At 56.8% G+C, this 57,349-nt stretch carries 54 protein-coding genes (2 of these 54 cut by a window edge); 29 read left to right on the top strand and 25 right to left on the bottom strand.

Annotated elements, in window-relative coordinates; genetic code table 11:
- Together JK621_RS10960 and JK621_RS10955 are read left to right on the top strand one after the other, a co-directional pair.
- A protein-coding gene (locus tag JK621_RS10960) for a diaminobutyrate--2-oxoglutarate transaminase (protein ID WP_212560183.1) crosses the window boundary here: on the top strand, window positions 1-515 show its end. 868 nt of this gene lie to the left of the window's left edge; 515 of the gene's 1,383 nt are visible here — the last part of the coding sequence; the start codon falls outside the window, past its left edge; it ends in the stop codon at window positions 513-515.
- 19 nt (window positions 516-534) lie between these two features.
- Window positions 535-2,007 (top strand): pyridoxal phosphate-dependent decarboxylase family protein, encoded by a 1,473-nt coding sequence (locus JK621_RS10955; protein WP_212559808.1) that lies wholly within the window; start codon window positions 535-537, stop codon window positions 2,005-2,007.
- A gap of 242 nt (window positions 2,008-2,249) precedes the next feature.
- Here the strand turns inward: JK621_RS10955 and JK621_RS25580 are convergent, their stop codons facing one another.
- Complete coding sequence (locus tag JK621_RS25580; protein ID WP_249337172.1) at window positions 2,250-2,423, bottom strand: hypothetical protein; 174 nt, start codon at window positions 2,421-2,423, stop codon at window positions 2,250-2,252.
- A gap of 141 nt (window positions 2,424-2,564) precedes the next feature.
- Here JK621_RS25580 and JK621_RS10945 point away from each other — a divergent pair, with 141 nt between their 5' ends.
- From JK621_RS10945 to JK621_RS10900, 10 genes are all read left to right on the top strand, one after another.
- Complete coding sequence (locus tag JK621_RS10945) at window positions 2,565-3,494, top strand: LysR family transcriptional regulator (RefSeq protein WP_212559807.1); 930 nt, start codon at window positions 2,565-2,567, stop codon at window positions 3,492-3,494.
- Window positions 3,495-4,155: 661 nt separating this feature from the next.
- Complete coding sequence (locus JK621_RS10940; RefSeq protein WP_212559806.1) at window positions 4,156-5,205, top strand: dipeptidase; 1,050 nt, start codon at window positions 4,156-4,158, stop codon at window positions 5,203-5,205.
- 122 nt (window positions 5,206-5,327) lie between these two features.
- Window positions 5,328-5,405, top strand: a complete 78-nt coding sequence (gene pqqA, locus JK621_RS10935; protein WP_004937827.1) for a pyrroloquinoline quinone precursor peptide PqqA — start codon at window positions 5,328-5,330, stop codon at window positions 5,403-5,405.
- Window positions 5,406-5,465: 60 nt separating this feature from the next.
- Window positions 5,466-6,377 (top strand): pyrroloquinoline quinone biosynthesis protein PqqB, encoded by a 912-nt coding sequence (gene pqqB / locus JK621_RS10930; protein WP_212559805.1) that lies wholly within the window; start codon window positions 5,466-5,468, stop codon window positions 6,375-6,377.
- 9 nt (window positions 6,378-6,386) lie between these two features.
- The gene (gene pqqC / locus JK621_RS10925) at window positions 6,387-7,142 is read left to right on the top strand and encodes a pyrroloquinoline-quinone synthase PqqC (protein WP_212559804.1); all 756 of its coding nucleotides are present in this window, start codon (window positions 6,387-6,389) and stop codon (window positions 7,140-7,142) included.
- A complete protein-coding gene (pqqD, locus tag JK621_RS10920) occupies window positions 7,142-7,420 on the top strand; it encodes a pyrroloquinoline quinone biosynthesis peptide chaperone PqqD (RefSeq protein ID WP_212559803.1) in 279 nt (92 codons plus the stop codon). Before pqqC ends, pqqD begins: the two co-directional genes overlap by 1 nt.
- The gene (gene pqqE, locus JK621_RS10915) at window positions 7,413-8,552 is read left to right on the top strand and encodes a pyrroloquinoline quinone biosynthesis protein PqqE (protein WP_432761924.1); all 1,140 of its coding nucleotides are present in this window, start codon (window positions 7,413-7,415) and stop codon (window positions 8,550-8,552) included. Before pqqD ends, pqqE begins: the two co-directional genes overlap by 8 nt.
- A 3-nt stretch (window positions 8,553-8,555) precedes the next feature.
- Window positions 8,556-10,886, top strand: a complete 2,331-nt coding sequence (pqqF, locus tag JK621_RS10910; RefSeq protein ID WP_212559802.1) for a pyrroloquinoline quinone biosynthesis protein PqqF — start codon at window positions 8,556-8,558, stop codon at window positions 10,884-10,886.
- A 182-nt stretch (window positions 10,887-11,068) separates the two neighbouring features.
- On the top strand, window positions 11,069-13,504 hold the full coding sequence (locus JK621_RS10905) for a glucose/quinate/shikimate family membrane-bound PQQ-dependent dehydrogenase (protein WP_212559801.1): 2,436 nt from the start codon (window positions 11,069-11,071) through the stop codon (window positions 13,502-13,504).
- Between the two features lie 264 nt (window positions 13,505-13,768).
- Window positions 13,769-15,871, top strand: a complete 2,103-nt coding sequence (locus JK621_RS10900; RefSeq protein ID WP_212559800.1) for a putative bifunctional diguanylate cyclase/phosphodiesterase — start codon at window positions 13,769-13,771, stop codon at window positions 15,869-15,871.
- 427 nt (window positions 15,872-16,298) lie between these two features.
- On the opposite strand, the gene JK621_RS10895 is transcribed toward JK621_RS10900, so the two are convergent.
- Entirely contained in the window at window positions 16,299-17,222 is a 924-nt protein-coding gene (locus JK621_RS10895; RefSeq protein WP_212559799.1) for an EamA family transporter, read from the bottom strand.
- A 116-nt stretch (window positions 17,223-17,338) separates the two neighbouring features.
- Between JK621_RS10895 and JK621_RS10890 the strand changes: the two genes are divergently transcribed.
- A complete protein-coding gene (locus JK621_RS10890; protein WP_212559798.1) occupies window positions 17,339-18,151 on the top strand; it encodes an AraC family transcriptional regulator in 813 nt (270 codons plus the stop codon).
- Window positions 18,152-18,470: 319 nt separating this feature from the next.
- Complete coding sequence (locus JK621_RS10885; RefSeq protein WP_212559797.1) at window positions 18,471-19,394, top strand: ABC transporter substrate-binding protein; 924 nt, start codon at window positions 18,471-18,473, stop codon at window positions 19,392-19,394.
- Window positions 19,395-19,446: 52 nt separating this feature from the next.
- On the opposite strand, the gene JK621_RS10880 is transcribed toward JK621_RS10885, so the two are convergent.
- A complete protein-coding gene (locus JK621_RS10880; protein WP_212559796.1) occupies window positions 19,447-20,475 on the bottom strand; it encodes an MDR family NADP-dependent oxidoreductase in 1,029 nt (342 codons plus the stop codon).
- A 58-nt stretch (window positions 20,476-20,533) separates the two neighbouring features.
- On the opposite strand from JK621_RS10880, the gene JK621_RS10875 reads away from it, so the two are divergent.
- Window positions 20,534-21,142: a TetR/AcrR family transcriptional regulator gene (locus JK621_RS10875; protein WP_249337171.1), complete on the top strand. Its 609-nt coding sequence runs from the start codon at window positions 20,534-20,536 to the stop codon at window positions 21,140-21,142.
- Window positions 21,143-21,172: 30 nt separating this feature from the next.
- On the opposite strand, the gene JK621_RS10870 is transcribed toward JK621_RS10875, so the two are convergent.
- Window positions 21,173-22,978 carry a sigma-54-dependent Fis family transcriptional regulator gene (locus tag JK621_RS10870; protein WP_212559795.1) on the bottom strand — a complete coding sequence of 602 codons (1,806 nt, stop codon included), beginning with the start codon at window positions 22,976-22,978 and terminating at the stop codon, window positions 21,173-21,175.
- 276 nt (window positions 22,979-23,254) lie between these two features.
- Between JK621_RS10870 and exaC the strand changes: the two genes are divergently transcribed.
- Window positions 23,255-24,775, top strand: a complete 1,521-nt coding sequence (exaC, locus tag JK621_RS10865; RefSeq protein WP_212559794.1) for an acetaldehyde dehydrogenase ExaC — start codon at window positions 23,255-23,257, stop codon at window positions 24,773-24,775.
- Between the two features lie 46 nt (window positions 24,776-24,821).
- The gene (gene adhP / locus JK621_RS10860) at window positions 24,822-25,847 is read left to right on the top strand and encodes an alcohol dehydrogenase AdhP (RefSeq protein WP_212559793.1); all 1,026 of its coding nucleotides are present in this window, start codon (window positions 24,822-24,824) and stop codon (window positions 25,845-25,847) included.
- A 9-nt stretch (window positions 25,848-25,856) separates the two neighbouring features.
- Here adhP and JK621_RS10855 read toward each other — a convergent pair whose 3' ends face one another.
- From JK621_RS10855 to JK621_RS10840, 4 genes are all read right to left on the bottom strand, one after another.
- On the bottom strand, window positions 25,857-26,885 hold the full coding sequence (locus tag JK621_RS10855; protein WP_212559792.1) for a zinc-binding metallopeptidase family protein: 1,029 nt from the start codon (window positions 26,883-26,885) through the stop codon (window positions 25,857-25,859).
- Window positions 26,886-26,979: 94 nt separating this feature from the next.
- Complete coding sequence (locus tag JK621_RS10850; RefSeq protein WP_212559791.1) at window positions 26,980-27,198, bottom strand: hypothetical protein; 219 nt, start codon at window positions 27,196-27,198, stop codon at window positions 26,980-26,982.
- Between the two features lie 41 nt (window positions 27,199-27,239).
- The gene (locus tag JK621_RS10845; protein ID WP_020439032.1) at window positions 27,240-27,338 is read right to left on the bottom strand and encodes a YoaK family small membrane protein; all 99 of its coding nucleotides are present in this window, start codon (window positions 27,336-27,338) and stop codon (window positions 27,240-27,242) included.
- A gap of 314 nt (window positions 27,339-27,652) precedes the next feature.
- Window positions 27,653-28,756: a succinylglutamate desuccinylase/aspartoacylase family protein gene (locus JK621_RS10840; protein ID WP_212559790.1), complete on the bottom strand. Its 1,104-nt coding sequence runs from the start codon at window positions 28,754-28,756 to the stop codon at window positions 27,653-27,655.
- Between the two features lie 14 nt (window positions 28,757-28,770).
- Here JK621_RS10840 and JK621_RS10835 point away from each other — a divergent pair, with 14 nt between their 5' ends.
- Window positions 28,771-29,226: an Lrp/AsnC family transcriptional regulator gene (locus JK621_RS10835; protein ID WP_004944442.1), complete on the top strand. Its 456-nt coding sequence runs from the start codon at window positions 28,771-28,773 to the stop codon at window positions 29,224-29,226.
- 6 nt (window positions 29,227-29,232) lie between these two features.
- On the opposite strand, the gene JK621_RS10830 is transcribed toward JK621_RS10835, so the two are convergent.
- The 5 genes from JK621_RS10830 to JK621_RS10810 all read right to left on the bottom strand — a co-directional run bounded on the left by JK621_RS10830 (window position 29,233) and on the right by JK621_RS10810 (window position 33,363).
- Window positions 29,233-29,955, bottom strand: a complete 723-nt coding sequence (locus JK621_RS10830) for an ABC transporter permease (protein WP_062870819.1) — start codon at window positions 29,953-29,955, stop codon at window positions 29,233-29,235.
- On the bottom strand, window positions 29,955-30,647 hold the full coding sequence (locus JK621_RS10825; protein WP_212559789.1) for an ABC transporter permease: 693 nt from the start codon (window positions 30,645-30,647) through the stop codon (window positions 29,955-29,957). The genes JK621_RS10830 and JK621_RS10825 overlap by 1 nt, the downstream gene beginning before the upstream one ends.
- A 54-nt stretch (window positions 30,648-30,701) precedes the next feature.
- Window positions 30,702-31,475, bottom strand: a complete 774-nt coding sequence (locus JK621_RS10820) for an ABC transporter substrate-binding protein (RefSeq protein ID WP_004944430.1) — start codon at window positions 31,473-31,475, stop codon at window positions 30,702-30,704.
- A gap of 27 nt (window positions 31,476-31,502) precedes the next feature.
- Window positions 31,503-32,264: a dimethylarginine dimethylaminohydrolase family protein gene (locus JK621_RS10815; RefSeq protein WP_212559788.1), complete on the bottom strand. Its 762-nt coding sequence runs from the start codon at window positions 32,262-32,264 to the stop codon at window positions 31,503-31,505.
- 160 nt (window positions 32,265-32,424) lie between these two features.
- Complete coding sequence (locus JK621_RS10810) at window positions 32,425-33,363, bottom strand: LysR family transcriptional regulator (protein WP_212559787.1); 939 nt, start codon at window positions 33,361-33,363, stop codon at window positions 32,425-32,427.
- 96 nt (window positions 33,364-33,459) lie between these two features.
- On the opposite strand from JK621_RS10810, the gene JK621_RS10805 reads away from it, so the two are divergent.
- Window positions 33,460-34,677, top strand: a complete 1,218-nt coding sequence (locus JK621_RS10805; RefSeq protein ID WP_212559786.1) for an MFS transporter — start codon at window positions 33,460-33,462, stop codon at window positions 34,675-34,677.
- Between the two features lie 38 nt (window positions 34,678-34,715).
- Here the strand turns inward: JK621_RS10805 and JK621_RS10800 are convergent, their stop codons facing one another.
- The 3 genes from JK621_RS10800 to JK621_RS10790 form a co-directional block, all read right to left on the bottom strand.
- On the bottom strand, window positions 34,716-35,639 hold the full coding sequence (locus tag JK621_RS10800; RefSeq protein ID WP_212559785.1) for a substrate-binding domain-containing protein: 924 nt from the start codon (window positions 35,637-35,639) through the stop codon (window positions 34,716-34,718).
- Window positions 35,640-35,732: 93 nt separating this feature from the next.
- On the bottom strand, window positions 35,733-36,512 hold the full coding sequence (locus JK621_RS10795; RefSeq protein ID WP_212559784.1) for a TIM barrel protein: 780 nt from the start codon (window positions 36,510-36,512) through the stop codon (window positions 35,733-35,735).
- On the bottom strand, window positions 36,512-37,528 hold the full coding sequence (locus tag JK621_RS10790; RefSeq protein WP_212559783.1) for a Gfo/Idh/MocA family oxidoreductase: 1,017 nt from the start codon (window positions 37,526-37,528) through the stop codon (window positions 36,512-36,514). The genes JK621_RS10795 and JK621_RS10790 overlap by 1 nt, the downstream gene beginning before the upstream one ends.
- Window positions 37,529-37,723: 195 nt before the next feature.
- On the opposite strand from JK621_RS10790, the gene JK621_RS10785 reads away from it, so the two are divergent.
- The 6 genes from JK621_RS10785 (at window position 37,724) to JK621_RS10760 (ending at window position 42,452) form a co-directional block, all read left to right on the top strand.
- Window positions 37,724-39,694 (top strand): sigma-54-dependent Fis family transcriptional regulator, encoded by a 1,971-nt coding sequence (locus JK621_RS10785; protein WP_212559782.1) that lies wholly within the window; start codon window positions 37,724-37,726, stop codon window positions 39,692-39,694.
- 57 nt (window positions 39,695-39,751) lie between these two features.
- A complete protein-coding gene (locus tag JK621_RS10780) occupies window positions 39,752-40,054 on the top strand; it encodes a SelT/SelW/SelH family protein (RefSeq protein WP_212559781.1) in 303 nt (100 codons plus the stop codon).
- Between the two features lie 98 nt (window positions 40,055-40,152).
- Window positions 40,153-40,647 carry a TIGR00645 family protein gene (locus tag JK621_RS10775; RefSeq protein ID WP_212559780.1) on the top strand — a complete coding sequence of 165 codons (495 nt, stop codon included), beginning with the start codon at window positions 40,153-40,155 and terminating at the stop codon, window positions 40,645-40,647.
- Between the two features lie 257 nt (window positions 40,648-40,904).
- Entirely contained in the window at window positions 40,905-41,360 is a 456-nt protein-coding gene (fabZ, locus tag JK621_RS10770) for a 3-hydroxyacyl-ACP dehydratase FabZ (RefSeq protein ID WP_212559779.1), read from the top strand.
- 36 nt (window positions 41,361-41,396) lie between these two features.
- Window positions 41,397-42,185: a spermidine synthase gene (locus tag JK621_RS10765; RefSeq protein WP_212559778.1), complete on the top strand. Its 789-nt coding sequence runs from the start codon at window positions 41,397-41,399 to the stop codon at window positions 42,183-42,185.
- Between the two features lie 72 nt (window positions 42,186-42,257).
- Window positions 42,258-42,452, top strand: a complete 195-nt coding sequence (locus JK621_RS10760) for a ribbon-helix-helix protein, CopG family (protein WP_006318355.1) — start codon at window positions 42,258-42,260, stop codon at window positions 42,450-42,452.
- A 54-nt stretch (window positions 42,453-42,506) separates the two neighbouring features.
- On the opposite strand, the gene JK621_RS10755 is transcribed toward JK621_RS10760, so the two are convergent.
- Window positions 42,507-43,721, bottom strand: a complete 1,215-nt coding sequence (locus JK621_RS10755; RefSeq protein ID WP_212559777.1) for an MFS transporter — start codon at window positions 43,719-43,721, stop codon at window positions 42,507-42,509.
- A gap of 197 nt (window positions 43,722-43,918) precedes the next feature.
- Here JK621_RS10755 and JK621_RS10750 point away from each other — a divergent pair, with 197 nt between their 5' ends.
- Window positions 43,919-44,533 carry a TetR/AcrR family transcriptional regulator gene (locus JK621_RS10750; RefSeq protein ID WP_212559776.1) on the top strand — a complete coding sequence of 205 codons (615 nt, stop codon included), beginning with the start codon at window positions 43,919-43,921 and terminating at the stop codon, window positions 44,531-44,533.
- A 32-nt stretch (window positions 44,534-44,565) separates the two neighbouring features.
- On the opposite strand, the gene JK621_RS10745 is transcribed toward JK621_RS10750, so the two are convergent.
- Window positions 44,566-45,639, bottom strand: a complete 1,074-nt coding sequence (locus tag JK621_RS10745; RefSeq protein ID WP_212559775.1) for a LacI family DNA-binding transcriptional regulator — start codon at window positions 45,637-45,639, stop codon at window positions 44,566-44,568.
- Between the two features lie 267 nt (window positions 45,640-45,906).
- Between JK621_RS10745 and JK621_RS10740 the strand changes: the two genes are divergently transcribed.
- Window positions 45,907-47,172, top strand: coding sequence for a maltoporin (locus JK621_RS10740; RefSeq protein WP_212559774.1), 1,266 nt, complete (start codon window positions 45,907-45,909; stop codon window positions 47,170-47,172).
- 142 nt (window positions 47,173-47,314) lie between these two features.
- Here the strand turns inward: JK621_RS10740 and JK621_RS10735 are convergent, their stop codons facing one another.
- The 6 genes from JK621_RS10735 to JK621_RS10710 form a co-directional block, all read right to left on the bottom strand.
- Window positions 47,315-47,635 carry a glucose PTS transporter subunit EIIB gene (locus tag JK621_RS10735; RefSeq protein WP_212559773.1) on the bottom strand — a complete coding sequence of 107 codons (321 nt, stop codon included), beginning with the start codon at window positions 47,633-47,635 and terminating at the stop codon, window positions 47,315-47,317.
- Between the two features lie 69 nt (window positions 47,636-47,704).
- Window positions 47,705-49,765 (bottom strand): beta-galactosidase, encoded by a 2,061-nt coding sequence (locus JK621_RS10730; protein ID WP_212560180.1) that lies wholly within the window; start codon window positions 49,763-49,765, stop codon window positions 47,705-47,707.
- A gap of 51 nt (window positions 49,766-49,816) precedes the next feature.
- Entirely contained in the window at window positions 49,817-51,022 is a 1,206-nt protein-coding gene (locus tag JK621_RS10725) for a glycoside hydrolase family 53 protein (RefSeq protein ID WP_212559772.1), read from the bottom strand.
- Between the two features lie 4 nt (window positions 51,023-51,026).
- Window positions 51,027-51,878, bottom strand: coding sequence for a sugar ABC transporter permease (locus tag JK621_RS10720; protein ID WP_212560179.1), 852 nt, complete (start codon window positions 51,876-51,878; stop codon window positions 51,027-51,029).
- A gap of 4 nt (window positions 51,879-51,882) precedes the next feature.
- Complete coding sequence (locus JK621_RS10715) at window positions 51,883-53,190, bottom strand: carbohydrate ABC transporter permease (protein ID WP_212559771.1); 1,308 nt, start codon at window positions 53,188-53,190, stop codon at window positions 51,883-51,885.
- Between the two features lie 45 nt (window positions 53,191-53,235).
- The gene (locus tag JK621_RS10710; protein WP_212559770.1) at window positions 53,236-54,471 is read right to left on the bottom strand and encodes an extracellular solute-binding protein; all 1,236 of its coding nucleotides are present in this window, start codon (window positions 54,469-54,471) and stop codon (window positions 53,236-53,238) included.
- A 363-nt stretch (window positions 54,472-54,834) separates the two neighbouring features.
- On the opposite strand from JK621_RS10710, the gene JK621_RS10705 reads away from it, so the two are divergent.
- On the top strand, window positions 54,835-55,941 hold the full coding sequence (locus tag JK621_RS10705) for an ABC transporter ATP-binding protein (RefSeq protein ID WP_212559769.1): 1,107 nt from the start codon (window positions 54,835-54,837) through the stop codon (window positions 55,939-55,941).
- 77 nt (window positions 55,942-56,018) lie between these two features.
- Here the strand turns inward: JK621_RS10705 and JK621_RS10700 are convergent, their stop codons facing one another.
- On the bottom strand, window positions 56,019-56,954 hold the full coding sequence (locus tag JK621_RS10700; protein ID WP_212559768.1) for an NADP-dependent oxidoreductase: 936 nt from the start codon (window positions 56,952-56,954) through the stop codon (window positions 56,019-56,021).
- 103 nt (window positions 56,955-57,057) lie between these two features.
- Between JK621_RS10700 and JK621_RS10695 the strand changes: the two genes are divergently transcribed.
- On the top strand, window positions 57,058-57,349 hold the 5' end (the start) of the coding sequence (locus JK621_RS10695) for a LysR family transcriptional regulator (protein ID WP_212559767.1). The gene runs 587 nt beyond the window's last position; the window shows 292 of its 879 coding nt (coding positions 1-292); it begins with the start codon at window positions 57,058-57,060; its stop codon lies beyond the right edge, outside the window.

The raw sequence follows: 57,349 nt of genomic DNA, 5'->3' as shown, positions 1-57,349 counted from the left end.
TCGTGATGTCCAAAGCCGTCGGCGGCGGTTTGCCATTGGCCGTATTGGCCATCAAGAAGCAGTTTGACGCCTGGGAACCTGGCCACCATACCGGTACTTTCCGTGGCAACCAATTGGCGATGGCGACCGGCCTGACCACGCTTAAGCACCTTAAAGACAATCAGATTGCCGAAAAAGTGGCCGCCCAGGGCGAATGGCTGAAAGCCAAACTGGCCGAGCTGCAAAAACGTTACCCGGTGATTGGTCACGTGCGTGGTCTGGGCTTGATGATTGGCATTGAGATCGTCAAACCTGGCGAAGCTCAAGACCATATGGGTTGCTACCCTGCCGATGGCCAATTATCCGCACTGCTGCAGAAAAAATGCTTTGAAGCCGGGCTGATTCTGGAGCGCGGTGGCCGCAATGGTTGCGTGCTGCGCTTACTGCCTTCCCTGCTGATCACCAACGATGAGTTGGGTATTTTCCTGGATAAATTTGAACAAGCCCTGTTAGCGGCCGGCGTCAAACCCGTCTGATGTGGAGTGAATGACCGCGATGTCCAAGTTAAACCCGATTCTGGCGGCCTCGGCGCAAAGCACCGAGGCATACCAGCAAGCGATTGCACAAAGTAGCCAGGCCGTTGTGCAGTGGCTGCAACAACCTGAGATGTATCAGGGGAAAACCGTTGCCGAACTGCGTGAACGCATTACGCTCGATTTCAATCCACAGGGCCTGGGCAACCAGGCCGCGATTGAACGCGCGATTGAGTACTTTTTAAAAGACAGCCTGTCGGTTCACCACCCGCAGTGCGTGGCGCACTTGCATTGCCCAAGCCTGGTGGTCAGCCAGGCCGCCGAGGTCTTGATTAACGCCACCAACCAAAGCATGGACTCCTGGGATCAAAGCCCGTCAGCCACCATCATCGAGATGAAGTTGATCGAATGGTTGCGCACCCAGGTGGGTTATCAGCCGGGCGATGCCGGGGTGTTCACCAGCGGCGGTACCCAGAGCAACCTGATGGGCCTGATGTTGGCGCGCGACGCCTTCTTTGCGCGCCAGGGGCACTCTATCCAGCAGGATGGACTGGTCGGCAACCTGAAAAAAATCAAAGTCTTATGTTCTGAAAACGCCCACTTCTCGGTGCAAAAGAACATGGCGTTGCTGGGTCTGGGTTACCAATCCGTCACGCTGGTGAAAACCGATCGGTTCGCGCGTATGGACCTGAACGATTTAGCCGAAAAAGTGGCGCAGGCCGAAGCCAATGGCGAGCAGATCCTGGCGATTGTCGCGACCGCAGGCACCACGGATGCCGGCGCTATTGATCCCCTGCGCGCTATCGCGCAGTTGGCGGCGAAACACCAGATCTGGGTGCATGTCGATGCGGCCTGGGGCGGTGCGTTGTTGCTGTCGGAGAAATACCGCGATTATCTGGACGGCATTGAATTGGTGGATTCCATTACGTTGGACTTCCATAAGCAATTCTTCCAGACCATCAGCTGCGGCGCCTTCTTGTTGAAAGAATCCCGTCACTATGAGCTGATGCGCTATCAGGCGGCCTACCTGAACTCCGAGTTCGACGAAGCGCAAGGCGTGCCGAATCTGGTGTCCAAATCGCTGCAAACCACCCGCCGTTTCGATGCGTTGAAACTGTGGATGGGTCTGGAAGCGCTGGGGCAAAAACAGTACGCGGAGATCATCGATCACGGCGTTACGCTGGCGCAGCAGGTTGCGCACTACATCGGCGATCAACCGTCGCTGGAACTGGTGATGCAGCCGCAGTTGGCCAGCGTCCTGTTCCGTTACCTCCCGCCGCAGCTGGCGGCGAGTGGCGATGCGGCGATCGCCTTGCTCAACCAACGGATTGGCGATGCCCTGCTGGAATCCGGCCGTGCCAACGTGGGCGTTACCGAGTTTGATGGCGTCACCTGCCTGAAAATGACGTTATTGAACCCGACCGTCAGCCTGGAAGACATTAAAACGTTGCTGGCGCTGGTGGAAACCACCGCACAGCAGTTGCCGACCGCTTAAACCCGGTTTGCCGTTAATGGCGGTTAAAAGCCGATAGTATTCTGCTATCGGCTTGAGTTTGATGACAAAGTGGTCTTTGAATCCGAGATACCCGGGCCTAGCGCACCGAGGGGTGCTCCGGCGGGCAAGCCGCTACGACCCCTTCGCCACGCTCTCCCTAATAACGGGCTTTGTCAGCAGTCTGAAGCCGATAGTATTTACTATCGGCTTTTTTATTGCAGATTTACGCGTCGTCTCCCCATTTACCAGGGTACAACCCGGCCCAGGTAATCGAGGTAATGCAGCCCGCGTACCCACCCCGGCGCCATCAGCAACAGCGTCCAGGGATCGTCACTGTGACGCACGCCAGATACTCCTCCCAACCCACGGGATGCGCCAATCAGCAGCACGGTCTTTTTAGCAGAACAGGTTGGCATAAATTATTTCCTCCAAACATGAGATATCTTGTCACGCAGTGAATATAACCAAGCATAATAGGAGGCGGAATACGCAGCGTTTGCCGTTATAACCTGCATGCAACGCCTTCTCTTTTTCTTCGGCCAGGGAGACAAAACAGCGTGACGGAACCCGATCTCAACCTACTCATTGCCCTCGACGTGTTACTGGCCGAAGGCAGCGTGGCCGGTGCAGCGCGCCGTCTTGGCTTAAGCGCCTCGGCCATGAGCCGCACGCTCAGCCGCTTGCGCACGGCAACCGGCGATCCATTGCTGGTACGCGCCGGGCGCAACATGGTGCTGACACCTTATGCCGAAGAGATACGCGAGCGTACGCAAAATACCGTTTTCGAGGCACGCGCCGTGCTCCGGCCTTCTTCAGCGGAGCTGGATCCTGCCACGCTGGAACGCACCTTTATCCTGCGCACCAACGACGGCTTTGTAGAGGCTTTCGGCCCTGCGCTTATCGCGGCGGCGGCAACGGCAGCCCCCCTGGTGCGCCTGCGCTTTGCGCCAAAACCCGAGAAAACCTCAAAGCCGTTGCGAGAAGGCTTGGTTGATCTCGAGATCGGCGTGTTGGGTGACATGGGGCCGGAAATACGCCTGCAGGCACTATTCAGGGACAGGTTCGTGGGGGTGGCAAGAAAGGGTCATCCGCTGGCGCTGCAGCCTGACGTTACCCTGGAGCACTATGTTGCCTGCGGGCATGTTGTCGCCTCGCGCAGCGGGCGGATAATCGGGCCGGTGGATCAGGCGCTGGCGGAGCTGGGGCTGGAGCGGAACATCGCCGCCGTAGTGCCGAGCTTTCCCGCCGCGCTGGCGGTGGCGCAGGCGTCAGACCTGCTGGCGCTGGTGCCCGCCTCTTTTCTTGTCAATCAACCCGCCGTTAATGGGAACGGGGTTGGCGCCGCACTTTTCGCTTTTGAACTGCCGGTAAAAACCCAGGGTATTACCGTCTCGCAAATGTGGCATCCGCGTTCCGAAGTAGAGCCGGCCCATCGTTGGCTGCGGCAATTGGTGTTGAGCGTTTGCCGCCGGCAGGCGCCGGAGTAAAACGTCGGACAGAGTAATACAAGCTTGAAGGGTTTAGGGCAAGGAGAACCCAAAGGAGCCTTGGGCTGGATAATTACGCAGCGCAACCATTATTATGAAAGGTATTTATTGGTTTGATTCATTTGGCTTTAATAGTGCCCACTATGCAGTACATTAAAACGATGACGCCCAATCAATCGAAGCACTGCATAGTGGAGCGGGAATATTAACGTAATGAATTTAAATATCTAACCTTATGTAACTAAAGAAACCAAAAATACAAAGAGTAAAGCGCCAGGAATATCGAAGACACAATATATTGGCGCTCGCCGGTCTATTAATTATCCATCAAGGCCAACACTGTTTATTGCCCCTTACTTTTTCAGGGGAAATAAAATAATCGATCGCTTCATCATCTAGGTATTGATTCACGTTAGAACGCGCAATCGTATGCCCATCGCCATTCACCCTAATCAAAGGGCTGCTAATTCAGAGGAATAAAGCGTTTTGGTGGTCGCACTGTGGCATGGGCTTTCGTTAATTGGCATTATTATCGTACCGAATCAGAGATACACCGCGAGAAGCCCGCCCAGACGGCGCTACCCAGTTGCTTCCCGGCGCGATAATATGGCTCGTATAATCCTGTCGCCGCCTCAGACCGGTCATTTTTACAGTGGAACTCATGACAATCTTATCCCCCTTGCCTATTTTTGACGGCCACAACGATTTGCTGCTCAAGCTTTGGCTGGAGCACCCTGACGATCCCGTTACCGCTTTTTACTCCAGGGTGGAAAACGGTCATCTGGACTTTGCACGCATGAAACGCGGCGGATTTTTCGGCGGGTTATTTGCAGTCTTCATCCCCCCGGCGAGTTATATCGCGCAGATACGTAACCAGACCGAAGAGCAGGTTCTCGCCGGCTACGATCCGTTGGCGATCACCGAAGCACAGATCGCCATAATGTATCGGTTGGAACAGGCGTCTGAAGGCCGATTACGAATATGCCGCACGGTCAGTGAGATAGAATATTGCCGGCGCCATCGGCTCATTGCCGCGGTGCTGCACATCGAAGGGGCCGGCGCCCTGGATGCAGAACTGACGCGCCTCGATCGGTTTTACGATTTAGGTGTGCGCAGCATAGGGCCCTTCTGGAATCTGCCCAATGCGTTCGGCGAAGGCGTCACCGGGCCATTTCCCGGCTCGCCGGACAGCGGTGCGGGTTTAACTCAGGCAGGTAAAGCGCTAATCCGCGCCTGCAATCGGCGCCGTATCATGGTCGACGTTTCGCACATGAACGAAAAAGCATTTTGGGACACGGCAGCGCTCAGCAACCGCCCTCTGGTCGCCACTCACTCAAATGCCCATGCATTGTGCCCGCAACCGCGCAATCTGACCGATGCACAACTAGAAACTATCGCGCAAAGCAATGGTTTCGTTGGAGTTAATTTTGGCACTGCGTTTCTTCGCGCTGACGGAAAACGTGACAGTGCAACGACACCTTTGACAGAAATTGTTAAACACATTGAGTTTTTGATCGCTAAACTTGGAGAAGACCGCGTTGGATTCGGTTCTGACTTCGATGGGGTGAACATTCCGCAACGGCTTGGTGACGTGAGCGGTTTACCGCACCTGATGCAGGCATTGTCGCAGGCTGGTTTTGATGACCGGTTATTGGAAAAATTGGCCTGGCGTAATTGGCTCAGCACCTTGAGCGCTTCGTGGGGCGAATAAAAAACTTACCTTTATAAGGTTGCGAATTTCATCATATTTCATCAACATCGGGGCCGCGCCGGGTGAGGCCGATTTGGTTACCTGGCTTGTCCCATCTTGATTCACACAACAGGAGTACCGCTATGACGACTTGGACCAAACCAGAATTTGTTGATCTGCGTCTGGGGCTGGAAGTAACACTGTACATTTCCAACCGTTAATCGCCCCTCTGCCCGCTCCCCTGGAGCGGGCATTTCCTTCCCTCTTTTCCTGGTCAATACATGCAGATTAAAGTTCTCGGCTCTGCAGCGGGCGGCGGTTTTCCACAATGGAACTGCAACTGCAAAAACTGTCAAGGCGTGCGCAACAAAACGCTCAACGCCTCGCCCCGAACGCAGTCCTCGATCGCCATAACCGACGACGGTAAAAACTGGGTGCTGTGCAACGCCTCTCCCGATATTTGCCAGCAACTGCTTGCTTCGCCCGAATTGAGCAACCCCGACGTGCTTCGCGGCACCGGTATCGGCGCCATTATCCTGACCGACAGCCAAATCGATCACAGCGCCGGCTTACTCAGTTTGCGTGAAGGTTGCCCACACCACGTTTGGTGTACCCGTGAAGTTCACGACGATCTCAACACCGGTTTCCCGGTATTTACCATGCTGTCGCATTGGAATGGCGGCTTGATTCATCACCCTGTCGTTCCGCTGGAATCGTTCCAGACGGCGGTTTGCCCGACGATCCGCTTCACCGCGATACCGCTCCTGAGCAATGCGCCGCCGTATTCCCGCTACCGCAATCGCCCGCTGCCAGGCCACAACGTCGCCCTGTTTATTGAAGATAAGCTGCGCGGCACCAGCCTGCTCTACGCGCCCGGCCTCGGCGAGCCGGACGACGCGCTGCTCCCGTGGCTACAGCGCGCAGATTGCCTGCTGATCGACGGTACGTTGTGGCGCGACAATGAGTTGGCTAACCTCGGCGTCGGCCACAATACCGGCAAAGACATGGGCCATCTGGCGCTGGCGGAAGAACAGGGTCTGGCGGCCTTGCTCGGCAACCTGCCGGCCAAACGCAAGATCCTGATCCATATTAACAATACCAATCCCATTCTTGACGAAGACTCCGCCGAGCGCCAAAGCCTGACCGACGCCGGCATTGAAGTGAGTTGGGACGGGATGAACATCGAATTGTAGGTGAGTACCATGACACAACAACAGCCACTTTCGGCGCCGGAGTTCGAAGCGGCGCTGCGCGCCAAAGGCGCCTATTATCATATCCATCACCCGTATCACATCGCGATGCACAAGGGTGAAGCGACGCGGGAACAGATCCAGGGTTGGGTGGCTAACCGCTTTTATTATCAGACCAGCATCCCGATCAAGGATGCGGCGATCATGGCTAACTGTCCGCACCCGCAAACGCGGCGCAAATGGGTGCAGCGCATTCTCGATCACGATGGATACGACGGTAGCGAAGGCGGAATTGAAGCCTGGCTGCGCCTCGGCGAGGCGGTGGGCCTTGAGCGCGACGTCCTGCTGTCCGAGGAATTGGTATTGCCGGGCGTGCGCTTCGCGGTGGATGCTTACGTCAACTTCGCTCGCCGCGCATGCTGGCAAGAAGCGGCATGCAGTTCGCTGACCGAACTGTTTGCGCCGCAAATCCACCAGTCGCGTCTTGATAGCTGGCCGCAGCATTATCCGTGGATTGATGCCGAAGGTTACGATTACTTCCGCAGCCGTCTGGGGCAAGCCAACCGCGACGTTGAACACGGGTTGGCGCTGGCGCTGGATTATTGCGATACCGTAGAGAAACAACAGCGCATGCTTGAGATCCTGCAATTCAAACTGGATATCCTCTGGAGCATGTTGGATGCCATGAGCATGGCTTATACCCTTAACAGGCGCCCTTACCACTGCGTGACCGATGCGCGGGTATGGCATAACCGGAGATTGGTGTAATGACGCTGAACCGAGAACAAACCCCGCTATTCCGGCGCGGTTATCGCCTGCAGTGGGAAGCCGTGCAAAACAGCCATGTCATTCTCTATCCGGAGGGCATGGCGAAACTGAATGAAAGCGCCGCACTCATTTTGCAACTGGTCGATGGCAAATCGACGCTGAATGACATCATCGGCCAACTGAATGCCCGTTTCCCAGAGGCGCCGGGGTTGGCGGACGACGTAGTCGAGTTTTTCCAACGCGCCTATGCGCAAAAATGGGTGATTTTCCGTGACTGACATAACCGCCGCCCCTGCGGTAAATCCTCCGCTCTGGCTGTTGGCGGAGCTGACTTACCGTTGCCCGTTGCAATGTCCCTACTGTTCTAATCCGCTCGATTTTGCCGCCCAGGAGCAAGAGCTGACCACCGAACAGTGGATAGAGGTGTTCCGCCAGGCTCGGGCGATGGGCAGCGTACAATTGGGCTTTTCCGGCGGCGAGCCGCTGGTGCGCCAGGATCTGCCCGAGCTGATCGCCGCCGCGCGCGATCTGGGCTTTTACACCAACCTGATCACCTCCGGCATCGGCCTGACCGAGAAAAAACTGCAAACCTTCGCGGACGCCGGCTTGGACCATATCCAGATCAGTTTTCAAGCCAGCGATGAAACGCTGAATGCCGCACTGGCGGGATCCGCCAAGGCATTCCAGCAAAAACTGGCGATGGCGAAAGCGGTTAAGGCGCTCGGTTATCCGATGGTGCTCAACTTCGTGCTGCATCGCCACAATATCGATCAAATAGACCGCATTATTGAGCTGGCCATTCAACTGGAAGCCGACGATGTCGAACTGGCGACCTGTCAGTTCTATGGCTGGGCGCAGTTAAATCGCGAGGGCCTGCTGCCGACCCGCGAACAAATTGCGCGTGCGGAAGAGGTCGTGAAGCGTTACCGCGAAAAAATGCGCGACAGCGGTAATCTGGCGAACCTGCTGTTCGTCACGCCCGATTATTACGAAGAGCGGCCTAAAGGGTGCATGGGCGGCTGGGGCGCGATCTTTTTGAGCGTGACGCCGGAAGGCATGGCGTTGCCCTGCCACAGCGCGCGTCAATTGCCGGTGAAGTTCCCTTCGGTGCTGGAACATGACTTGCAACACATTTGGTATCACTCCTTTGGTTTTAACCGCTATCGGGGTTATGACTGGATGCCGGAGCCATGCCGTTCCTGCCCCGAGAAAGAGAAAGATTACGGCGGTTGTCGCTGCCAGGCGTTCATGCTGACCGGCGACGCCCAAAATGCCGACCCAGTGTGCTCCAAATCACCACACCATGGCACCATACTGGCCGCACGCGAGGCCGCCAACCATACGCAAATCGGGATTGAGCAACTGCGTTTTCGCAACTCCGCCAACTCGAAGTTAATCTTCAAAGGTTAAATCATGGGACGTCACGCCTCATCTGTGCGACTCGGCAACGGATTGCACGTTAATCTGATCAGCGATCCCGCAGCGACCCGCGCCGCCGCGCTGATGCAGGTCGATGCGGGCAGCTACCACGAACCGCTCGCATGGCCGGGGCTGGCGCATCTGCTTGAACATATGCTGTTTCGCGGCAGCGAACGATTCCAGGCGCGGGAGGGTTTAATGAACTGGGCGCCTTCCCAGGGAGGGCGTCTTAACGCCACCACTCAAGCGACGCGCACCTTCTTCTTTTTTGAGGTCGGCCCCGAGCAATTTGATGCCGGCATCGACCGACTGATCGATATGCTGAGCGCCCCGCTGCTGGCGACCGAAGCGTTGGATCAAGAGGCGGATATCATTGACGCCGAATACCAATTGCTGCGCACGGAGGGAGAAACGCTCTGTGAGGCGGCACAGCAGCAAGCCTTTGACGGCATCACGGCGATGCATCGCTTCCATATCGGCAGCCGCGCCGGTTTTGGCGAGGATATGGCGGTGCTGCGCCATGCGCTGCAACAGTTTTATCAACGGCATTACAACGCCGCTAACATGACGCTGTGGCTGCAAGGGCCACAGTCGCCGGATCAATTGCGCGCCGTGGCCGAAGAATATGGCGCGCGCATTGCCAAGGGGGTTTGCCCTCCAGCGCCTGGCGTCTCACGCGCGGTTCCGATAGGCGACCGTACGCTCGATTTGCCTGGCGCGCCGCAGTTGCGATTGACCTTTGCCCTCAATCAACCACCGGCCACACAGCGCCCATGGCTGCGGTTGTTGGAATGCCTGCTGCTGGACGAAGCGCCTGGCGGCCTGATGGCCTGGCTGCGCGCAGAGGAATACTGCGACGCTGTCCGGTTAATTCACGCCAGATGCGGCGAAGCCTGTTCACTGCTCACTCTGGCGTTCACCGTCATCCGGGGCACCGCCGCAGAGGCAGCAGCCATTGAAGCCGCCCTGTTTAGTTGGCTGGAGCAATTGACCGGCCTGAGCGAACGCCAGCGCGAACACTATAGCCGCCTGGCTAATCGGGCATTTGACCGTCTTGCGCCGCTCGAACAATTACGGGCGAACGCCTTCGGCCTGCCGCCGGTGCAGGCGACCGACAAGTGGGCAGAACGGATCGCCATGCTTTCGTCCGCCTCAATGAGCCGTTTATCTGTACGCCCTTATGCCGGCGGCGAAGTCACCGAGTATCGAGGATTGCCTTTAAAACTGACCCCATTCCATCCGGAAAGCGCAGCGCCTGCCACCAGGCGCTTCACGTTCTTCCCTGTCGACGTCGCATCGATGCATGGCGCCACCTCGTCCATCGGCCATGCACCGTTAAAACATCTGCCTCAGGATGAGGGTGCTCCCGTTTTGCTGTTGCGGCCCGCGCCGGAGGTGCTTTTCGAGGAACAACGGGGCTATCTCCTTCAGGCGGCATTGCGTACCCTGGCGGCAGAGTTGGCGCATCAGGATGGGCATCTGAGCGTCGAACGTCACCAGGGTGTGTGGTTACTGCAACTGGCCGGAGATGATGCGTTGATGTGCCGCGCCGTCAACGCCATCAACCACCGGCTGGCGGCGATGTCACCCGCCATGCGGCATGACGCAGTGAGAACCTGCCGGCGAGCGCAGGCACGGGAACAAGGCGACATCGCCATCCGGCGCTTATTGGCGCAGTTGCCCGCCGCATTGGCGGCAGGATTAACGCCGGGCCTCGTGAGCTGGCAAGCCACGCTGGTCGGCGGGAATGAGGTTTTACGACAAGGGTTGGCGTACTCGCTCAATGATTTTCCCGAGCCGATCGTCCCCGCCGGGGAATACCGCATTCGTACGCCCGCAGAGCGCGTCGCGCTCTCGGAAAACGGCGATGAAAATGCCCGGTTATTGTTTTATCCGCTGCCGGACACATCGGCCGCCGCGCGTTGGGCGCTACAACTGCTGGCGCAGCTTTATGCCCCGCGCTATTTCCAGCGCCTGCGCGTCGACCTGAATATTGGTTATGTCGTGCATTGTGCTTATTATCGCTGCGTCGATGTCGAAGGTATTTTCTTTGCGTTACAGTCCCCCCAATATACCGTCACGCAACTGGATCATTATACCGCCGCTTTTTTGCAGCAAATGGAACGGGAATTGGCGCAGTTAAGCGACCAGGAACTGGCTGCGGCAAAAAATATCCTTTTGCGCAGGCAGTCCCGTCCCAGCGATCCCGGCATTCAACATGCCCGCGAAAATGTCTTGGAAAACAATCCCTCGCCTGAATATCTGGAGCAACTTAACCGGGATGCGCTGTCTTTCTGGCACCGGCGCATCTTCACGAGGTTCTAAACGCGAACAATAACCTTGCTTAAAAGCAACATATCCTTAACAGCCTAACGAATCAAATGGTACAATTCGGCGCATTCACTGTTTAATTCTTTGCTCCGCGCCCTGCCTCAATGCAGGTTGCTGAGCAACGATTACACTTTGGTAAACGAGTAGTACACATTATTTTCGGAGACTGCCTGAACATGTCTGATTCAACTACCCGGCCGGGTATAAAGCTTAAATTATGGTGTTGTTTATTAGGGGTAATTCTTGCCGTTACGGGCCTGTTTTTCGCTATTGCCGGCGGAAAGTTAGTCTCGCTCGGCGGCAGCGCCTACTTCCTGATTGCCGGTATTGTCACCCTGCTTTCCGCCGTGCAATTCTTCCGTCGCAAATCCTCGGCAGTTACGCTGTTCCTGCTGGTTTTCATCGGTACGCTGATTTGGTCAGTGGTCGACGCCGGTTTTGATTTCTGGCCTTTGATTTCACGGCTGATGGTGCCGACCGGTTTGATGATTCTGGCCTTCCTTAGCTGGCCTGCGCTGCGTAAACCGGAAGGGAAAGCGCCGCTGGCGAAGCCGTCTTACCTGCTCTCCGCCGTGCTGGCGGTGGGTATGGTCGTTGCCTTCGTGCAGATGTTCCAGCCGCACCCTACCGTCGCTTTCAGCGGCCAGCAGTTGCCGTTGATCCCGGTAGATAAAGCCAAACAGCAAAAAGACTGGGACAACTACGGCAATACCTCAGGCGGCAGCCGTTTCGTGGCGCTGGACCAGATCACCCGCGACAACGTGAAAGATCTGAAAGTCGCCTGGACCTTCCGCACCGGCGATACCCCGATCAGCCCTGGCGGCAACGGCGCAGAAGACCAGCAGACGCCGCTGCAAATCGGCAACCGCATCTTCCTGTGTACGCCGCACAACAACGTCATCGCCGTTGAAGCCGACAGCGGGAAAGAGATCTGGAAGCGTGAAATCAACGCGCAATCGCAGGTCTGGAACCGTTGCCGCGGCCTGGCCTACTTCGACGCCACCAAAGCCCTGCCACAGCCGACGGTTCCAGGTTCAACGCCTGCGGCCCCGGTTGAGCTTGCCGCCGGTGACAGCTGTCAGCGCCGTATTCTGATGAACACCATCGATGCGCGCCTGGTAGCGATCAACGCCGACAACGGCGTGTTCTGCCAGCACTTTGGCAACAACGGCATCGTCGATCTGAAAGCCGGCCTGGGCGATGCCTCGGATCCGAAATACCAGCTGACCTCCGCCCCTACGCTGGCGGGCTCTACCGTCGTCGTGGGCGGCCGCGTGGCCGATAACGTGCAAACCGACATGCCTGGCGGCGTGTTGCGTGGTTTTAACGTGATCACCGGTGAAATGCGCTGGGCGTTCGACCCGGGCAATCAAGACCCTAATGCGGCGTTGAAACCGGGCCAGACCTTTGTGCGCAGCACGCCGAACTCCTGGGCGCCGATGTCCTACGATCCGGCGATGAACACCGTGTTCATGCCAATGGGCAGCTCTTCGGTAGATCTCTGGGGCGCTAACCGCAATGCGCTGGACCACAAATACGGGGCGTCCATTCTGGCGCTCGATGCGACAACCGGGAAAGAAAAGTGGGTTTATCAGACCGTACATAACGATCTGTGGGATTTCGATGTCCCGATGCAACCGAGCCTGATCGATTTCCCGATGAAAGACGGCACCACCCGCCCTGCACTGGTCTTCGGCGGCAAAACCGGGCAGATCTTCGTGCTGGATCGCCATACCGGCAAACCACTGACCGAAGTGAAAGAGCTGCCGGTGAAAACCCGCAACATCCCGGGCGAACAGTATTCGGCGACTCAGCCTTTCTCTGTCGGCATGCCGCAGATTGGCGCTGAGAAGTTAACCGAATCCGACATGTGGGGCGCAACGCCGTTCGATCAGTTGATGTGCCGCATCAGCTTTAAATCGATGCGTTATGATGGTCTGTTCACCGCACCGGACACCGATCTCTCGCTCAGCTTCCCAGGTTCGCTGGGCGGCATGAACTGGGGGGGATTGTCTACCGATCCGAACAACCACTACATCTTCGCCAACGATATGCGTTTGGGCCTGTGGGTGCAGATGATCCCGCAAAAAACCGACGCCAATGCGCCGGCCAGCAACGGCGGCGAATCGGTTAACGCCGGGATGGGCGCAGTGCCGTTAAAAGGCACCCCTTACGGCGTCAACAAAAACCGCTTTATGTCGCCACTGGGCATTCCGTGCCAGAAACCGCCATTCGGCACCCTGTCCGCTATCGATCTGAAAACCCAGAAAGTGGTGTGGCAAGTACCGGCCGGTACGGTACAAGATACCGGGCCATTCGGCATTAAAATGCGCGCGCCAATGCCGATAGGCATGCCAACGCTGGGCGGCACGCTGGCAACCCAGGGCGGCCTGGTGTTTATCGCCGGCACCCAGGATTACTATCTGCGGGCATTTGATTCATCCACCGGTAAAGAAGTGTGGAAAGCGCGTCTGCCGGTCGGCAGCGGCGGCACCCCGATGAGCTACGTCTCACCGACCAGCGGTAAGCAGTATATTCTTATCTCCGCCGGCGGCGCACGCCAGTCACCGGACCGTGGCGACTACGTGATCGCTTACGCGCTTGATAAATAACGCTCAAGGTTAGCGATAACAAAACGCCCCTTTCGCATGACAGGGGCGTTTTTTATGAATTATCGCGAATTAGCGTTAATCCATAGAAAATACCCCTCGTTTTACAAGAATAATCCTACTGTTTTACCCGACGTTATATCTCATTCTTTCAAGCGCCTTTTTATCGCGGCAGGCCCGGTTATTGGCATATTTCCGCAGGCACGAATATGATTAAAACAGTTCCTTTTGGAGCGAATCTCAGGCGTTTTTCAGAAGGAACAAAGCATGAGTGTTTTACCTGATTACAGTGGTGATAATCATCCTGTTGATATAATAGCTAATGTAATTTTTGACGGTTTACCAAACCTCATTGGCGTGGGTAAAAGCCTGGGCGGACACTTTAATAAACGGTGGCGTGAATATACCGGTGGGGCTTCATTTGATAATGAGGATGACGGCTGGTTGAAAGCCCTGCACCCGGCTGACTATGTGCAGGTGCGCAGCCTGTGGCTGCAAGCAATGGCTACCGCCACCTCGTTCGTGAATGAAAGCCGCCTGCGCCATTACAGCGGTGAGTTCCGTTGGTTTTTGCTGTCGTTCAACGCGGTCAAAGATCCCCTGCCTGAAGAGCCGCGCTGGTGTCTCATCTGCATGGATATCCACGAACAAGTCCTGGAAAAACACATCCTCGCCGCGACCTTGGCCGCGCAGCAAAACATGCTCGACGCCAGCGTCGACTGCATCAAGATCGTCAATAACGACGGTTCGTTGCTGCACATGAACAAAGCGGGCTGCATTGCCCTTGGCCTGGATGAAAATCAAAAAAAGTTTGGCATGCCATGGCTCGGGCTGCTGCCGGTAGAAATACGCAAGCGTGGCCGAAAGGCGCTGCGCAAGGTATTGAATGGCCGCAATGCCAGATTTGCCGGCCTTAGCAGCACGCCCAATGGCAAGGTGCAGCACTGGGATAATATCCTCAGCCCGGTCACCGATAAAAATGGCCGGATACAAAATATATTGTGCGTTTCCCGCGATGTGACCTCGCAGAGAATTGCCGAGAAGCGTTTGCTGATCGCCAGTGAATATGACGAGCTGACCGGCCTGCCTAACCGACGGTTATTCAAGAAAAAGCTAAAACAGGAAATGAAACGCGCCCTGAACAACAATAAATTGCTCGGGCTGATCCTGTTGGATCTCGACCATTTTAAACTGGTTAACGACACCCTGGGGCATGCTGCGGGCGATCATCTGCTGCGCGTGTTATCCAAAAGGCTCACGGCGCACCTGAACGCCAACTCTTTTGTTTCCCGGCTCGGCGGCGATGAGTTTGCGGTAGTCATCAGCGACGTGGAAAATGAGCAGGATATCTTCAAAATCACCAATAACTTTCTGATGCAGCTCGAATCGCCGATCACCCACGGCGGTAAGGCGCTGCATTGCGGCATGAGCATCGGTTGCGCCGTTTATCCTCAGGACGCACGCGACCCGTCGGAACTGATGAAGTGCGCCGATACCGCGCTGTATGAACTTAAGGACGGCGGCCGCGGCGGCGTTTACATGTTCAATCAACAAATGATGGAGAAGGCAAAGGCGCGCGCCTCACAGCTTAACCACGCACGGCAGATTGTGCGTGATAACCGCATCCGCCCCAGCTATCAACCCAAGGTCAATTTGGTCAACGGCGAGATCGTGGGTTTTGAGGCGCTATTGCGCTGGTATAACCCGGTGAACGTCATGCAGTTGCCGGATACCGTCAGTGAAGCCTTCAGCGACTATGAACTGGCGACAAAAATCAGCGAAGCCATGCAGATGAAAGTCTTTGCCGATATGTCGCGCTGGATCGACGCCGGCGTAAACGTCTTGCCGGTGTCGCTGAACGCGTCCCCTATCGAGTTTTTACGCGACAACTATGCCGAAACTTTCCTGCAACGATTACTGATGTTCCGCATTCCGCACCACCTCATCGAGCTGGAAGTCACCGAACATGCGTTCAACAAACACGGTTCGAAGTATGTTTTGCGGGCCTTGCAAATGCTCAAGGAAATGGGCATCAGGATTGCGCTCGATGACTTCGGCACCGGGCATTCGGCCTTTACGCATATCATGGATTACCCGCTGGACTGCATTAAACTGGATTGCGATTTTATCCACCGTATGAACGACGAACCGGCCATATTGGGCATCGTCGAAAGCATGGGCATTCTGGGGCAGAAATTGTCCATCGATATCATCGCCGAAGGGATTGAAACCGAGCAGCAGCGCCAAACGCTGTGCGACGCCGGTTTTTATTTTGGACAGGGATTTTTGTTCAGCAAGGCCGTTGAGGCGCCCAACGTGCTCAGCCTGCTGCGGGCCAATGTTCACGATAACGAAGAAATCGACGACTGAGGGCTCCACTCCGGGTAAAAACTGGACAGCAACGATCCTGAACGTAATTACTTTTTCAAAGCTACCCAGCTTAATTTTCTGCTTTGTGCCGTGAGTTCAATCGATGGATGCAACACACTGATGACCTGTGGCTGCTACCATCGACCGATCAGAGAAAACAACTATCCGACGGTCTGCCGTGTAACCAACGTGAAGGCAGTCCTATGTCCAGATAATTTCTCCTCATAATTATCACGCCTCCCTTTAGATGCCCGGCACAGGCTTTATCCAAAGCGAGTGGCGCCGCTGCCAATCCTCTGAACGTGGTGCGGGACAAGTGAATACGACCTTCCTTTTGCCACTTTTCTACTTGGGCGATCCACGCATCGATCTGATTTCGCGGGAAGAACGATAATTTCCGTTCATATTTTGCAGTGCGCCTGATCTATTAATCTAAAACTTGAATGGATGAGTGTTTCTTTACCTCATCCGCCATTACCTTTTTTTGCACAACCACTGCTTTGCCTTGTCTCATTCCAATAATGAGCGCAAGCAAAATTATTGATATGGAAGCCCACCCCCAAGCACCAGGTTTTTGATGGATGATAAATACTGAGCTAATCGTTCCAAATACAGGAATCAGGAGTGACAAAGGAGCCACTCTGGATGCCGGATATTCACGCAGCAGAAGATTCCACCCCCAATAGCAGAAATGGGTGGCTGCATACACTTGGAATGCCAAAGAAAATACTTCCACGGTCCGCATACCAGACAATAGAGTGGTAAACGGGGCTGCCCCATGCCACAACCAAGTCAGCACCAGGAGGGGGATTGGTGAGAAAATACTTGCCCATACAACGAAAGCGAATATCTGTTTGACTTTGGATAGCTTAATGATGACGTTTCCGACACTCCAAGCTACAGCACTGATCATCACCAGAATAAAACCGAACGTCGTGGATTTTCCTGGACTGCCCATCAAGATGCAGGCCAAACCGATTGCAGCCAAAAAAATGCCGAACAGTTGTGGCCTGGTCAGACTTTCACGAAACAACAACACACCCCAGCCAAGCGTAAAAAACGCGCTGAACTGTATTAGCAGAGCTGCGCTGCCGGGCGGCACCCCCATTGAAATACCGAGATTGATCAACGCCCACATAGCTACGCCGAAGATCAATCCATATGCAACCAGCCAGCGCATTGCAACTTGGGGGCGTTTTACAAAAAACACCAGCGGAAATGCGGTAAATGAGAATCGGATGGCTGTCAAAAGCAACGGATCAATTCTGGCCAGCCCTAGCTTGGTTATGGGGAAGTTGACTCCCCATATTGCCGTTACCAATATGGCAAGGATAATGTGTTTTCTATGCATGGATTAGCGGCCCTTATTCTGTAATTAAGAAAGACTTCATTTGCTACCCGACAAAGATGCCATCGGCCGACTTGGCCCGCTTTCATTTTTAGGTCAAATATGATTAAAATTGGGCCATGCAAACAGATCCCTATGATTTATACGAAAACACACCCCTTGATCTGGTGGTGACAAGGAAGCACTACGCCGATGGTGAACTGTTCCCCAAGCATAGCCATCGGAGGGGACAGTTCGCTTACGCTGCCTGCGGTGTCATCACCGTCGAAACCGACTTAGGCAATTGGGCTGTCCCACCACTCAGAGCTATCTGGGTGCCGGCGGGTGTCCCCCATGCCATGCACATGCGTGGCCCCGTGACCATGCTGAATACCTATATTCGTCCACAAGCTGCGCAGCGCCTGAATTTTCCCATTCATTGCCAGGTTTTTGGGGTATCTCCATTGGTTCGACAACTCCTTGAGAACGCTGTCGACGTGCCGGCTCGCTTTCCCGCCAAGGGACGCGATGACTACCTGATGGCGTTGCTGCTCCATGAGATCGCCAGTATGCCCCCGCTATCGCTTAACGCCCCCATGCCTGACGAACCACGCCTTGCGCGAGCATGCAATGAGTTTTTGAATGCGCCCTCTTTGGAAATGGGGATCGACGATATGGCAGGACGTTCTGGTATGAGTCGCCGTACATTCACGCGACAGTTCCGGCTGCACACGGGGATAAGTTTCATCGAATGGCGGCAGCAGGCTTGTCTGCTGGCTGCCGTAGTTCGATTGGGAAACGGTGAGTCCATCACGCGCGTTGCAATGGAGCTTGGATATAGCAGCCCTAGTGCTTTCTCGACGGTCTTCAAAAGTGTGTTAGGCGAGAACCCAAGTCGATACTTTTTAGAACCCTCTGTCAGCGGAATGGAAAAGCAACACAAAGAGGGGTGAATCCGTGTCATCCAATGATCGGACCGTGCTGCCGGACGGAAGAAGTCAACCAGGTATGCTTGTATTGCAGAATGTGGGAGAACCGCCGCGGCGTAGCAATCAGCCAGATGCAGGAGTGTAGGCTGACAAGCAGAAAACCGGTTAAACACGAAGACAACACTATCTTCCGTTTCCCAAACGGAGCCCACTAACGCCGCATAATTCCGCGACAACCCGATTTTTCTAAAATTAGTTAGTTAATTTTGTTCGTTCACAGATTTAGCGGCTTCGAGGATAGTGAGCAGACCGCCTCAACAACATAATAATGCAGGTAATAATCATGATGTATAGCGCTAAATTAACCGCAGCGGCGGCACTCCTGAGCATGTCCTTCCTCGCCAATGCCGCACCGGGAATTGATCTGATCGCCAATGAAACCCCGATAAATACGGTTAAAAGCCCAGAGGCCGTCGCCAAGATCCCGGCGGGGTTTAAATTCGTGGAGCCGGGTACGCTAACCGTCGCCGTATCGATATTGGGTAGCGGCCCGCCGTTCGGGCTGTACGCCCGCGACAATAAAACGGTGATTGGCAGCGAGTCGGATATCGCCCGGCTGGTCGCCGATGGGCTTGGGCTAAAACTCAAGCTGGTGCCGACATCCTGGGAAGACTGGCCGCTGGGGGTGACCTCAGGAAAATACGACGCGGCAATTTATAACATCACCGTCACCCATGAGCGTAAAACCAAATTCGACTTCGCCACTTATCGCCAGGACACGCTGGGCTTCTACGTGAAGGCCGACAGTAAAATCACTTCGATAAAATCCGCACCGGATATCGCCGGCAAAAAGATCATCGTCGACTCCGGCACCAATCAGGAGGCGGTGTTGCTGGCATGGGATAAAGAGAATCAGGCCAAGGGGCTGCCCGCTATCCAGCCGATCTACGTCACCGATAAAGCGGCCTCGACGCTGGCGATCCAATCCGGCCGGGCCGATGCGACTTTCGGGCCGAACGTAGCCGGCGCCTATCAGGCTAAATTAAACGGTAAAACCAAGTTGGTCGGCATAGTGCCGGGCGGCTGGCCGCGCAGCGCCAACATCGCCGTGACGGTGAAAAAGGGTAATGGCCTGGTTGATGCCGTGCAGGCTTCGCTCAACAGCGCCATCGCCAACGGCAGCTACCTGAAAGTGTTGGATCGCTGGGCGGAAAGCGACGAGAAAATCGAACATTCTGAAATCAATCCGCAGGGATTGGGGGATTAATCTTCCGGTTTTCAAGGCGCCGGCTCTTACCGCCGGCGCCCTTAAATGTTGTTTACAGCTCAACCAGTACCAGACCGCGTGCCTTGCCGGAACACGTCTCTTTCAGTGCCAGCGGTGCCGATTCCAGTCCTTTAAACCGGGTCACAGGAAATTCGATGTCCGCCCATGAAGGTTGTGACAGACAGGAAAGCCATTCGGCAAATACTTCCGGATTTTCGTCAGCGCTGTATCCGCGTATCCTAACGCCCTTGACGATAATAGCGAAAGCGTCTATTTCCACAGGCGCATATTTGGTCGACTTTGCACTGGCAAGTTCGGCCGATAGCGCCCCAAGCAGGACAATCCTCGCACCTTCCCGAGTGTGAGAAACCGCGGCCTCCAATTGCTCACCGCCTACAATATCAATAAATATGTCAATGCCGTCGGGCGCATAGCGGTGCAATTGGTCGCTGATAGTGCCGTCACCGCGAATGATGACCTCGTCGTAACCCAATTCCCGCTTCATCCATGAAGCCTTTTCAGGCGTTCCGGTACTGCCGATGACGCGTTTGGCCCCCAGCTTACGGGCAATTTGTCCCGCCATGGAGCCAATCGCGCCCGCTCCGCTCGAAACAAAAACCACATCGTCAGGTTTAACCTGCGTCGCACGCGTCAAAGCCGCATATGCCGTCCAGCCATGACCGAGGTAGGCGGCAGGATTAAGCAGCTTGTCGCCTAATCGAGTGCAAAGATCTATGTCGACAGCGGCATATTCTCGCCAGCCAAACGGATGAAGCACGAACTCACCCGGTTGCAAACCGCTTGCAGCAGGCGCAGACACAATCTCACCAATTGCCGCATCTGCCAGCGTATCGCCAATGTTGATTGGTGGAAACGGAATGCCTTTTACACTTTCGGCTTCGTCACTCATCATCAGGCGGGTAGATATTGAGACCCGAAACCAGCAATTGCGAACCAATATCTCATTCTCGCCGCACGCGATATCAGGATGCTCAATAATCTCAAAGTTATCGGGCCCCGGCATGCCGGAAGAGCGTTTAAGCAGATTGATTTTCCTGTTGTGCTGAGTTGCAAAGACCATTTTATTTCCCTTTTGATATGTGAGTTAATACTCGCATTATCAATCGGAGAGCCCTCACGTGAATACTCGTGTTCCAGATACAGCACGAAGCATGCGTAAAATGCCGCAGCAAAGCCGTTCGCGATTTTTGGTCGGCATCATTCTGGATGTTGCTACTCGCTTATTGGCTGAAAACGGATGGGCAAAATTTAATACCAATGAAGTGGCTCGCATTGCTGGGGTCAGTATTGGTTCGCTTTATCAGTATTTCCCCAATAAGCTGGCTCTGGCAGAAGCGATACGCAAACAACACCTCGCGTCGATATTGCTGGTTTTTGAAACCGCTAACGAGGCTACGCAGGCTGACTCATTGATGGCGGAGGTTGAACGAATGATTGATGGCATAATCGCCGCGCATTTAATTAATCCGCGTTTGCACCGCGTTTTGCTTGATGAAGTGCCGCTCTCCGGGCGTGACGCACATCATGACTTTGAACGTCGCTATGCGGAGTATTACGCGACCTTTACTGCCCATCATTTGGGTTCAGAACGAGCGCAAGTCGCCAGCCAAGTGCTGGCTTCCGCAATTGAAGGCGTCGTGCATGATGCATCGCGGCGTGGGCAATTAACGTCATCAGATCTAAGACGTGAATTAATCTTGTTGGCGGCCTGTTATCTGAAGAGCTAATTTCACCTTGGTTTTCTAGTGTCAGCGCATTCAATCTGCATTGAGGCGTTTTTTCTCCATTTTGCGATACAGCGTGCTGCGCGATACGCCCAGCGACTTGGCCGCCTGGCTGATGTTGCCGTTGGCATTTCTGATGGCGGCGAACACCTCCGGCTCGGTTTGCGCAACGGCGTTGGCCTCCGCGCAAAGCGGCGGCAGCGCGTTGAACTGTTCCGGCAGGTCCTCAAGAGCAATCAGGTTGTCGTCATCCGCCAACGCCAGCAGCACCTTCAGCGTACTCAACAATTGCCGCACATTGCCGGGCCACGAATAGCGGGCCAAGGCCGCCAGCGCGTCCGGCGCCAGCCTGATGCCGCGCTTATCGGCGCCCAGCTCATGCCAAAGGCTGAGAATAAAGCGATCGATATGCGCCCGCTGCCGCAGCGGTGAAATGCACAGGCTGAATTCCTGAATGCGGTACAGCAGATCTTCGCGGAATTCCCCCGCCGCCACCAGGGTGTTCAGATTGCGGTTGGTGGCGCAGATCAACGTAAAATCTACCGAGCAGGCATGGCGGCTGCCCAGCGGCGTGACGGTTTTTTCCTGCAATACGCGCAGCAACCGCGTTTGCAGGCTCAGCGGCATATCGCCAATCTCGTCCAGGAACAGCACCCCGCCGTCGGCCTCTCTGATCTTGCCGGCATAGCCTTTGGGATTGGCACCGGTAAAGGCCCCGGGTGCATAACCAAACAGCTCGGATTCGATCAGGTTTTCAGGCAGCGCCGCACAGTTGATCGCCACGAAGTTGCCCTCCCGCCATTTGCTTTCCTGGAACAGCCGCCGGCTGAAGTGCTCCTTGCCGCAGCCGGTTTCCCCGGTAATGCACAGCGCAAGGCCGGCGTTCAAAATACGCAAGGCTTTCTGTTTGTCTGCGCCGTCCCGATCAAAAGGCTGAACAAAGGGCCTGACCACATGCGAATGCCGCTCTGGCATCTCCAGCAGCGAGTAATAACGGCGACTGTTGGCCGCCCGTGTCTGGCTGGGCGAGTTCAGCGTCTGTCGCGACATCTCCGGGAACAACGTGGCGAAATCCAGCGCGCCAAAAGACTCCGGTGAAAGGTTGAACTCTTGCATCGCCAGCCGGTTGGCGGCGGTAAGAACGTCATCGCGGAAGACCAGGATCAGTTCGTGCGCGGAACCGAGGATATGCGCATCGCTGTGCAGGCTGAGCGTCCAGTGTTGCGCGGTGACGGTGCTCTTCACCCATTGATGTTCAATGTGCCGGACCGCCTGCAGAATCAGTGACCGGGCATCATCGTACGGACGTTGCACCGGCGTTGAGATATCCAGTACCCCGCCAATTTGCCCGTCGGGCCGAAAAATCGGCGCGGCTGAACAATAAAGCCCCGCGTTCTGATTGAGAAAATGCTCGTCGCCATTCACCTCGCACAACTCTCCCAGCGCCAGCGCGGTGCCGATCGCATTGGTGCCGCGCTCTTGCTCACCCCACTGATTGCCCGGTGCCAGCGCTATGCGTGACGCCTTGCGCAAGAAATGGGTATTGCCGCAGGTCTCCAGCACCAGGCCGCTGGCGTCAGACACCACAATGATGGAAGGTTGTCGGTTGATTTCGCCACCCAGACGCGCGATCAGCGGTTGAGCCAGCTGCGCCACCCAGCCGTTTTGCCCGCGCACTTCATTCAATACGGCCGGCCGGACAAAGGGAACGTGGTCGTCGGCACGGCTCAGGCCGTAATGTTGGCTGCGCTGCCAGGACTCTGACAGTGGGTTGGGGAGAGGCCTGCTTTCATGGTCGGAGGCGAACCCCGTTACGGCTGTCCGGTCTTTATGCAACATACCTTTCTCCCGCGCAAAAGTGTTGCATTTTTGTATCATGAATGTGTCTCATGCGTTGCGACATGGAACACAAAAAATAATAGAAATGAATGATAAATCACCGTTTTTATTGCCGGTAGCGGGTATTTTTCACCATTAACTTAATGATATTAAATGGTTTTATAAATAAACACCTCAGGAATGGAACAATGTGGCATAGGCAATGCTTATGTTTAGGCACGGTGCCACAGTCTGGCACCCACCCTACAGCCCGTGTTTCTTTGAGAGGTGTTTAACATGAAATATGTCCATCCCGGTTTGCCTGGCTCGCTGGTTTCTTTCAAACAACGCTACGGCAATTACATTGACGGCAAATTTGTCGAACCCGTTTCCGGTAACTACTTTACCGACACCTCCCCGGTAACCGGGAAAACTGTCGCCGAATTCCCCCGCTCCGACGCGCAGGATATTGAGCGTGCTCTGGATGCGGCGCACGCCGCCGCAGACGCCTGGGGCACCACCAGCGTACAAAACCGCGCCAACGTGATGCTGGCCATCGCGGATCGCATGGAGTCGCAATTGGAAATGCTGGCCCTGACCGAAAGCTGGGATAACGGCAAGCCGATCCGCGAAACGCTGAATGCGGACATCCCGCTGGCGATCGATCATTTCCGCTACTTCGCCGGTTGCCTGCGCGCGCAGGAAGGCACGGCTGCAGAGATTGACCAGTACACCCTGGCCTACCATATTTACGAACCGCTGGGCGTGGTTGGGCAGATTATCCCGTGGAACTTCCCGCTGCTGATGGCGGCCTGGAAACTGGCCCCGGCGCTGGCCGCCGGCAATTGCGTGGTGCTCAAGCCGGCAGAACAGACGCCGCTCAGCATTTGCGTGCTGCTGGAGTTGATTGGCGATCTGCTGCCGCCGGGCGTGCTCAACGTGGTTCACGGCTTTGGCAAAGAAGCCGGTGAAGCGTTGGCGACCAGCAAGCGCATCGACAAAATCGCCTTTACCGGTTCAACCCCGGTGGGCAGGCATATTCTGGCCTGCGCGGCGGAGAATATCATTCCCAGCACCGTGGAGCTGGGCGGGAAATCGCCCAATATCTTCTTTGAAGACATCATGCAGGCCGAACCGGAGTTTATCGATAAAGCGGTTGAGGGGCTGATTCTCGGTTTCTTCAACCAGGGTGAAGTCTGCACCTGCCCTTCACGCGCGTTGATCCAGGAATCAATCTACCCGCAATTTATGGATAAAGTGCTGGCGCGCATCACCACCATTCGCCAGGGCGACCCGTTTGACACCGACACCATGATCGGCGCGCAGGCGTCCCAACAACAGTTCGACAAGATCCTCTCTTACATCGAGATCGCCAAAAACGAAGGCGGGAAAATCATCGCCGGCGGCGAGCGCACCAGCCAGGAACAGACGTTGCAGCAAGGTTTTTATCTCCAGCCAACGCTCATCACCGGCAATAACAGCATGCGCTTCTTCCGTGAAGAGATCTTTGGGCCGGTCATCGGCATCACCACCTTCAAAGACGAAGCCGAAGCGCTGGCGCTGGCCAACGACACCGAGTTCGGGCTGGGCGCCGGCCTGTGGACCCGTGACAGCAACCGCGCCTATCGCATGGGCCGTGCCATCAAAGCCGGACGCGTCTGGACCAACTGTTATCACCTCTACCCGGCGCATGCCGCCTTCGGCGGTTATAAAAACTCCGGCGTCGGCCGTGAAACGCACAAGGTGGCGCTGTCGCATTACCAGCAGGTAAAAAACCTGTTGGTGAGTTACGACGCCAAACCGCTAGGCCTGTTTTAACTGAATATTGCCCTGTTCCAACCCTACAACTTCTCGAGGTCTGAAAATGAAAACGATGAAAGCTGCTGTGGTGACTGCGTTTGGACAACCCTTGGTGATTAAAGAAGTCCCGATCCCGGAGGTCACGCCCGGGAAAATCCTGGTCAAGATTGCCGCCACCGGGGTGTGCCATACCGATCTGCACGCAGCCGACGGCGACTGGCCGGTCAAACCCAACCCGCCTTTTATTCCCGGGCATGAGGGCTCAGGTCACGTCGTGGCGGTGGGCGCCGGCGTTACCCACGTAAAAGAGGGGGATCGCGTAGGGGTGCCCTGGCTTTACTCTGCCTGCGGGCACTGCGAACACTGTCTCGGCGGCTGGGAAACGCTGTGCCATTCTCAGCAAAACTCGGGTTATTCGGTCAACGGCAGCTTTGCCGAATACTGCCTGGCCGATGCCAATTACGTGGGTATTCTGCCCGATAACGTCGATTTTCTGTCTATCTCACCGATCCTCTGCGCCGGCGTCACTGTCTATAAGGGTCTGAAAATGACCAATACCAAGGCCGGCGACTGGGTGGTCATCTCCGGTATTGGCGGTCTCGGGCATCTGGCGATCCAATACGCCACCGCTATGGGGTTGAACGTGGCGGCTGTCGATATTGACGATGACAAGCTGGCCTTCGCCAAAAGCCTGGGCGCTTCGGTGGTGGCTAACGCGCGAAACGTCGATCCTGGCCGTTTTTTCCATCAGGAATTCGGTGGCGCGCACGGCGTGCTGGTGACGGCGGTATCGCCAAAGGCGTTTGAACAGGCGACCACCGTGATGCGACGTGGCGGCACCATGGTATTGAATGGCCTGCCGCCGGGCAGTTTTGACCTTTCAATCTTCAATATGGTGCTGGAAGGTACGACGGTACGCGGTTCGATTGTCGGTACGCGCAAGGATCTGCAAGAGGCACTGGATTTCGCCGGCCGCAGTAAAGTCGCGGCAACCATCTCGGTAGAGCCGCTGGATCAAATCAACAACATCTTCGGCCGCATGCGCGAGGGCAAAATCACCGGCCGCGTGGTGGTGGATATGTCGCTTTAAGTCAACGCATCAGGGCACTGGCAGTCCAGTGCCCTTTTTATCCGTGTCGGTAATGGTCTGGTGGATAAATCGCATTTTCTCCAGCACCGGGGCCGGCAACACAAAGGGGTAAAGATCGGCATGCCCCATCGAACGATTGAGCTGATTCAGCGCCCAGGAGACCGGTAACCACTGCGCGATCAGGCGATCAAAATCCGGGATTTCATCTGAATGGCCGAAAGCGGCGTCTGGCGCGGCAAAACCGTAAGCCGCGGCCGTGTCCAGGGTGTCGCGCATATGCAGATAATGAGCAAAGGTTTCCGCCCAGTCCTCGGCGGCGTGCATGGTGGCATAGGCGGAAACGTAACATTCATGCCAACCCTCCGGGGCGCCCTGTTGGTAGTGCCGATCGAGCGCCTGCTGGTAATCCGCATCCGGGTCGCCAAACAGATCGACAAACGCCTGCCGCTGTTCGGGCTGAATGATCAATAGGCTGTAATAATAATGCCCCACCTCATGACGGAAGTGACCCAGTAACGTGCGGTAAGCTTCCCCCATAGAGATACGACGTTGCTCGCGGTGAACGTCATCTCCCTCCTCCAGATCCAGCGTAATTACGCCGTTCGCATGGCCGGTGAGCACCTGGCGCCGCTCGCTGGAAAGCAACTCGAAGATCAGCCCGTTGTTCGGATCGTCGTTTTTACTGACGATCGGCAAGCCCAGTTCGGTCAACTCCAGTATCAGGCGGCGTTTGGCCGTTTCGGCTTCGGCAAACAGCGGGAGCGCTTCCGCATCCTCATCCGCCGGCCGGGTTTGGGTCAGGCTGCACGAAGCGCACAGATCCCCTTCTTGCTCCACCAGCCAGTTGCACTGCGCAATATGCATATTGGCGCACAGGTGCCCCTGTTCCGGCTCGCCGTCGCTCACAGCGTCGGGCGCAGCGATAACCACCAATCTCCGGCCTGGCAAATCGAACCCCAGGCAGCTCGAACAGGACAAACACAGCGAATTTTCAAACGACAGTTGCTGCCCGCAGTTCGGGCAAGAAAAGTTACGCATGGTCAGGCTTCCTTAGCGACGGAGAACGTGTGGGCGGGCGCCAGAGACAAGTTAAGGGTAGCCAGACGGCTTGGGGTTAGTCAAACGACCCGGTTCAGACCTTGGTCTTGGTCTTAGTCTTGGTTTTGGTGATTTTCGTCGCTTTGGCGGGGTTACCGGCAACGAATTCCAGGGTTGGCGAATAGTAAAAAGGCAACCACGCATGGTAACTGCTTTCCCACTCCCACTTTACGGGGCAAGGCCACAGAATATCTTCATACAAGATGTAATAGACCCACCGCCCATGCGGGCGGCGCGGTTTAGCTGTGCTCATAGACACTGACTTCTCTGTCCCGAACGGTTACATGATGGCGCTCAACCGCCCGGAGTGGCATAGCCGCCGACAAAAAACAGGGTCAGCAGAACCAAGGCCGCTACAATAATCGCAATAGGGAAAAAATAGCCGATCTTCATTTTTAATTCTCTTTGTCATCAGGCGTTACGGAGCACCAAGCAAATTTAACATGGACGGTGGTCAGCTAGCCATCTTTCCCGCTATTCATGCATTTCATTCATGGCACGGGTAACTCAATCAGCCCCGGGATCATTGCCATGCTTTGCGCAACATGAACTGGCTTCCCGGATTGGCGAAGGGTATCGGCGCTGATTGAAACGGATGGCCTCGCCTGATGAACCAGCGATTTTGATTTGCCTGGCCCGGACGCCGGGTTGGTTAGGCAGCGATCTGCCGATGGACGGCGGCGTTATCGCCGCTCTTTTAATGCCTATCACGACGCCAGACCACCGCCGCCTTTGTAGGGCGTTTTACCGGCGATCTTCATGATTTCCGCCCCCAGGGTGACAAAGGGCGCGCGGCGGCTGGCATAGATTAGCCCGCCCGCCTGGGCACGCACCGCTTTTACCGTATCGGTGATCGGGTCAATGATTTCCGCCACGGCCTCATCCGCCTCCACCCACTCACCCGGCTGGCGCAACGGCAGCAGAATGCCGCTGGCGGGTGCGGTAACAATCTCCCCGGCGGCAAACGGCAGCATGGCGACGTCCAACGGAGGCATTGCCGGCGGCTCGCCCGCAATTGCGCCACGGTGCTGCAAATACCCATAGAGACGTTCGGCATCCTTGCCGGCCAGTTCGTGGCCGATATCCTGTTGCCCACGCAGTTCCAGCGTGACCGCCATGCAGCCGGGCTGCAGGTTTAACGCAGGATGCTGCTGCGCCAGCCGATGCCACGGCAGCCCACAGGCTTCGTCGAACGAGCCGCCCCCGCTGTCTTGCGAAAGCAGCACCGCGCCGATCCCCATGCGGCGCGCCAGGTCTTCCGCCTGCTCGCGCCAGGCCGGGTCGGCATACATATGCAATATCGCGCGGTCATCGCAATGCAGGTCCAGCACCACATCGGCATCGCAGGCCAGTAACAGCAATTGTCGGCGCAGGGCTTCCACCTCGCTGCGGTCCGGCATGGCGTGCAAGGCTTCGCGCATCGCCGCGCGTACCTGCGTTACGACAGGCTCCGGCGAGGCAAAGGCCTCATGCTGCAGCAACAGAGCCAGATCGGGAAAGTCGCGGTTGAAATTGCGGCCGCTGGCCAGGTCAAACCGCCCGACGCCGCCGTTGAGCAGCACCTGCGCCAGCCCCAACGGATTGGCGACCGGGACAATGATTATTTCACTTTGCAGTTCACCGCGCCGTTCCGCCTGGCTGAGTAATCTTTTAAGATAATGCAGCACCAGCATGCCCGGCAGTTCGTCGGCATGCAGACCGGCCTGCAGGTAAATCTTTTCGCCCTGACCGGGCTGGCCGAAATGAAAACTGGTGAATTGGCGCTGCCCACCCAGGGCATGTTCAGGTAACTTATGATGTTTACTTTTCATTGGACGCCCTATCTGTGGAAAAGAAAGCCCGGCTTGATCGAATCGACAAAAAAATCCTTGAAATACTGTGCCGGGATGGCCGCATTTCCTATCAAAAGCTCTCCGAGCAGGTCAACCTGACCGCTCGTCCCTGCCAGGAACGGGTACGCGGGCTGGAGCGAGACGGCATTATCCGTGGCTACAGCGCCATTATCGAACTGCCGGAACCGGAGCATGCCTTTGTGATACAGGCGCAAATCGCGCTGGCCGATCATGGCCATTCCCAGCCGGCGTTCGAGCAGGAAATGCGCAATACCCCAGAGGTGCTGGATTGCTGGCTGGTCAGCGGCAGTTTCGATTTTCTGGTGCGTATCGGCTGCCGCAGCATGGAAAGCTACCGGCTGCTGGCCGACGCCTGGCTGACCAGCAAAAAATTCCGGGTGGATAAAATCGTTACCCTGACCGAATTGCAATCCATCAAGCGCTCCTGAACCGCCTCAGTCACGGCGAATAAAGGCCAGCCAGCGCCGTTCTGCCCGCGAAAACAGGAAGATCAGCAGGAAGGTGCAGAGCAGATAAAGCGCCGCCGCCATCAGGAAGGGAATAAACGGCGAATAGGTGGCGGCGTAAAAAGCGCGCGCCACCCCGGTAATGTCCAGCAGCGTCACCGTGCTGGCCAGCGACGTGGCGTGCAGCAGAAAGACCATCTCGTTATTCAGCGCCGGAATCCCCCGCCGTAACGTCGCCGGCAGCACCAGCCGGCGAATGATCTGCCACTGGCTCATGCCAAACGCCTCGCCGGCGACCCACTCCTGCCGGGGAAAGGTGCCCATCATGCCGGCCAACAGCTCGGCGACGTAGGCGCTGGTATTGAGCACCAACGCCAGCGTGGCGCAGAAAGTGGCGTCGCGAAACAGCAGCCAGAAAGGCTGATCGTTCTGCCAGCCCAACTGCACCACGTCGAACTGCGACAGGCCGTAGTAAATCAGCATCAATTGCAGATACAGCGGCGTGCTGCGGAAAAAATAGGTGACGCAACGGATCAACCAGGAGAGCGGGCGCGGGCCATACACCTGGCCGACCGCCATCAGCACCGCCAATAGCAGGCCCGGCACCACCGACAGCAAAAACAGTTTGGCCGTCAGCGCCAGCCCCGTCACATCCGAACCGTCGCTCCACAAAAAAGTGGGGGTCACTTCCAGCATATCTTGCAGAGTCATCAGCGTGTTCCTGCAGCGGTCGAGGAAGCCAGCGCGTAGCGGCGCGTCAGCCGGCTAAAGCCCCAACTGGAGATCGCGGTGATCGCCATATAGATCAGCGCCACCAGGAAATAGAACAGGAAGGTTTTTTGCGTCGCTCGCCCCGCCTGCTCCGCCAGCCACACCATGTCCTCCAGCCCCAGGATCGACACCAGCGCCGAGGCTTTCATCAAGCCGAGCCAGTTATTGTTGATCCCGGGAATGGCGAAACTCAGCATTTGCGGCAGCAGAACACGACGAAACACCTGCCCTGGGCGCATGCCGTAGGCCATTGCGGCTTCCAGTTGCCCGCGCTCAACGGTGAGAAAAGCGCCGCGAAAGGTTTCCGTGTAGTAAGCGCCAAACACGAAACCAATCGCCAGCACGCCGGAGATAAAGGTGTTGAAGCGCAACGGCCCCAACCCCAGCAGGCCAAGAACGCCGTTGACCAGCATTTCGCCGCCAAAGAACAGCAACAGCATGATCACCAGTTCGGGAATGCCGCGCACCAGCGTGGTGTACCCCGTCGATAGCCAACGCAGCCAGCGCGGGCCAAACAGCTTGATCAGCGCATTGATCAGGCCGAGCGCCAGCGCCACCGCCAGCGAAACCAGCATCACGCACAGCGACAGCGCCGCGCCGTGAGCCAGCAACGGCAAATACTCGATGACCATCCCACCCTCCCATACTTGACTTGATGCCGGGCCAGCCGGCGTCGGCGCGCCGGTTTAGCCGCCGTAAATGTCGAAGCTGAAATACTTTTTCTGGATGGCGTCGTAGGTGCCATCGGCGCGGATGGCCTTAATGGCGCCGTTGAGCGCGTCACGCAGCGCCGGGTTGTCCTTGCCCACCGCGATGCCCACGTCAGAGGAGATGCTGCTGTCCGTAATCGCCGGCCCGGCGAAAGCAAATTTCTGCCCGCGCGGCGTATCGATAAAGCTGCTGGCCGCCTGGGTATTATCCTGCAACGACGCATTAATCCGCCCGGACATCAAATCCAGATAGACATTGTCCTGGTTGGCGTAAGAAACGATCTTCACGCCCTGTCCGGCCCAATGTTTCTTCGCATAGGTTTCATGAATGGAACCGGTCTGCACGCCGACCGTTTTGCCTTTCAGGCTGGCGGCGTCCGGCAGCAACGGGCTGCCCTTGCGCGCCACCAACTGCGCCGAGCTGCGGTAGTAGCGATCGGTAAAGTCCACTTCTTTCTTGCGCTCGTCGGTGATGGTCAATGAAGCGATAATGGCATCGAACTTACGCGCATTGAGCGCCGCGATCATGCTTTCAAAAGGCTGTTTGACGAAAACGCATTTGGCATGCAGCTGCGTACACAGCGCATTGGCGATATCGATATCAAAACCGGTGATCTCGCCGCTGGGCGAAAGCACGTCAAAAGGCGGATAACCGCCGTCGACGCCAAAGCTGATGGTATCGAAAGACTGGGCCGCCGCCGGGCCACCCAGGGCCAGGCTGGTCAGTAGAACCGCTAATGTTTTTTTCATGGCTGAGATCCCCGGTGAAAGAAAGCGCTAGAAACGAAGTGACAGGCAGGTCAGGCCGCCGTCCATTTTTTTAAATTCGCTGGTGTCGAGCTGAACGATAGGCATGCCCAACTTTTCGATTTGGGCCAGCGTGTGTGGGTAACCCCGTGGGGTAATCAAGGTATCGTTGATCCACAGCGTGTTGCCGGCGTAGGACTCCGCTTCAGGGATGACGATGCCGTTAAAGCCGCTAAAGGCAGGATGGCGCTGGTAGTCTTCCGTCAGCAGCAGGGTGTTGTGGCCAACATAGTTGACGATGGATTTCAGGTGCAGACCGGCGCTGACTTCAATGGCGGTCACCCGGTAGCCATACGGCTCTACCGCAGCGGCAAACTCGCCAATGCCGGCTTCATCGGTGCGCGCCGTCAGGCCAATAAAAAACTGACGATCGACCAACAGCACGTCGCCGCCGTCAAGGTGGCCGCGCCGGCTCATCCGTACCACCGGGCGCACGCCTTCAAACAGCGGCGCAATGGTGTCCACCTCGCCCTGGCGGCTCGGCGCCCCCGGATGGGTGATCACCGTCAGCTCCGGCATCACCACCGCCGTGTCTTCCACAAAGTGAGCGTCCGGGAAGGCCGGGGCCGCCGGTAGCACCGTCACTTTCAGGCCCAGGCGCAGCAAGGTATCCACATAGGCCAAAAACTGACGGCCGGTGGCGGCGATATCCGGCGCGCCCAATTGAGCGGTAGTCTGGCCGCTGCCGCAGCTATCGGCAGGGAGTCTGGCAATGGCTTGAGTAAAGTGCATGGGCGATTCTCTCGAGTGAAATGGACAGTAGGTGTTCTTCGATTATCAAACAGATACCGTCGCCAATCAGGTCGAATCCGCCCGCCGGCGCTCTACATTTACGCTGTTTATCGCTGCGCTGACGACCTATTCCGCTGTGCGCCGGGCAAAACCGTCACCCTCACGGCAATGGCGCCTGCGCGCCGGTGATGCGCGGCATCACTTCTTTCATCAGCTCAAGGAATTTACGCAACCGCGCCGGATAATAACTGGCATAGGGGTAAAGCAGATAAATCGGCAAGGGCGCGGCGTGCCAGTCCGGCATCAACGGGGTAAGCAGCCCCTGCTCCAGATCCTGTTTGACCACCCAGGATGACAACATGGCCACCCCCACGCCGTTCAGCGCCGCCTTGCGCACGGCATAAAGGCTGTCGGTACTCAGCCTGGGAACGATGTCAAAACGGTAATCTTCGCCGCTGGCGGTATGCGTCAACGTCACTTCATTGCGATAAAAACTGTTTAGCGCCAGCCAGGGCAACTGCGCCAAATCGCCGATCTGCGCCGGCGGCGTGTGGCGCGCCAGCAGTTCAGGCGCAGCCACCACAATGCGCGGCACCTGCGCCAGCAGCACCGCGACCACCGAAGGATCGGTCACCGCACCGACGTGGATTGCGCAATCCACGCCTTGCGGAATGAAATCGGGCGAATGATCGTTGAGCGTCCATTCCACGCTGGTCTGACGATAGCGTTGCAGGTAATCCCCCAGCGGCCCGATCAGTTGATCCTGGCCAAAGGCATGCGGCGCACGCACCCGCAATACGCCCACGGGTTCATCGCGCACGCCGCGCAGTTCATCCTCCATGATTTGCCAGTGCTCAATCAGCTTGCGCGCATGCTGATAGCAACGCTCGCCGTCGTCCGTCAGCTTCATGGCGTGAGTCGTACGCTGGATTAATTTAACGCCGAGCAGTTGCTCCAGCACCTGGAGACGCCGGCTAATGGTGGGCTGTGAGGTGTTCATTTGCGCCGCCGCAGCCGAGAGGCTGCCGCTGTCGACAATGCGCACCAGAGTTTGCAGCATGGCTATACGATCGCCATTGGGAAAAGGATTTTTATTCATACGTATTACGTATAACAGTTTTACCTGTGCGGGGGCTACAGTTTCCACCGAAAACTGGCAAGAATAGCCCCACTTTACTCGTTCTGGATAACCGTCATGAGCCTGATTTCAGCCACCACCACCGCGCCCGACAATGCGCTTTCCGCCAAAATCGTTTTCCTGCTGGCCGCCGGCGCCGGTCTGAGCGTGGCGTCCATTTACTACAGCCAGCCGATGCTGAGCATTATGGGCAACACCTTCCACGCCGGGGTCAGCGATACCGGCATGGTACCCACGCTGACCCAGGCGGGCTATGCGCTGGGCATCCTGCTGCTGGCTCCGCTGGGCGACCGTCACGATCGCCGCCAGATCATTCGGATAAAGGGCGTGCTGTTGGCACTCACCCTGCTGCTGTGCGGTTTTTCTTCTTCATTTCCGCTGCTGTTGCTCAGCAGCCTGGCGATCGGCTTGGCCGCGACGGTAGCGCAGGACATTATCCCGGCGGCCGCCACGCTCGCTTCGGACGCCAACCGGGGCAAAACGGTAGGCACGGTGATGACCGGGTTGCTAGCCGGCATTTTACTCTCGCGCGTGTTCAGCGGCGTGGTGGCGGAATATTTCGGCTGGCGCAGCGTTTATATGCTGGCGGCATTGGGGGTGCTGGTCATTACCCTCACGATCGGCGCGGTACTGCCGCGTTTTAAACCCAATACCACGCTGAGCTACCCGGCGCTGCTGCGCTCATTGGGGAAACTGTGGGCCGACTACCCGGAACTGCGGCGTGCGGCGTTGGCTCAGGGCTTGCTGTCGGTCGCGTTCAGCGCTTTCTGGTCGACGCTGGCGGTCATGCTGGCGGAAAAATATCAGCTTGGCAGCGCCGTAGCCGGTGCTTTTGGGTTGGCAGGCGCGGCCGGTGCGCTGGCAGCCCCCCTGGCGGGCATGCTGGCCGATCGTCACGGGCCGGACTATGTCACTAAAATCGGCGCCGCCATGGTGGTGTGTTCATTCGCCCTGATGTTTCTGCTGCCCTGGCTTCCGCTGCCCGCACAGCTGGCGCTCATCGCGCTGAGCGCGGTCGGTTTTGATCTTGGTATCCAGGCGACGCTGGTGGCGCACCAGACCATTATTTACGCCATCAATCCGGCTGCCCGCAGCCGCCTGAATGCCATCATGTTTACCCTGGTGTTCATCGGTATGGCGAGCGGTGCCGCTCTCGGCAGCAAAGTCCTCGAAAGCGCCGGTTGGCCGGGCGTCGTATTGCTGGCCACGCTGGCGTCGGCGGGCGGCCTGACGCTGCGCATGCTGGCCAAGCGCACCCCGCGCGCCGTCGCCTGAGTAATGAAACCATCCGACAATAGCCGCAGAACCTGCGGCTATTGTTGATTGGCGGCCGCAAACTCCGCCAGATTCTGCTGAGTGACGGTTTTATAAGGCACCCAGTGGTAAGCCTCGGTCTTTTGCTTTTCCAGCAATGCCCTGGTGACCTGCACCGCCCCGATAGCCTGCCCTTTGGCGTCCTGGAAAATGGTCAATACCATGCCACCGTTTTTAATAAACTGCAGGCCGTCCGGCGTACCGTCAATGCCCGCCACCAGGACGCTTTTGTTTTTGGCCTGGTTCAGCGCCATGATGGCGCCAATCGCCATTTCATCGTTATTGGCGGCGATAGCGTCGATCGGGCGGCCGTTCAGCAACCACCCGGACACCACATCCACCGCTTCATTGCGCTGCCATTTGGCGCTCTGCTTTTCCAGTACCTTCATGTCCTTATACCTGGCGATCACCGCTTCCACCGCGCGGGTGCGTTCACGCGCCTCTTCATTGGACAGCGCACCCATCAGGATCGCCACATTACCGCGATAATTCATCCGTTTCGCCAGCGCCTCCATTTGCAACTTGCCGCCTTCCGCCGAGTCTGACCCCACATACGCCATGGCATTACCCAGCTTAACTTCCGGTTTGCGATTGACGAAAATCAGCGGGATGTGGGCACGCTCGGCGGCATCCATCATCGGCTTCACGCCCTGGGTATCCACCGGGTTGAGGATAATGGCATCCACCCCCAGGTTGATGAAATCGTCCACCTGTTGCACTTGCAGCGCCACGTCGCCTTTGGCATCGACAAACTGGCCGTCCATGTTCAACCGCTTAAGTTCGCTCACCATTTGCGAGCGTAAAATGGACACGAAGTTGAGATCGAAATTGGCCAGCGCGACGCCGACCTTGTAGGTTTTCGCCTGGGCGTTAAAAGCCATAAACAGGCTCAGCAATATCAACAGCACGCTTCTGATTTTCATGATGTCATCCTGTAGGTTGAGATAAATTTATTATTAAAATCAATGCATCACTTTTTATCCCGGGCAACAGACCACAGCCCGGGGTTACTGCGGTTATAAAGTGAAATGGTCGCGGAACTGTTGCAGCGCCGCGGTGCTGTCATCGGATGCCCATCCCTCCAATGCCACTACGCCCCGGTAGCCGATCTCGTCCAACGCGCGGGCGATGGCCCGGTAGTTGATTTCGCCGGTCCCCGGCTGTTGCCGCCCCGGTACGTCGGCCACCTGAATTTCGCCGATCGCCGGCCCGCAACGGCGAATAAGCTCGATGAGATTGCCTTCGCCGATTTGCGCATGATAAAGATCGAGGTTCATCTTCAGGCCTGGGCTGTTGACCGCCTCAACCAAGGCCAGCGTGTCGCAGGCTTTGGCAAAGGGCGTGCCCGGATGGTCGCGCGGCAGGTTGAGGTTTTCCAACGTGAACACCTTGCCGGCGCGCTCACCCCGTTGCGCCAACTTGCCCAGGGTATCGGCCGCCTTCAGCCACATGGCGCCGGTCACCACCTCCACCGGCTTCACCGGCAAGCCGTTGGGATCCAGGCCGGTGCCGTGCAGATTCAGGCTGGGGCAGTTCAACCGCTGCGCGATGGCAAGCGACAGTTCCGCCGTTTGCAACAGCTGGGCGATATCCTCGTCGTCGGTCAGGTTGCCGGCGAGATAACCGGTCATTGAAGTAAAACGCGCGCCGGTGCCAATCAGCGCATCAAGATCTTTATTTTCCCAGTTCCAGATCTCGACGCCGAAGCCGAGCGCATGAATACGCGCGACCCGTTCAACAAACGGCAGATCGAGAAACACCATCTCGGCGCATACAGACAGCTGATATCCGGCCATTATGGTCTCCCCAGCGTGATCGGTTTGCCCTGCTTCACCGACTCGATACAGGCCAAGGCAATCTCCAGCGCATTGCGGGCATCCTGTCCGGTCGCGCGCGGCGTTTCCCCCTGCCGGACACAGCGGGCGAATTCAGTCAGCTCCGCCACATAAGCGTCATGCAGCAGATCGGTATCCTGACGCGAGGTTTCGATGGCGATACCGCCGGCGTGATAGCGCACGCAGTTATTCAGGTTGATATTGCCCGCCTGCAGCATCCCTTTGCTGCCAAACACCTCGCCGCGTACGTCGTAGCCGTAAACCGCCTGGAAGTTGGCTTCTGCGGTAGCGATGGCGCCGTTATCAAAGCGAATCGTCACCACGGCGGTGTCCAGTAACCCCTTATCCTTGAAGTCCGGGCGCACCAGCGCATCCGCCAGCGCGTATACCTCAACCGGCCTGGCGCCCGGGTTGAAGTGCAACAGCGTGTCAAAATCGTGGATCAGCGTTTCCAAAAAAATGGTCCAGGCGGGGATCGGCGCCGGATCGCGCAACTGCGGATCGCGGGTTACCGATCGTGAAAGCTGGGTAATGCCATTCTCTCCCGCCTTCACGGCGGCAATGGCGGCGGCAAAACCGCTGACAAAGCGGCGATTAAACCCCACTTGCAGCACGACGCCCGCCTGTTTGGCGGCGGCGATGGCCCGATCCGCCTCTTCCAGCGTGATGGCCATCGGTTTTTCGCAGAACACATGCTTCCCTGCCCGGGCGGCGGCAATCACCCATTCCGCATGGGTACGCGCCGGGGAAGCAATGGCTACCGCATCAATTGCGCTGTCATCCAGCATGCTCTGCAAATCGCTAAAGGCGCTGACGCCCAGCCTGTCCGCCAATCGCTGCGCGGCCCCCGGCAGCGGATCGGCCACGGCGGCCAAAACGGCGCCCGGCACGCGTCGCGCCAATGACTCCGCATGGAAACTGCCCATTCGGCCGGCACCGATCAGGCCAACGCGCACGTTTTGAGGTGAATGACTCATAGTGATTCCTTATGTGGGTTAACGCCCTTGTCGGGCTACGGAGTTCACTGTGGGTATTGCAAAGGGGATGCCAGCTCGAAAAGCGGGGAATTTGTGAAGCGCTGCACAGATAGAAGCGGCGGAGTGACAACTAAATTGACATGTAAATTTCACATGTCAATAAAATGAACATTACATTCCACACTGGAGAGCCGCATGCACACTGCCGCCGGACTGATGCCGATCAAAGATGAGAGCGACCCGATTTTCAGCCTCCCGGAAGGCCCGGAGGCCAGTGAATGGGACAGCCTGTTTTGGCAAGGCTGGCAGGCGTTTAACGAGGGTGGACAACCCGGCTGGATCCGCAGGTCGATCCTGCAATCCTGGCAACGTTCGCGTGAAAACGGCATTGACCCCGAGGAGTTCGTGTATCACTCGCCGCCGGCAGACCGGTTGCAGATGATTCTGGCGCAAAACAGCGAGCTGATTAAGGTGGCGCACAGCATCATGGAAAACCTGCTGGCCTACAACCCTGACGGCCACATCAACCTGACCGACGCCAACGGCGTCACCCTTCACTACTGCGGCGCGGATTTGACGCCGGTCGGCAGCATCCTGAGCGAGGAGGTTCAGGGCACCAACTGCACCGCGCGCTGCCTGCGGGAACAGCGCCTGGTGTATGTGTTAAGCGGTGAAAACTGGAAAATGGCGCTGCGTCAGCGCCATCGCCAATGTGCGGCGGCGCCGGTGCGTAACGCTGAAGGCGTGATGATCGGCGTGCTGACGCTCACCGCCACGCCGGATAACTTCAACGCCCACACCCTGGGCACGGTACAGGCGGCTGCGGAGGCCGTCGGCCAACAGTTGCAGTTGCGTCGGCTGCTGGCGGAGCAACAGTCCATTCTGGAAACGCTGAATGAAGGAGTTATTGTCTGCGATCGCCACGGCAGGCTGAAAACCGTCAACCGCTATGCGCGCCAGATTTTTGACGGACTGGAGCCTGGCGAACTGCCTATCGATCAGTTGCTGCGCCCGCAGTCCGGCTCGTTGCTGACCATGCCGTTTTGTAACGATCGTGAAATGGTCTTTATGCCCGAAGGCAAACCGGCGCTCTCCTGCGTGATTTCACTGATGCCCGCGCCGGATGACGGCCGGGTGCTCTCCCTGCGGGAGAACCAGCGTATTCGCGCCATCACCCGCCGCGTGATGGGCGTCAGCGCCAGCTATACCTTTGACATGATATACGGCCATTCCAGCCGCATACGGGAGGCCATCGCCAAGGCGCGCACCAGCAGCCGCAGCGACAGCACCGTACTGCTGACCGGCGAGAGCGGAACCGGCAAAGAGCTGTTTGCCCAGGCGATCCACAACGGCAGCACACGCAGCAACGAGCCTTTCGTTGCCGTTAACTGCGGCGCCTTGCCGCGCGATCTGGTGCAGAGCGAGCTTTTCGGTTACGTGGATGGCGCCTTTACCGGCTCGCGCCGTGGCGGTTCCGCCGGCAAGTTTGAGCTGGCGGATGGCGGCACTCTGCTGCTCGACGAAATCGGCGAAATGCCGCTGGATGCGCAAACCAGCCTGCTGCGCGTGTTGCAGGAGAGCGAAGTGTTGCGGATCGGCGCCACGCACCCGGTGAAGGTTAACGTACGCATCGTGGCGGCCACCAATTGCGATCTGGCGCTGGCCGTGGAACAAGGCGCTTTTCGGCGCGATCTGTATTACCGCCTCAACGTCATCTCCCTCTCCGTTCCGCCGCTGCGCGAACGACGGGAAGATATCGCCGGGCTGGTTAACGGCTTTGTGCACAAACTCTGTACGCGCATGAAAAAGATCCCGCCGCAGGTATCGCCGCAGGCGATGGCCTGCCTTAGCGCCTGGCGCTGGCCGGGCAACGTGCGCGAACTGGAAAATCTGGTGGAAAGAATGGTGAACCTGTGCGAAGGGCTGCAGATCGACGTGGGCGACCTGCCGGAGGAAATCACGCGCGATCGTACTGAACCTGACGCCGCGCCGTCCGCCAGGCTGGAAGACAACGAACGAACCCATATCATGCAGGTGATTGAATCCAGCGGCGGCAATCTGCGGCAGGCCGCGCGGCGGCTCGGGCTATCGCGCACCACGCTGTACAATAAAATCAATAAATGGCGGATCGATCTGACCCTGTTGCGCCCTGACCGGCCGGCTTGACAGGGCTGCGGCGGCATTCGATGATGATGAGAAAATCTTAGCGCCCAGGCCTGCTCAATGAAAACGTCCCCCGCTGTCACCATTCACTATTGTTCGCAATGCAACTGGCTGCTGCGCGCCGCGTGGATGGCGCAAGAATTGCTCCACACCTTCGGCACCGATTTGGCCGCAGTTACGCTGGTTCCCGGCACCGGCGGCATTTATGAGATCACCGTGGATGGCGCCGTCATTTGGGATCGCAAAACCGAAGGCGGCTTCCCCGACGCGGCAGCGCTCAAACAGCGTTTGCGCGATACATGCTTTCCCGAGCGGCCATTAGGCCACGTGGATAACAAGGGCAAAACCCAAGGTACGGAATAACCGTTTGCATGGCTGTGGGCATACCCCACCCGACTTGCCTTTCGCCGGGCGTTCTGAGCTATACTGTGCGCCTCTTTTGGTAACAAACTCAGATGATTATGGAACGCTTTTTAGAAAACGCCATGTATGCCTCTCGCTGGCTGCTTGCCCCGGTTTACTTTGGTTTGTCGTTGGCGCTGGTGGCGCTGTCGGTCAAATTCTTCCAGGAGATACTGCATGTTCTGCCGAACATTTTCTCCATAACCGAAGGGGATCTGGTGCTCACCCTGCTTTCGCTGATCGATATGGCGCTGGTAGGTGGCCTGCTGGTCATGGTGATGTTCTCGGGTTATGAAAACTTTGTTTCGCAATTGGATATCAGCGAAGACAAAGAAAAGTTGAGCTGGCTGGGGAAAATGGACGCCACCTCTCTGAAGAGCAAGGTAGCCGCATCCATCGTCGCGATCTCGTCCATTCACCTGTTGCGGGTGTTTATGGATGCCAAGAACGTGCCGGACAATAAGCTGATGTGGTACGTGATTATCCACCTCACCTTCGTGCTTTCCGCTTTCCTGATGGGCTACCTCGATAAAATAACGCGTGATAAAGGCTGATTAACCGCCCTGGCCGTCATCATCCTGATGGCGGCCATTCCCTCCTCGATTAAAAAATCAATATATCAACATCTTACATTGAAATTTTCATCGTCAACTTCATGTGACATTGTCACCATGCATCGCTAATGTTTATCTTGCCGATTTTTCAGTTGGTGCATGAGATGATAATAACATTATAATGCTATTACATTCCCGCCGGGCGCAGAGGCCACCGTTGGCCAAGTTTCGTCCCGCTGACAGGATCCAAATCAATCATGCCGCTGAATGGTAATCCCCTGCAGTACCAGGATGTTCAATCTATCCTGCCACATCGGTTCCCCTGTCTGCTGGTCGACCGCATTCTGCCCGCCGGCACGTCGATTCCTGATGGGCGCTTGAGCGCCATCAAAAACATAACCGCCAATGAACCGACCTTTTGGACCGGTCACCACCAGACCACCGTTTTCCCCGGTATCCTGATGGTGGAAGCATTGGCGCAAAGCACCGGCCTGCTGGCCCACTACTTTCTCGGCCCGCTGTCGCAAGGCGAGCATTACTATTTTGCGGCCATTCAACGCGCCCGTTTCTACCGCTCGGCTCAGCCCGGCGACCAATTGCGCATGGACGTCGTCTTTGTCCGGCAACGGTCCGGCATTGCCCGTTTTTCCGGGATGGCGACGGTCAATGGCCGCCGTATCTGTACGGCCGAATTTATGTGCGCCCGTAAATAAGCCGCCGTTTTATAAAGGAGCCAAAGCGAAGCTACCATGTCGATTGTTGATAAGTTGCTAAACAGTCTTGATTTTTCTCCCCGTGGACAGGTCATCGCCCGGGAGGAGGATCATTGCGGTGAAATTATCGTTTCTGACCACAAAGACTACCGTACCCTGCGTTTCGACGGCATTTGCGAGCAGAGCAAAATGTGCATCAGCGCGCCGCAGGTGCCGGTTCACAACTACATAAAAACCATGCTGATGGCGGTGGCCTGGCAGCCGCCTTCGGCGGCGCTGATCCTCGGGCTGGGGGGCGGCAGCCTGGTGCGGGCATTACATGCCTATGATCCCAACATGCTGCTGGATGTGGTGGAACTGCGCCCGGCGGTGGTGTCTGTCGCCCGCCGTTATTTCACCCTGCCCACGGATGACACCGTCACCTTGCACACCCTCGATGCCGCCGATTTTTTACAGGCTCCCGCCACTCGGCGTTATGATTTGATATTTTCCGATCTCTACAGCGCCTTCGCGATGGACCCGCAACAGGGCACGCGTAATTTTCTGGAGCAATGCGCAGGTCGCCTTTCGCCTCAGGGCTGGCTGGTGCTGAATTATCATGAGGTGCCCGATGACAGCACGCTGCTGTATCACAGTTTGCACTGCGCGTTTAAAACCGTTCTTTACTGCGTGGCGCCCAGCGGCAACGTCATTATTTACGCTGCGCCGGGCCATGTTGAGACGCCGCTCAGCCTGCTGCGCCAGCTTGCCGCCGCCGCCGGTCCGACCTTTGGCTGTGATTTAGGTTTTCTGTCGCGCAAAATTGAGCGGTTGCATTTTAACTAGAAACTGTGGTTTGGATAGCCGATTACCCAGCATGCCATTATCATTTGATTATCATCCTCTGGAGGAATCCTCATGGAAAAGAAAACGGCACGACTGACGATACTCATCGATCCGGATAAGAAAAAAGCCCTTGAAGAGCTGTGCCTGCAACAGGACGTCACCCCGTCGCAGGTGATCCGGCAACTGATACGGGACTATCTGCACAAGCATCAGGTGGAATACCCCAGTCAACCGACCCGTTCCAATCCCCGGGTAGATAACACCTGATCCGAGGATTGAAGCCGGATGGCGCACGGAATGCGCCATCTGCAACCGCCAGGTTCAGCCCTGGCGTCTTCCCGCGGAGAATCCGTGCCCTTTGGCCGCGGCCGCGACCGCCAACGCGCCCAACAGAAGCACCAGCGTTGCCCAGGGAAAAAACGCCGGGCCGTACCGATCAAGCAAGATCCCGCCGAAAATGCCGCCGCCCGCGATGGCGCTGTTCCAGGTGACCACGTTCATGGCCAGCGCCGCATCCGCACCTTCACCGGCGGCATCCGCCAGTGCGGTCTGCAGTAGCGTCGCCGCACCGCCGAAACTCAACCCCCACAGTGCCATACCGACACAAATCACCCGCGCGTTCTGGAACCCCAAGCCCAACAGCACGCTGGTGGTGGCGAAGAGCGCAAGGCTGGTCAGCACCGCCGTTCTCAGGTGGCTGTCAACCACCCGGCCGGTGATCCAGATCCCCACCAGCGCCGCCAACCCGAAAATAAGCAATACCGCATCAGCACGGTCGCCAAGGCCTGCCGGCGTAATAAAAGGCGCAACGTAGGTATAGAGAATGTTATGAGCGAACATCCACAGCACCACCACGCCCAATACCGATCTGACGCCGGGTGTCATCCACACCTTGTACAGCGGCATCCGTTTGGTTCCCGTCTGCCCCGGATAATCCGGCACCTTTGCCAGCACCCAAAGGATTAACGCCAACGACAGCAACGACATAACGCCAAAGGCGGTGCGCCAACCGACCACCGACCCCAGCCATGTCCCGAGCGGCACGCCCAGCGACAGCGCTACCGGTGCGCCCACCATCGCCACCGCCATCGCTTTGCCCTGAAAATGAGGCGCCACCATCCGGCGCGCATAGCCGGCGAGCAGGCTCCATGCCAGCCCCGCCGCCGCACCGGCAAAAAAGCGCGCCGTCAGCGTAACCACAATGCTGCCCGACATCGCAGTGATCGAGTTAAAGAGAAAAAACCCCACAATAGTCAACAGCAAAACGTTGCGCCGCCGCCAACGCTGAGTGGCGAGCGTCAATGGAATGGCAGCCAGTACCGAACCCAGCGCGTAGGCGGTGATCATCTGTCCGGCAAGCGAAGGCGACACCTGTAGGCCAGGTGCGATCTGGGCCAGCAAACCGGCGGGGAGCGTTTCGGTAGCAATGCAAATAAATCCCGTCATGGCTAATGCCAGCAGCGCGGCAATCGGCAGACGCTGAGCCTCCTCGGGGATCGCTCCGGCATCACTGCAATGGGTAGTTGTTTGGTTCATGGTTTATCCATTTATGTATCGATCGGTATAAATATAAGCGACAGCGAAATGCACTCTTTTGCCAAGGTGCATGTCGGTCAGTACGTCACTGGAATTGATTTATGTATCGAGTGGTATAATTATGCTAAGGAGCTATCATCTGAGTGTCAACAAGATTTATACTGATCGGTATGTAACTTACAAACAGGGAGTCAGTCATGGCACAAATGGGTCGCCCTCGCCGGTTCGACCGCGACGAGGCCGTTCAGCAGGCATTGCATCTGTTTTGGCAGCACGGGTATGAGGCCACTTCTCTGGCTCAGCTTAAAGCGCAGATTGGCGGCGGCATCAGCGCGCCCAGTTTTTATGCCGCCTTTGGTTCGAAAGAGGCGCTGTTCAGAGAGGCGGTAGCCTGCTATCTCAACAGCTATGGGCGGGTCAATGATGCGCTCTGGGATGATTCCCTCCCCCCCAGAGAGGCGATTGAAACCTCACTGCGCCGCTCGGTGAAGATGCAGTGTGAAGATAAACATCCCAAGGGGTGCATGGTTGCATTGGGCGTAATGTCAGGCGGTGCGGAGGAGCATTCGGCGGTCCTGAAGCCGCTTGCCGATTCGCGCCGGCGTACGCTGAACGGTTTTATTCACTGCATCAAAAGAGGCATTGCCAGCGGCGAACTGGCCAAGGATACCGACGCTGCCGCCATCGCCACTTTGTTTGACAGCTTCCTGCTGGGCGTTTCGACGTTGGCGCGCGACGGCGTCAGTCATTCGGTGCTCGATAGCGCAGTCACAGCCTTGCTGCCGATTTGGGACGCAAACGCCGGAGCCTGATCATACCGATGTCGAACAGCGCCGGAGCGCGATCACTGCTCCAGGCGTTGCGCCAACAGACGCAGCTGTTCGGCAATCTGCTTCAGGTCCTTGTCGTTATGTTCGCGCGGCCCGGTGGAATTGCGGATCACCAGCTTTGCCGACAGAATCGAGGACGCGCGCGACAGCTCGCTCTCGCTGGTGTTGAGCACCTTCCTGACCGCTTCCTTGCCCTGCAAATCCAGATCCAGCGAGACGGTGGTCAGCGCCGGGTAGAAGAAGGCGCTTTCATAAGCATCGTCATAGCCAATCACCGATTTTTGCCCCGGTATCGGCAGTTGGTTCTGATGGAAGGCGCTTAGCAGCCCGAGCGCCATTTGGTCATTCCCCACCAGCACCGCCGAGAAATGCGGGGTCTCGCGCAGCATCTGCAATGCGCCGGCGTAACCGCTTTGCGCATCCCAGTTGCCGTGCAGCACAGTGACCGGCGTCAGGCCATAATCCTGCAGCGCTTCCTGCCAGTTCTTCAGTCGCAAATTGGCCGAAATGGAGTATTGCGGCCCCGCCAGCAAGGCAAAGTCGCGGTGCCCCAGTTCGTACAGGTACTTGACGCTGGCGCGGGTGCCGTCCGCCGGGTTGAACGAAACGTTAAACACCGAACTGTAAGGGTCAACGTCGAGGAACAGGCAAGTAATGTCATCGTTGTCCGCGGCGATTTTCTCCGCCACCGCCGTCTCCAGCGGTACGTTGATGATGACCTTTTCTACCCGCTGCGATTTGAGATCGTTGATCGAATCCTGTATGCCATGATTGACGTTCTCATCAATCATTGAAATCAACACCTGATAACCTTCCGCATTGGCGTAACGCTTTACCGCCGCCGCCACCTGCGAAGGGGCATGCAGAGCCAGGGAGATGGTGACCAGCCCCAGCGTTCGGCTCTGTTTGCCCACCAACTGCTGCGCCAGGCGATTGGGCACGTACCTGAGCAATTCAATGGATTGCTCAACCTTGCGACGCGTGGCTTCAGAGACATTGGCAGACTTGTTCAACACCCGTGAAACCGTCTGGTAAGACACGCCGGCATGACGGGCAACATCTTCTAACGTGGTGCTTTTCGACTTCATAATCCGTTCCCTGTGATTGCTCTGGACTGATTGTAACAGGCGCCCCCCTCACCGCATAGTTACCCCGATCACATCCATCAAATTTCAAAAAAAGTTATTCGTTCACATAACCAGCCTTAGTGATCTTTCTCACTAACCGTTACAAATCCTGCTGTTTTATTTGCACTAAATCACAATAAATCAATAACGCGATTGTTTGTTGTCATGATTAGCCATTCTATTGCTGCGTGGATGTGAACGTAATACAAAAAACATAATGAGGCATACATGAAAACAAGACTACGCACATTGTCTGTCGCTTTGGCGATGGCGCTTTCCTCACCGGTCGCTTTTGCCGTCGAAACCCCAGGGATCGATTTCCATGGCTATCTGCGTTCCGGGGTCGGCGTATCCCAGGATGGTGGATTGGAAGAATGGCAGAAGAACAAAATTGGCCGCCTGGGCAACGAATCCGATACTTACGGTGAAGTTGAACTGGGCAGCGAAGTCTACAAAAAGAACGACGTCAGCTTCTATCTCGACACTATGGTCAGCATGGTGTCGGACGGTTCAAACGACAACGAAACCACGCTGGGAGATGACGCGCAATTCGGGCTGCGTCAGCTTAATCTGCAAATCAAGGGGCTGATCCCGGGCGACCCGAACGCGGTGATTTGGGGCGGCAAGCGCTATTATCAGCGCCACGACCTGCACATCATCGATACCAAATACTGGAACATTTCGGGTGCCGGCGCCGGCGTGGAAAACCTCTCCTTCGGGCCGGGCGCCATCTCCGTAGCCTGGATCCGCGGTGACGGCAACGACGTGGATTACCGTGTCGACAACACCAACGACCTCAACATCAACTATCTCGACCTGCGCTATGCCGGCTGGAAGCCGTGGACCGGCGCCTGGACCGAGTTTGGTATCGACTATGCGATGCCGAACCCGACCAACAAGCAAAAAGAGTACGGCGGCCTGTACGACGCGGAAAACGGCGTGATGCTGACCGGCGAGATCAGCCAGGACATGCTGGGCGGCTATAACAAAATGGTGTTGCAGTACGCCACCAAAGGGTTGGCGCAGAACATGGTGTCCCAGGGCGGCGGTTGGTATGACGTCTGGAACAATACCCGCGATGCCACCGGTTACCGGGTGATCAATACCGGTCTGATCCCGATTACCGATAAGTTCTCCCTTAACCACGTGTTGACCTGGGGCTCCGCCAACGACCTGAGCGATGCGATCGACAAAAGCAACCTGATCTCTCTGGTGGGCCGGGCGCAGTACCAGTTCACGCAGTACGTACGCGGCATTGGCGAAGCCGGCGCTTTCTACCAGAAGGATGACCACAAAGACGGTAGCCACTACAAGCAAGGCGGCGAGAAGTACACGCTGGCGTTGGGGCTGGCGGATGGGCCGGAATTCATGTCCCGCCCTGAATTGCGCGTATACGCCTCCTATCTCAATGATTCAGAGCAAGGCAATTCATTCAAGGACGGCACCGCCAGCAATACCTGGAACTTTGGCGTGCAGGTTGAAGCCTGGTGGTAACAGGCTTGCATCAGGGTAAATAACGACTCTTGCTTCATTGGCAGTACTTAATTATCTCATCATTATCTCCTGTGTCTTTGACGACGCTCTCCGGTTGCTGTCGTCCATTGGTAACCACCCAAAGGTGGTTACCAATTATTTTTTATTCCTGATGATTAACCGAAAAACGCTCCGCCAGTAATTTACGCAAATTATCCGACTGCTTGCCAAATATCGCGTGCACCTCCTGACCAATAATAATCACCCCCAAAGCGCCCGACTGCTGCAAGCCTTCCGTATCGACCTTGGCTAAATCCGTCACCGTCACGCGCAAGCGGGTAATACAGGCATCGACATGCCGGATATTTTCTCGGCCGCCTAAATGCTGCATCAGCGTTTTTAAAAAAGACATATCGACGTTATTATCTTCCACCGGCGATTTCGGGTGCGAGAAATAATGCGTAAAGGCTTTTAAACTGACCATGGTTATTTCCTCATAAGAGACGGGCGTAAAAAAACGCCCGTTCGACTGAACGGGCGCAAGGGGAAGAAACTATGCCAACTTGCGGGTCAATATGCGGCAGCCCCAGGGGGCCAACGTCATTTCGCCCTGTAGAGTATGAGCACTCGACATATCGGTATACGCCGCCGGCAACGCCACGGCTTTTGCCTTGTCGCTGTAGTTTTGCACGATAATAAACTCGGATTCCCCGTCGGTGCGCCGCTGTGCGGTCACGCCCGGCGGCAATGCCGTCTCCAGCGCGCGCGGCAACGCCAGCTCTTGCGCTATCGCCATAAAGAAATCGCGCTGGAAAGAGGCATCGTTGCGCGAAGCGACATACCACGCCTTGCCGTCGCCAAAACGGTTGACCGTCAACGCCGGGCGGCCGGCATAGAAGTCGCCGCCGTAAACCGCCTGCGCGCTGGCGCCTTCCAGATTGATCAACTCGCACAGATGGCGCGCCTGATAACTGCCCTGCAAACCCAACTCGTTGCCCGGCACGCCGCGAATGCTGTTGGTTTCGTCATCCGTCAGGCTGTCGATCTCTTCCGCCCAGATCCCCAGCAACGGCCGCAGCGGCCCCGGGAAACCGCCCAGGTGGCACAGATCGCTTTCATTGACGATGCCGCTCCAGTAGCTGGCGACAAACTGCCCGCCCTGCCGGACAAAGGTTTCCGCCCGCGCGGCAAAGCCTTCGCGCACCATATACAGCATCGGCGCAATCACCAGTTGATAGCCGGAAAGATCGCAATCGGCGTTGATGATATCCACCGCAATACCCTGCTCCCAGAACGGGCGATAATGCTCCACCACCGTCTGTTCATAATGCAGCCCGGCGTTGCGCGGCCCTTGGGCATCGTCCATCGCCCAGCGGCTTTCCCAGTCGAAGATAATCGCCACCCGCGCCTCGACCCGGCTACCGGCGACCGGTGCCATGGCGGCCAGCAACCGGCCCAGTTCGCTCACTTCCTTGCCGACGCGGGTGTCCAGCCGCCCGGAATGGTCAATCACCGCGCCGTGGAATTTCTCCACCGAGCCGCGGCTTTTACGCCACTGGAAGTACTGTACCGAATCCGCGCCGTGCGCGACCGCCTGCAGTGAGGAGAGAATATGCATGCCCGGCTTCTTCAGCTTGCTGATCGGCTGCCAGTTGGTGACGCTCGGCGTCGATTCCATCAGCACAAAAGGCTTGCCCTGCTTCAGGCTGCGCATCAGGTCGTGGAACATGGCGGTATAGCAGGCCAGGCCGGTTTCGTCCTGCCGGTTATGCCACATCGGGTAGCTGTCCCAGGAGATGAAATCGATGACTTTCGACATCTGCCAGTAATCGTAATCGTAGAAATATTCCATAAAGTTGGTGGTGGCCGGCAAGTCTGGATTGGCCGCCTTCAGCGGCGCGATTTCCTGCGCGCAGAAATCGGTGGCCTGGGTGCTGCAAAAACGCCGCCAGTCCAGGTTCAGACCGTGAATCGACACCTCACCCTGCGGCGCAGGCGATTCAATCTGCGACCAGTCGCTGTAGGTGTGGCTCCAGAAATCGCTCCACCAGGCCTCGTTCAACTGCTCCAGCGTCTGATAACGCTGCTGCAGCCAATCGCGGAAATCGCTCTGGCAACGGCTGCAATGGCACTCGCCGCTGTATTCGTTGGAAATATGCCAGCCAATCACCGCCGGGTGGTGCGCATAGCGCTGAGCCAACGCCAGGTTGATCTCATTCACCTTGCGGCGATACACCGGGGAGGACAGGCAGTGGTTGTGCCGGCCACCGTGCAACGCCGATACCCGATTGCGCCCCACGCGCAGCACCTCCGGGTATTTCTGCGACAGCCACGCCGGGCGCGCGCCGCTTGGCGTAGCCAAAAACACGTGAATACCCTGCGCATATAACTTATTCAGCACCTCGTCCAACCAAGCGAATTGATATTTCCCCTCTTCCGGTTCAAGCTTCGACCAGCTGAATATCCCTACCGACATAATATTGCAGTTAGCCTGCTTCATCAGTTCTACATCTTTCTCCACCATGCCCGGATAATTAGCCCATTGTTCCGGGTTATAGTCGGCCCCATGCAATAGGCCAGGCACCTTTGCACTCAAAGGAGGGAATTTATTCATCATGATTCCTTAGAAAATAATTACCGAAATTCTTTATTACTGACGGCGCAATTAATTAAATGACTTTAATGAAGGCAGCACTTTACCCCGGCAATCAAACAGCGCCTGATTTTCACGCGCGTTGCCATCCTTGCCGGATTCACCGATATATTTCATCCCGGCCGGCGTAGCCCAACCGGCGCCCGGCACGGCGATCCAGGTCGGTTCCCAATAAAACACGCCTTTACCACGATTATCCGGCACGTTAATAATGCTCTGCATCAGATCGCGAATAAAATCGGCCTGCCCCTGAACGGTGCCCGGATATCCCCCCTCCTGCGCTTCTTTGGCGGAGAAACTGTTGTCGGTATCGTCGCAATTTTCCAGGCCATAACCGTAAGCGGCCTCAACCACAATCACGTCTTTGTTATACCGCTTGCTGATGTCGTCCATATTGGCTTGCAGCTTTGAGATAGGGCCGTCCCAATAGGTGTACATCGACAAACCTATGACATCGAACGGCACATTGCGCCGGGTTATCTCGTCAAACCACCAACGGAAAGTGTCATTCTTGGTGCCCTCGGCCAAATGCAGCATGATTTTCACCTGTGAAGGCGAATCGAGGTTTTCCCGCAGCCCGGCGATCGCCGCGTTCAGCAACCCGGCCAGGCGATCAAACTCCCCACCGCCCTGGCCCCAGCTTTTGCCTTCCGGCCACAGAATGCCGCCATTAATCTCATTGCCGATCTGCACCATATCCGGCAGTACGCCTTGCTGCCTGAAGCTGGCGATGGTGTCGCGGGTATAGTCATGGATCGTCGTTTTCAGTTGGTCATAGCTCATGTTGTCCCAGGCCTTGGGCTTGAACTGCTTGCCGGGATCGGTCCAGAAGTCGCTGTAATGAAAATCCAGCAGCAGCTTCATGCCCTGCGCCTTGACGCGCTTGGCCAGCGCCAGCGTGGTGGCGAGATTGTTATTGCCGGCGCCATAAGGTTGGCCTGCGCTGTCTTGCGGATCGACCCACAGGCGCAGCCGCACATAGTTCACGCCGTTATGTTTGAGGATGACCAGCGGATCCTGTTGAACGTTGTTCTGGTCGTAGAACTTGCCGCCATGCTGCTCCACATCCGCCAGGGTTGAAATATCCACGCCCTTGATAAAGCCGGCCGGAACCTTGTTCAACGGTTTGATGATGACGCTATCCGCCGCAAACGCCGTGGCGGACAGCAACCCGGCCGCCAGGCACAGGCTTAATAAAGCCGGTTTGAATGTTTTCATCGCATTATCCTTTTGTGCTGCCAGAGGTCAGGCCGGAAACAAAGTACTTTTGCAGGGCCAGGTATAAGATAGCGACCGGCAGCGCGATCAACACCGCGCCCGCCGCGTAAGTGGTGTAGCTGGCGCCCATCTTTTGCGACACCAGGTTATACAGGCCGATGGGCAGCGTATATTGCTCCGGGGTACGCAAAATGGTGCTGGAGAGGATGAAGTCCCCCAGCGGGCCGGTAAACGAGAACAGCGCTATCACGGCGATAATCGGCTTGGAGAGCGGCATGATGATCTCGATGAAAATCCGGAAGTTGCCGGCGCCGTCCATCCGGGCGGATTCGTCCAGATCCTTCGGAATCGCATCCAGATAACCCTTCATCAGATAGGTGTTCATCGGGATCATCCCCGCCACGTAGATCAACACCAGCGCCATATGGCTGTTGATCAGCCCCAGCAGCTGCGACAGCACAAAAATGGCAATCAGCGCGGAGAACTGCGGGATCATCTGCAACAGCAGGAACAACATCAGGCCGTTCTGCCGCCCCTTGAAGCGAAAGCGGGAAAACGAATAGGCGGTAAAACTGACGCTGATCAGCGTCAGCACCATGGTCAGGAAGCTGATTTTCATCGAGTTCCAATACCAGGTCAGGTAATTGACCTTGCCGTTGAACAAGTCGGCATAATGCTGAAACGACAGATTCTCCGGAATGATCGCGCTGCTCAGCAGGCTGTTGCCGGCATTGAGCGACGCGCCGACGGTCCACACCAGCGGATAGATGATGATGGCGGACACCAGAATAATCACCAGCCAGGACAGCGATAAACGCACCCACTTCTCTTTCTTGATGCTCTTTGACATTGCTATCCCCTTAGGCCGCGTCATCGTTCTTGAACGAATTGGTGGCGCGGAACTGCCACAGCGCGATGCCCACCACGAAAATCGACAACAGAATGGTGATGGTGGCGGCGATGGCATACTGCGAAGACGACATCGTCAGCTTGTAGATCCAGGACACCAGAATATCCGTCCCTCCGGCATTAGAGCCGGCCACCGCCGGGCCGCCGTTATTGAACAGGTAGATGATATTGAAATTGTTAAAATTGAAGGTGTACTGCGTGATGATGATCGGCGCAATCGAGTAAAGCACCAGCGGCAACGTGATGGTGCGCAGCTTGGTCCAGGTGCTCGCCCCGTCCATGGTCGCGGCTTCGTACAGGTCATCCGGGATCGCCTGCAGCACGCCGGTGGTCATGGCGAACACAAACGGGAAACCCAGCCAGGTCTGCATCATGATCAGCGCAGTTTTGGTCCAGAACGGATCGGTCATCCAGGCTTTCGGCGCGATGCCGAAAAACGCCAGAATGGCATTGTTGATCACCCCGAACGAGTCGTTGAACATTCCGGCGAACACCAGAATGGTGACAAAGCCCGGCACCGCCCAAGGCAAAATGAAAATGGTGCGGATCAGCGGTTTGAAGCGCAAATCCTTCTGATTGACCAGGATCGCCAACATCACCCCTACCGTGCATTGCAGCGTGGTGGCCAACAGCGTCCAGACTACGGTCCATTGCAGCACGTCAAAGAAGGTGGAGCGCCAGATCGACAGCGTGAAGATATTGATAAAGTTCTTGAACCCGACCCAGTCAACCAGCTTGGCCGGCGGCGTGTGATAGAGGTTGTAGTTGGTAAAGGCGATAGAAAAACCAAACAAAATGGGGAAAATCACCACGAACACCAACAGGATAAACCCCGGCGTGATCATCAGATAAGGAAAGCCCTCGCTCAGCAGCATCTGGTATTGCTTGCGCACGCTGTTCAGCGCCATGCCGGCATCGCGCTTTCTGCCGTTCACCCAGGCGTCGCGTATCGACAGGCCGTAAATCGCCAGGCCAAAGCCCATCACCAGTACGCTGAGGATCCCCTCCGCCAACAGGAAAATGGAGTTATCGCGTGGCACTTCACTGCCGAGCGTATACAGCCCCCACAGCCCTTCGGTGAGGAACTGCCAGGTCACCCCGACAAAGCTGCTGAGCAGCACCAGAAAGATCAGTCCCTTCGCCCATTGGCGATGATAGAACTGACCAAAGCCGGGGATCAGCGCCAATATCAGCGCCCCCACCGAATGGCTGTATCGGCCTCGGTCGGCGGACAACTTTTCACTTGGAGTGACAATCACATTCTGCTCCTTCTTGAAAACGGGAGGAAACCTCCCGTTGCTCGGTTACTGGTTGCTGGCCTGCATCGCTTCGATTTGCATTTTGATTTGTTTGACGGCATCGTCCAGCGCCGTTTTTGGCGGTTGTTTGCCGGTCATGCTCAGTTCCAGCGCCGCATTGGCCGGCCCCCAGACCTCCTGCATTTCAGGAATGCCCGGCATGGCGGTCGCGTGGCTGGCCTGAATGGCTACCGCGCTGGCCCTCTCGTCGTTCTTGATCAGCGGATCCTCAATCATCGCCACCAGCGGAGGGATTTCTTTGGTCACCTGATAGCGCGTTTTCACGTAGGCCGGCTGATTGATAAACTCGATGAACTTCTGCGCCAACGCCTTATCCTTGCTCCAGGTGGAAACCACGTAGCCTTTCACGCCCAGGAAGGAGTTCATCGGTTTGCCGTTCGGCAAGGTTGGCAGCGGTGCCACGCCATAGTTGATGCCCGCGTCGGCATAAGGCTGGAAGGCCCACGGGCCGTTGATCACCGCGGCGGCTTTCTTCTCGGTGAACAGGGAATCGATGGCGTTCAGCCCGCCATCGCCGATGATGCCCGCCGGGAACAGGCCGTCGGCGTAGAATTTTTTCAGGTAGCTCACGGCTTCGACGGCGCCGGGCGTGTTCAGGCCGATATCCAGCGGATTCAGCCCGCCTTTACCGTCGTTGCCGAAGATATAACCGCCCATGCCGGCGATCGCGCCGCGGCTGTAATAAATCTGGTCAAACTTGGCCAACAAGCCGTATTTTCCCACCGCGCGCTGCTGTTTGGAGAAGTCGTAATAGGCATCCAGATTAGCCAGCGGTTGCGGCAGCAGATCCTTGTTGTAAATCAGCACCAGCGTTTCTACCGCTTTCGGCACGCCGTACAGCGTTTGATTCATGGTGAACGCGCCGATGGACGGCTTGGTGAAGGCGTCGGCTGCGGCCTTATCCAGCTTTATCGGCGACAACAAACCTTGCACTACCGCCGCACCCACCTGATCGTTAGGGATCACCAGCACATCGGGGCCGATACCGGCCGGGCCGTCCAGCCGCAGCTTTTCAATCTGCTGCGCAAACGGCATTTCCAGCACGTTAACCTTCACGTCGTTCTGTTTTTCGAAATCGGCGATGGCACCCTTGATGCCGTCGGACTTCTTGATGTCTTCCCAGACGGTAAGCTGTTGGCCTGCCGCCGCGAGGGCGAAACCGGAATATTGGCTGGCCGCCAATGTGGCCAGTACCAGAGCAGTGATTGTTTTGATTTTCATTACCCACCTCATGTGAAGGTATTACATTTTTGTTTTATCACTTTGGGATTAGATGTTTCAGGCCATACACAATGCTCAGTATTACAACGTCTAATGCGACAACCCGTTCATTGCCTCGGCTTGTTATACGCTACGCTGAGAAGCGCGCCAACTCTATACAATTATCACTATTGTGTGATCGTTATTGCAGAAATGAAAACCGGTGATATGGCTTGAAATCCAGCGCAGTTATAGTCTTTTCAAGACTTTCTGGCCGTTATGACGATGGGAAAATAATTGTTATACGTATTACATAAAAGCGAGATAACAGCCAGATAACGCCCTGACAGGTTTGCCTATTGATAACTTCCGAGGATCAACAAGATGTCCAGCATAAGACTGAGGAATGTCACCAAGCGTTTTGGTAAAACGGTGACGTTGCACAATATCAACCTTGAGATTAAAGGCGGTGAATTCGCCGTGTTCGTGGGGCCGTCCGGCTGCGGTAAATCTACGCTGCTGCGCATGATTGCCGGGCTGGAGGAGATCAGCGACGGCGATATCCTGATTGGCGAAGAACGGGTTAACGATGTCGCGCCCGCTCACCGGGGCGTAGCCATGGTGTTTCAGTCCTACGCGCTCTACCCGCACATGACCGTCGCCGAAAACATGGGTTATGGGTTAAAGGTGAACGGCACGCCAAAAGAAGAGATCCGCCATCAAATCGAGATGGTGGCAAAAACCCTGCAACTGACCCATCTGCTGGACAGAAAACCCAAACAGCTTTCCGGCGGCCAGCGCCAACGCACCGCTATCGGGCGCGCCATCGTGCGCAATCCCAAAGTCTTCATGTTCGATGAACCACTTTCCAACCTGGATGCCGAGCTGCGGGTCGACATGCGCCTGCATATCGCCAAGCTGCACCAAGAGCTGAAAACCACCATGGTGTATGTCACCCACGATCAGGTTGAAGCGATGACGCTGGCCGACAAGATTGTGGTCATGAATTACGGCAAGGTGGAACAGATGGGCGCGCCGATGGCGCTGTATTACAACCCGATCAACAAATTCGTCGCCGGGTTTATCGGCTCGCCGAAGATGAACTTTTTGCCGGCCACCGTGGTGAGCTGGGCGCCGGAGCTGCTGACCGTCTCCATAGGCCCAGACAAAACCCTGGCTCTCGCCCTCTCCACCCTGCAGGTTTCTCCCGGCGAGCCGGTGACGCTGGGTATTCGCCCCGAGCACCTGACAACCCACTCCGATTCGCCGTTACGCCTGGATTTCCACTGCGAAGTGGTGGAACGGCTCGGCAACAACACCTATCTGTTCGGCCAATGCCACGGCCACGACGGTTTCAAAATGCTGTTGCCCGGCGATGCCCATTTCCGGCCCTATCAAAAATTGCAACCGGGATTCCAGCCACAGCAATGCCTGGTGTTCGATGCCGACGGCGCGCGCATCAGCGCCGATATCGTCATTCCGCAAGCCTGAACCGGCCCCATCCGGCAAGAAATCCCCGGCAGTGCGCGGCGAGCGAGAGAGAGACCCGCGATCGCCGCGCGAACGAATCAGCGCAGGAAATCAACGACAACCTTGCCGATCCGGGGAGCGGTACGATAGCGTTCAATGGCCAGCGGAATGTCGGCAAAGCCGACCACCTCACCGATCTTTGACTTCAACGTGCCGCTTGCAATCTCGATGGCCAACTTTTCAAGCAGTAAGCCATCCGGCTTGCTCATAAACCACAGGCCACGACGACCTGCCGGTATGCGGGCCAGAATATCGGGGGACGAGGTGCCGACGATGACGCCGTTTTGCGCCAGCACCTGCCAGGATCGATCGAGCACCTCTCCTCCGACATAGTCGAGCACCAGGTCAATATCCCGGACACTGTCCTCGAATCGTTGGGACTGATAGTCGATGACATGATCAGCGCCGAGACTGCGCACATATTCCTGACCGGCTTTGGCCACCGTGGCAAAAACCTCGGCTCCGGCCCGCTTGGCATACTGCACGGCATAACCGCCCAGCCCTCCTGCCGCACCCTGAACAAGAATGCGCTGCCCCTGAGAAACCGGCCCCGCATGATGAAGGCTCTGCCAGGCGGCGGTGGCTGCCACCGGGATGGCGGCGGCATGAACGTCGTCCAGGCCTTCCGGCGTGCGGGCCAGGTTAGCCTCATTGACGGCCACGAACTCGGCATACGCGCCAAGCCCGCCCAATGCCCCCATGACGCGGTCGCCGACACGAAAACGGGTGACTCCCGGGCCGATGGCCTCGACAACACCGGCTAATTCAATGCCCAGCACGGCCGGTAAAGGAAGCGGGAACGCATCCCGGACGTAGCCTTCCCGGACTTTCCAGTCAAGGCCGTTCACGCCGGCAGCGCGCACCCGGACCAGAACCTGATCCTGCCCGACCTGGGGTATGGCCACCTCTGCGACTTCGACGGCATCTGCGCCGCCGTATTCTTTAATCAGTACGGCTCGTTGAGTGATGCTCATTGCTTGTTCCTCATTTCATGTTGCGGTAAGGAGAAGATAGAGCGTTGCAGATATAAGAAACAGACTCTAAAATCGAGACATCTCGTTTCATAAATGGAACAGTATGGATCTGAATGCTTTGGTCGACTTTGCGCTTGTCGCAACACATGGTGGATTGGGAAAGGCAAGCCGCGCGAGCGGCAGGTCGAAGGCGACCTTGTCGCGCCGTATCGCCGATCTTGAAGAACAACTTGGAGTGCGGCTTATTGAGCGCAGCGCCCGTGGACTTAAGCTCACCGAAGCGGGCGACATGTTGATGGCGCGGACCAGCGGCTCGATAAACGAAGTCGTTGAGGCCATGACAGCGGTCCGGGAAGGGATCTCGACACCCCGTGGGCATTTGCGCGTTGCTTCCC

It is taken from the genome of Serratia plymuthica (genome assembly GCF_018336935.1).
GTDB classification, from domain to species: Bacteria; Pseudomonadota; Gammaproteobacteria; order Enterobacterales; family Enterobacteriaceae; genus Serratia; species Serratia plymuthica_B.
The sequence above is the reverse complement of the archived record's forward strand: the minus strand, read 5'-3'. Positions and strand labels throughout refer to the sequence as shown.

Coding starts and splice junctions, on each gene's coding strand:
- JK621_RS10955 (WP_212559808.1), top strand. CDS start 535: ATGTCCAAGTTAAACCCGATTCTGGCGGCCTCGGCGCAAAGCACCGAG.
- JK621_RS25580 (WP_249337172.1), bottom strand. CDS start 2,423: ATGCCAACCTGTTCTGCTAAAAAGACCGTGCTGCTGATTGGCGCATCC.
- JK621_RS10940 (WP_212559806.1), top strand. CDS start 4,156: ATGACAATCTTATCCCCCTTGCCTATTTTTGACGGCCACAACGATTTG.
- pqqA (WP_004937827.1), top strand. CDS start 5,328: ATGACGACTTGGACCAAACCAGAATTTGTTGATCTGCGTCTGGGGCTG.
- pqqB (WP_212559805.1), top strand. CDS start 5,466: ATGCAGATTAAAGTTCTCGGCTCTGCAGCGGGCGGCGGTTTTCCACAA.
- pqqC (WP_212559804.1), top strand. CDS start 6,387: ATGACACAACAACAGCCACTTTCGGCGCCGGAGTTCGAAGCGGCGCTG.
- pqqD (WP_212559803.1), top strand. CDS start 7,142: ATGACGCTGAACCGAGAACAAACCCCGCTATTCCGGCGCGGTTATCGC.
- pqqF (WP_212559802.1), top strand. CDS start 8,556: ATGGGACGTCACGCCTCATCTGTGCGACTCGGCAACGGATTGCACGTT.
- JK621_RS10905 (WP_212559801.1), top strand. CDS start 11,069: ATGTCTGATTCAACTACCCGGCCGGGTATAAAGCTTAAATTATGGTGT.
- JK621_RS10900 (WP_212559800.1), top strand. CDS start 13,769: ATGAGTGTTTTACCTGATTACAGTGGTGATAATCATCCTGTTGATATA.
- JK621_RS10895 (WP_212559799.1), bottom strand. CDS start 17,222: ATGCATAGAAAACACATTATCCTTGCCATATTGGTAACGGCAATATGG.
- JK621_RS10890 (WP_212559798.1), top strand. CDS start 17,339: ATGCAAACAGATCCCTATGATTTATACGAAAACACACCCCTTGATCTG.
- JK621_RS10885 (WP_212559797.1), top strand. CDS start 18,471: ATGATGTATAGCGCTAAATTAACCGCAGCGGCGGCACTCCTGAGCATG.
- JK621_RS10880 (WP_212559796.1), bottom strand. CDS start 20,475: ATGGTCTTTGCAACTCAGCACAACAGGAAAATCAATCTGCTTAAACGC.
- JK621_RS10870 (WP_212559795.1), bottom strand. CDS start 22,978: ATGTTGCATAAAGACCGGACAGCCGTAACGGGGTTCGCCTCCGACCAT.
- exaC (WP_212559794.1), top strand. CDS start 23,255: ATGAAATATGTCCATCCCGGTTTGCCTGGCTCGCTGGTTTCTTTCAAA.
- adhP (WP_212559793.1), top strand. CDS start 24,822: ATGAAAACGATGAAAGCTGCTGTGGTGACTGCGTTTGGACAACCCTTG.
- JK621_RS10855 (WP_212559792.1), bottom strand. CDS start 26,885: ATGCGTAACTTTTCTTGCCCGAACTGCGGGCAGCAACTGTCGTTTGAA.
- JK621_RS10850 (WP_212559791.1), bottom strand. CDS start 27,198: ATGAGCACAGCTAAACCGCGCCGCCCGCATGGGCGGTGGGTCTATTAC.
- JK621_RS10845 (WP_020439032.1), bottom strand. CDS start 27,338: ATGAAGATCGGCTATTTTTTCCCTATTGCGATTATTGTAGCGGCCTTG.
- JK621_RS10840 (WP_212559790.1), bottom strand. CDS start 28,756: ATGAAAAGTAAACATCATAAGTTACCTGAACATGCCCTGGGTGGGCAG.
- JK621_RS10830 (WP_062870819.1), bottom strand. CDS start 29,955: ATGACTCTGCAAGATATGCTGGAAGTGACCCCCACTTTTTTGTGGAGC.
- JK621_RS10825 (WP_212559789.1), bottom strand. CDS start 30,647: ATGGTCATCGAGTATTTGCCGTTGCTGGCTCACGGCGCGGCGCTGTCG.
- JK621_RS10820 (WP_004944430.1), bottom strand. CDS start 31,475: ATGAAAAAAACATTAGCGGTTCTACTGACCAGCCTGGCCCTGGGTGGC.
- JK621_RS10815 (WP_212559788.1), bottom strand. CDS start 32,264: ATGCACTTTACTCAAGCCATTGCCAGACTCCCTGCCGATAGCTGCGGC.
- JK621_RS10810 (WP_212559787.1), bottom strand. CDS start 33,363: ATGAATAAAAATCCTTTTCCCAATGGCGATCGTATAGCCATGCTGCAA.
- JK621_RS10805 (WP_212559786.1), top strand. CDS start 33,460: ATGAGCCTGATTTCAGCCACCACCACCGCGCCCGACAATGCGCTTTCC.
- JK621_RS10800 (WP_212559785.1), bottom strand. CDS start 35,639: ATGAAAATCAGAAGCGTGCTGTTGATATTGCTGAGCCTGTTTATGGCT.
- JK621_RS10795 (WP_212559784.1), bottom strand. CDS start 36,512: ATGGCCGGATATCAGCTGTCTGTATGCGCCGAGATGGTGTTTCTCGAT.
- JK621_RS10790 (WP_212559783.1), bottom strand. CDS start 37,528: ATGAGTCATTCACCTCAAAACGTGCGCGTTGGCCTGATCGGTGCCGGC.
- JK621_RS10785 (WP_212559782.1), top strand. CDS start 37,724: ATGCACACTGCCGCCGGACTGATGCCGATCAAAGATGAGAGCGACCCG.
- JK621_RS10780 (WP_212559781.1), top strand. CDS start 39,752: ATGAAAACGTCCCCCGCTGTCACCATTCACTATTGTTCGCAATGCAAC.
- JK621_RS10775 (WP_212559780.1), top strand. CDS start 40,153: ATGGAACGCTTTTTAGAAAACGCCATGTATGCCTCTCGCTGGCTGCTT.
- fabZ (WP_212559779.1), top strand. CDS start 40,905: ATGCCGCTGAATGGTAATCCCCTGCAGTACCAGGATGTTCAATCTATC.
- JK621_RS10765 (WP_212559778.1), top strand. CDS start 41,397: ATGTCGATTGTTGATAAGTTGCTAAACAGTCTTGATTTTTCTCCCCGT.
- JK621_RS10760 (WP_006318355.1), top strand. CDS start 42,258: ATGGAAAAGAAAACGGCACGACTGACGATACTCATCGATCCGGATAAG.
- JK621_RS10755 (WP_212559777.1), bottom strand. CDS start 43,721: ATGAACCAAACAACTACCCATTGCAGTGATGCCGGAGCGATCCCCGAG.
- JK621_RS10750 (WP_212559776.1), top strand. CDS start 43,919: ATGGCACAAATGGGTCGCCCTCGCCGGTTCGACCGCGACGAGGCCGTT.
- JK621_RS10745 (WP_212559775.1), bottom strand. CDS start 45,639: ATGAAGTCGAAAAGCACCACGTTAGAAGATGTTGCCCGTCATGCCGGC.
- JK621_RS10740 (WP_212559774.1), top strand. CDS start 45,907: ATGAAAACAAGACTACGCACATTGTCTGTCGCTTTGGCGATGGCGCTT.
- JK621_RS10735 (WP_212559773.1), bottom strand. CDS start 47,635: ATGGTCAGTTTAAAAGCCTTTACGCATTATTTCTCGCACCCGAAATCG.
- JK621_RS10730 (WP_212560180.1), bottom strand. CDS start 49,765: ATGAATAAATTCCCTCCTTTGAGTGCAAAGGTGCCTGGCCTATTGCAT.
- JK621_RS10725 (WP_212559772.1), bottom strand. CDS start 51,022: ATGAAAACATTCAAACCGGCTTTATTAAGCCTGTGCCTGGCGGCCGGG.
- JK621_RS10710 (WP_212559770.1), bottom strand. CDS start 54,471: ATGAAAATCAAAACAATCACTGCTCTGGTACTGGCCACATTGGCGGCC.
- JK621_RS10705 (WP_212559769.1), top strand. CDS start 54,835: ATGTCCAGCATAAGACTGAGGAATGTCACCAAGCGTTTTGGTAAAACG.
- JK621_RS10700 (WP_212559768.1), bottom strand. CDS start 56,954: ATGAGCATCACTCAACGAGCCGTACTGATTAAAGAATACGGCGGCGCA.